49 protein-coding genes, 3 pseudogenes and 1 other annotated feature are annotated in these 49,306 nt (G+C 36.3%); of the genes and pseudogenes, 29 read left to right on the top strand and 23 right to left on the bottom strand.

Annotated features, from left to right (window positions below; translation table 11 throughout):
* The 12 genes from QFZ72_RS29355 to QFZ72_RS29745 all read left to right on the top strand — a co-directional run.
* Nucleotides 1-1,669: ATP-binding protein (locus QFZ72_RS29355; RefSeq protein WP_307440770.1), on the top strand; the 1,669-nt coding region annotated here is incomplete at its 5' end.
* Nucleotides 1,666-2,016, top strand: coding sequence for a cystatin-like fold lipoprotein (locus QFZ72_RS29350; RefSeq protein WP_307440768.1), 351 nt, complete (start codon nucleotides 1,666-1,668; stop codon nucleotides 2,014-2,016). The genes QFZ72_RS29355 and QFZ72_RS29350, both read left to right, overlap by 4 nt.
* Before the next feature lie 13 nt (nucleotides 2,017-2,029).
* Nucleotides 2,030-4,093: a CD3337/EF1877 family mobilome membrane protein gene (locus tag QFZ72_RS29345; protein WP_307440766.1), complete on the top strand. Its 2,064-nt coding sequence runs from the start codon at nucleotides 2,030-2,032 to the stop codon at nucleotides 4,091-4,093.
* Between the two features lie 14 nt (nucleotides 4,094-4,107).
* Entirely contained in the window at nucleotides 4,108-5,163 is a 1,056-nt protein-coding gene (locus tag QFZ72_RS29340; protein ID WP_307440764.1) for a lysozyme family protein, read from the top strand.
* Nucleotides 5,164-5,177: 14 nt separating this feature from the next.
* A complete protein-coding gene (locus QFZ72_RS29335; protein ID WP_307440762.1) occupies nucleotides 5,178-5,696 on the top strand; it encodes a hypothetical protein in 519 nt (172 codons plus the stop codon).
* Between the two features lie 107 nt (nucleotides 5,697-5,803).
* Nucleotides 5,804-6,154, top strand: a complete 351-nt coding sequence (locus QFZ72_RS29330; RefSeq protein WP_307440760.1) for a hypothetical protein — start codon at nucleotides 5,804-5,806, stop codon at nucleotides 6,152-6,154.
* A gap of 960 nt (nucleotides 6,155-7,114) precedes the next feature.
* Nucleotides 7,115-7,558 (top strand): hypothetical protein, encoded by a 444-nt coding sequence (locus QFZ72_RS29325; RefSeq protein ID WP_307440758.1) that lies wholly within the window; start codon nucleotides 7,115-7,117, stop codon nucleotides 7,556-7,558.
* Between the two features lie 294 nt (nucleotides 7,559-7,852).
* Entirely contained in the window at nucleotides 7,853-7,957 is a 105-nt protein-coding gene (locus QFZ72_RS29320; protein WP_307440756.1) for a YjcZ family sporulation protein, read from the top strand.
* Nucleotides 7,958-8,174: 217 nt separating this feature from the next.
* Nucleotides 8,175-8,501, top strand: a complete 327-nt coding sequence (locus QFZ72_RS29315; RefSeq protein WP_223440851.1) for a helix-turn-helix domain-containing protein — start codon at nucleotides 8,175-8,177, stop codon at nucleotides 8,499-8,501.
* Nucleotides 8,423-8,863 carry an IS3 family transposase gene (locus QFZ72_RS29755; protein WP_373464748.1) on the top strand — a complete coding sequence of 147 codons (441 nt, stop codon included), beginning with the start codon at nucleotides 8,423-8,425 and terminating at the stop codon, nucleotides 8,861-8,863. Before QFZ72_RS29315 ends, QFZ72_RS29755 begins: the two co-directional genes overlap by 79 nt.
* On the top strand, nucleotides 8,779-9,186 hold the full coding sequence (locus QFZ72_RS29750) for a DDE-type integrase/transposase/recombinase (protein ID WP_373464747.1): 408 nt from the start codon (nucleotides 8,779-8,781) through the stop codon (nucleotides 9,184-9,186). Before QFZ72_RS29755 ends, QFZ72_RS29750 begins: the two co-directional genes overlap by 85 nt.
* Nucleotides 9,187-9,353: 167 nt before the next feature.
* A complete protein-coding gene (locus tag QFZ72_RS29745; protein ID WP_373464746.1) occupies nucleotides 9,354-9,581 on the top strand; it encodes a YolD-like family protein in 228 nt (75 codons plus the stop codon).
* Between the two features lie 502 nt (nucleotides 9,582-10,083).
* Here the strand turns inward: QFZ72_RS29745 and QFZ72_RS29310 are convergent.
* Nucleotides 10,084-11,079 (bottom strand): aldo/keto reductase, encoded by a 996-nt coding sequence (locus QFZ72_RS29310; protein ID WP_307440753.1) that lies wholly within the window; start codon nucleotides 11,077-11,079, stop codon nucleotides 10,084-10,086.
* A gap of 199 nt (nucleotides 11,080-11,278) precedes the next feature.
* Here QFZ72_RS29310 and QFZ72_RS29305 point away from each other — a divergent pair, with 199 nt between their 5' ends.
* Nucleotides 11,279-11,953, top strand: a complete 675-nt coding sequence (locus QFZ72_RS29305; protein WP_307440751.1) for a TetR/AcrR family transcriptional regulator — start codon at nucleotides 11,279-11,281, stop codon at nucleotides 11,951-11,953.
* Nucleotides 11,954-12,933: 980 nt separating this feature from the next.
* On the opposite strand, the gene QFZ72_RS29300 is transcribed toward QFZ72_RS29305, so the two are convergent.
* The 3 genes and pseudogenes from QFZ72_RS29300 to QFZ72_RS29290 all read right to left on the bottom strand — a co-directional run.
* Entirely contained in the window at nucleotides 12,934-13,521 is a 588-nt protein-coding gene (locus tag QFZ72_RS29300; RefSeq protein ID WP_307440749.1) for a hypothetical protein, read from the bottom strand.
* A gap of 402 nt (nucleotides 13,522-13,923) precedes the next feature.
* The gene (locus QFZ72_RS29295; protein ID WP_307440747.1) at nucleotides 13,924-14,502 is read right to left on the bottom strand and encodes a hypothetical protein; all 579 of its coding nucleotides are present in this window, start codon (nucleotides 14,500-14,502) and stop codon (nucleotides 13,924-13,926) included.
* 67 nt (nucleotides 14,503-14,569) lie between these two features.
* Nucleotides 14,570-14,998 (bottom strand): annotated as a pseudogene (locus QFZ72_RS29290) (helix-turn-helix domain-containing protein); the annotation flags it as partial.
* Between the two features lie 160 nt (nucleotides 14,999-15,158).
* On the opposite strand from QFZ72_RS29290, the gene QFZ72_RS29285 reads away from it, so the two are divergent.
* Together QFZ72_RS29285 and QFZ72_RS29280 are read left to right on the top strand one after the other, a co-directional pair.
* Nucleotides 15,159-15,521 carry a hypothetical protein gene (locus tag QFZ72_RS29285; protein WP_307440745.1) on the top strand — a complete coding sequence of 121 codons (363 nt, stop codon included), beginning with the start codon at nucleotides 15,159-15,161 and terminating at the stop codon, nucleotides 15,519-15,521.
* Between the two features lie 443 nt (nucleotides 15,522-15,964).
* A complete protein-coding gene (locus tag QFZ72_RS29280) occupies nucleotides 15,965-16,585 on the top strand; it encodes a hypothetical protein (protein ID WP_307440743.1) in 621 nt (206 codons plus the stop codon).
* Between the two features lie 804 nt (nucleotides 16,586-17,389).
* Here the strand turns inward: QFZ72_RS29280 and QFZ72_RS29275 are convergent.
* Nucleotides 17,390-17,758 (bottom strand): annotated as a pseudogene (locus tag QFZ72_RS29275) (tyrosine-type recombinase/integrase); the annotation flags it as partial.
* Nucleotides 17,759-18,384: 626 nt separating this feature from the next.
* Here QFZ72_RS29275 and QFZ72_RS29270 point away from each other — a divergent pair.
* Nucleotides 18,385-19,029 carry a hypothetical protein gene (locus QFZ72_RS29270; protein ID WP_307440741.1) on the top strand — a complete coding sequence of 215 codons (645 nt, stop codon included), beginning with the start codon at nucleotides 18,385-18,387 and terminating at the stop codon, nucleotides 19,027-19,029.
* A gap of 517 nt (nucleotides 19,030-19,546) precedes the next feature.
* Here the strand turns inward: QFZ72_RS29270 and QFZ72_RS29265 are convergent.
* Complete coding sequence (locus QFZ72_RS29265; protein WP_307440739.1) at nucleotides 19,547-19,963, bottom strand: hypothetical protein; 417 nt, start codon at nucleotides 19,961-19,963, stop codon at nucleotides 19,547-19,549.
* A 388-nt stretch (nucleotides 19,964-20,351) separates the two neighbouring features.
* Nucleotides 20,352-20,657 carry a hypothetical protein gene (locus QFZ72_RS29260; RefSeq protein ID WP_307440737.1) on the bottom strand — a complete coding sequence of 102 codons (306 nt, stop codon included), beginning with the start codon at nucleotides 20,655-20,657 and terminating at the stop codon, nucleotides 20,352-20,354.
* A gap of 521 nt (nucleotides 20,658-21,178) precedes the next feature.
* Here QFZ72_RS29260 and QFZ72_RS29255 point away from each other — a divergent pair.
* The 5 genes from QFZ72_RS29255 (at nucleotide 21,179) to QFZ72_RS29235 (ending at nucleotide 25,704) form a co-directional block, all read left to right on the top strand.
* The gene (locus QFZ72_RS29255; RefSeq protein ID WP_307440736.1) at nucleotides 21,179-21,403 is read left to right on the top strand and encodes a helix-turn-helix domain-containing protein; all 225 of its coding nucleotides are present in this window, start codon (nucleotides 21,179-21,181) and stop codon (nucleotides 21,401-21,403) included.
* A gap of 1,177 nt (nucleotides 21,404-22,580) precedes the next feature.
* Nucleotides 22,581-23,447 carry an ATP-dependent DNA ligase gene (locus QFZ72_RS29250; protein WP_307440733.1) on the top strand — a complete coding sequence of 289 codons (867 nt, stop codon included), beginning with the start codon at nucleotides 22,581-22,583 and terminating at the stop codon, nucleotides 23,445-23,447.
* A gap of 268 nt (nucleotides 23,448-23,715) precedes the next feature.
* Nucleotides 23,716-24,336, top strand: coding sequence for an NAD(P)-dependent oxidoreductase (locus QFZ72_RS29245; RefSeq protein WP_307440731.1), 621 nt, complete (start codon nucleotides 23,716-23,718; stop codon nucleotides 24,334-24,336).
* A gap of 526 nt (nucleotides 24,337-24,862) precedes the next feature.
* On the top strand, nucleotides 24,863-24,988 hold the full coding sequence (locus tag QFZ72_RS29240; protein ID WP_307440729.1) for a hypothetical protein: 126 nt from the start codon (nucleotides 24,863-24,865) through the stop codon (nucleotides 24,986-24,988).
* A gap of 143 nt (nucleotides 24,989-25,131) precedes the next feature.
* Nucleotides 25,132-25,704, top strand: coding sequence for a MerR family transcriptional regulator (locus QFZ72_RS29235; protein WP_307440728.1), 573 nt, complete (start codon nucleotides 25,132-25,134; stop codon nucleotides 25,702-25,704).
* A 404-nt stretch (nucleotides 25,705-26,108) separates the two neighbouring features.
* Here QFZ72_RS29235 and QFZ72_RS29230 read toward each other — a convergent pair whose 3' ends face one another.
* From QFZ72_RS29230 to QFZ72_RS29195, 8 genes are all read right to left on the bottom strand, one after another.
* Nucleotides 26,109-26,774: a cyclase family protein gene (locus QFZ72_RS29230; RefSeq protein WP_307440726.1), complete on the bottom strand. Its 666-nt coding sequence runs from the start codon at nucleotides 26,772-26,774 to the stop codon at nucleotides 26,109-26,111.
* Nucleotides 26,775-27,141: 367 nt separating this feature from the next.
* Nucleotides 27,142-27,630 carry a GNAT family N-acetyltransferase gene (locus tag QFZ72_RS29225; RefSeq protein ID WP_307440724.1) on the bottom strand — a complete coding sequence of 163 codons (489 nt, stop codon included), beginning with the start codon at nucleotides 27,628-27,630 and terminating at the stop codon, nucleotides 27,142-27,144.
* A 170-nt stretch (nucleotides 27,631-27,800) separates the two neighbouring features.
* Nucleotides 27,801-28,166 carry a cupin domain-containing protein gene (locus QFZ72_RS29220; RefSeq protein WP_307440772.1) on the bottom strand — a complete coding sequence of 122 codons (366 nt, stop codon included), beginning with the start codon at nucleotides 28,164-28,166 and terminating at the stop codon, nucleotides 27,801-27,803.
* A gap of 560 nt (nucleotides 28,167-28,726) precedes the next feature.
* Nucleotides 28,727-29,638, bottom strand: coding sequence for a DMT family transporter (locus tag QFZ72_RS29215; RefSeq protein ID WP_307440722.1), 912 nt, complete (start codon nucleotides 29,636-29,638; stop codon nucleotides 28,727-28,729).
* A 190-nt stretch (nucleotides 29,639-29,828) separates the two neighbouring features.
* Nucleotides 29,829-30,791 (bottom strand): proline dehydrogenase family protein, encoded by a 963-nt coding sequence (locus tag QFZ72_RS29210; RefSeq protein ID WP_307440721.1) that lies wholly within the window; start codon nucleotides 30,789-30,791, stop codon nucleotides 29,829-29,831.
* Between the two features lie 192 nt (nucleotides 30,792-30,983).
* A complete protein-coding gene (locus QFZ72_RS29205) occupies nucleotides 30,984-31,406 on the bottom strand; it encodes a hypothetical protein (RefSeq protein ID WP_307440719.1) in 423 nt (140 codons plus the stop codon).
* Nucleotides 31,407-31,457: 51 nt separating this feature from the next.
* Nucleotides 31,458-31,895 (bottom strand): hypothetical protein, encoded by a 438-nt coding sequence (locus tag QFZ72_RS29200; RefSeq protein WP_307440717.1) that lies wholly within the window; start codon nucleotides 31,893-31,895, stop codon nucleotides 31,458-31,460.
* A gap of 239 nt (nucleotides 31,896-32,134) precedes the next feature.
* Nucleotides 32,135-32,962: a TrmB family transcriptional regulator gene (locus tag QFZ72_RS29195; protein ID WP_307440715.1), complete on the bottom strand. Its 828-nt coding sequence runs from the start codon at nucleotides 32,960-32,962 to the stop codon at nucleotides 32,135-32,137.
* A gap of 141 nt (nucleotides 32,963-33,103) precedes the next feature.
* Here QFZ72_RS29195 and QFZ72_RS29190 point away from each other — a divergent pair, with 141 nt between their 5' ends.
* On the top strand, nucleotides 33,104-33,733 hold the full coding sequence (locus QFZ72_RS29190; RefSeq protein WP_307434419.1) for a homoserine/threonine efflux transporter: 630 nt from the start codon (nucleotides 33,104-33,106) through the stop codon (nucleotides 33,731-33,733).
* A 294-nt stretch (nucleotides 33,734-34,027) separates the two neighbouring features.
* Here QFZ72_RS29190 and QFZ72_RS29185 read toward each other — a convergent pair whose 3' ends face one another.
* The 7 genes from QFZ72_RS29185 to QFZ72_RS29155 all read right to left on the bottom strand — a co-directional run bounded on the left by QFZ72_RS29185 (nucleotide 34,028) and on the right by QFZ72_RS29155 (nucleotide 41,033).
* Entirely contained in the window at nucleotides 34,028-34,906 is an 879-nt protein-coding gene (locus QFZ72_RS29185) for an aminoglycoside 6-adenylyltransferase (protein ID WP_307440713.1), read from the bottom strand.
* A 311-nt stretch (nucleotides 34,907-35,217) separates the two neighbouring features.
* Nucleotides 35,218-36,216, bottom strand: a complete 999-nt coding sequence (locus QFZ72_RS29180; protein WP_307440711.1) for a tryptophan--tRNA ligase — start codon at nucleotides 36,214-36,216, stop codon at nucleotides 35,218-35,220.
* 52 nt (nucleotides 36,217-36,268) lie between these two features.
* Nucleotides 36,269-36,517: a binding site (T-box leader), on the bottom strand.
* 242 nt (nucleotides 36,518-36,759) lie between these two features.
* Complete coding sequence (locus QFZ72_RS29175; protein WP_307440709.1) at nucleotides 36,760-37,251, bottom strand: DinB family protein; 492 nt, start codon at nucleotides 37,249-37,251, stop codon at nucleotides 36,760-36,762.
* A gap of 200 nt (nucleotides 37,252-37,451) precedes the next feature.
* The gene (locus QFZ72_RS29170) at nucleotides 37,452-38,219 is read right to left on the bottom strand and encodes a nucleotidyltransferase domain-containing protein (RefSeq protein ID WP_307440707.1); all 768 of its coding nucleotides are present in this window, start codon (nucleotides 38,217-38,219) and stop codon (nucleotides 37,452-37,454) included.
* Between the two features lie 121 nt (nucleotides 38,220-38,340).
* Entirely contained in the window at nucleotides 38,341-39,009 is a 669-nt protein-coding gene (locus tag QFZ72_RS29165) for a MerR family transcriptional regulator (RefSeq protein ID WP_307440704.1), read from the bottom strand.
* A gap of 444 nt (nucleotides 39,010-39,453) precedes the next feature.
* Entirely contained in the window at nucleotides 39,454-39,885 is a 432-nt protein-coding gene (locus QFZ72_RS29160; RefSeq protein WP_307440702.1) for a hypothetical protein, read from the bottom strand.
* Between the two features lie 5 nt (nucleotides 39,886-39,890).
* The gene (locus tag QFZ72_RS29155; protein ID WP_307440701.1) at nucleotides 39,891-41,033 is read right to left on the bottom strand and encodes a ParM/StbA family protein; all 1,143 of its coding nucleotides are present in this window, start codon (nucleotides 41,031-41,033) and stop codon (nucleotides 39,891-39,893) included.
* Nucleotides 41,034-41,602: 569 nt separating this feature from the next.
* On the opposite strand from QFZ72_RS29155, the gene QFZ72_RS29150 reads away from it, so the two are divergent.
* Nucleotides 41,603-42,991: a primase C-terminal domain-containing protein gene (locus tag QFZ72_RS29150; protein WP_307440699.1), complete on the top strand. Its 1,389-nt coding sequence runs from the start codon at nucleotides 41,603-41,605 to the stop codon at nucleotides 42,989-42,991.
* Nucleotides 42,992-43,189: 198 nt separating this feature from the next.
* On the opposite strand, the gene QFZ72_RS29145 is transcribed toward QFZ72_RS29150, so the two are convergent.
* Nucleotides 43,190-43,372 (bottom strand): hypothetical protein, encoded by a 183-nt coding sequence (locus QFZ72_RS29145; protein WP_307440697.1) that lies wholly within the window; start codon nucleotides 43,370-43,372, stop codon nucleotides 43,190-43,192.
* 371 nt (nucleotides 43,373-43,743) lie between these two features.
* On the opposite strand from QFZ72_RS29145, the gene QFZ72_RS29140 reads away from it, so the two are divergent.
* From QFZ72_RS29140 to QFZ72_RS29115, 6 genes and pseudogenes are all read left to right on the top strand, one after another.
* Nucleotides 43,744-44,427 carry a hypothetical protein gene (locus QFZ72_RS29140; protein WP_307440696.1) on the top strand — a complete coding sequence of 228 codons (684 nt, stop codon included), beginning with the start codon at nucleotides 43,744-43,746 and terminating at the stop codon, nucleotides 44,425-44,427.
* Between the two features lie 5 nt (nucleotides 44,428-44,432).
* Entirely contained in the window at nucleotides 44,433-46,562 is a 2,130-nt protein-coding gene (locus tag QFZ72_RS29135) for a type IV secretory system conjugative DNA transfer family protein (RefSeq protein WP_307440692.1), read from the top strand.
* Between the two features lie 13 nt (nucleotides 46,563-46,575).
* Nucleotides 46,576-47,649, top strand: a complete 1,074-nt coding sequence (locus tag QFZ72_RS29130) for a conjugal transfer protein (RefSeq protein ID WP_307440690.1) — start codon at nucleotides 46,576-46,578, stop codon at nucleotides 47,647-47,649.
* A 1-nt stretch (nucleotide 47,650) separates the two neighbouring features.
* Complete coding sequence (locus QFZ72_RS29125; RefSeq protein ID WP_307440688.1) at nucleotides 47,651-47,908, top strand: TcpD family membrane protein; 258 nt, start codon at nucleotides 47,651-47,653, stop codon at nucleotides 47,906-47,908.
* Between the two features lie 19 nt (nucleotides 47,909-47,927).
* A complete protein-coding gene (locus tag QFZ72_RS29120) occupies nucleotides 47,928-48,416 on the top strand; it encodes a conjugal transfer protein (protein WP_307440686.1) in 489 nt (162 codons plus the stop codon).
* 51 nt (nucleotides 48,417-48,467) lie between these two features.
* Nucleotides 48,468-49,306 (top strand): annotated as a pseudogene (locus QFZ72_RS29115) (ATP-binding protein); the annotation flags it as partial.

Here is a 49,306-nt window from a genome sequence, read left to right as displayed (position 1 = left end):
TAAGGACGCTATTTTGCGTAAAGTCTCATTTACAAAAAAACGACTACAAGAAACTGATCGTGATATGGCAGAAGCGGGAGAAGATGAAGACGATAAGATTTCCAAAGGTCGTCATATGCTTAGTCGCTTACAAAATGAGCTTCGAAATGAAGATGTAGCGTTTCTACATTGGGTCGCAACGATTGTTGTTTCTGGAAAGTCCAAAGAGGAATGTAAAGCACGAGCTACAGCCGTTCGGCGGTATATGAAGTTTTCGGAGATTGGGTGTGTGCAGCCAGTTGCAGATCAACTGCAACTATTTTATAAGTTTCTTCATGGGGAGCCGTTAAGTTTTGAGAGGAACTGGCTTCAACGTACCACTCATACTGCCTTTGTAGAAAATTTATTTGCGGTATCTAAAACATTGGGGTCAAAAATTGGCTTTTACTTTGGCCGAGTCGATAATACGTCGGGAAGAAAAGAACTATCGTCATCGATTGCCAACAGCCGAGACATTGTTCTTTTCCACCCATTCATTGCAAATGAGGGGATTCTAGGCGCCGTAACCGATAGTCCCCATATCAGTATAACGGGTCAAACAGGAAAGGGTAAATCCTTCCTTGTGAAATTAATCCTTATGTACCTCTCTTTCTTGGATGTAAAAGTCTTAATGACGGATCCAAAATCAGAAATTGAAAGTTGGTTCCGAAAAGCCATTGAGGGCTCTGAAATGAAAGAGCAATACCCTTTGTTTAGTGAACTTGTAGAGTCATTCCATTACGTCACCTTAGACCCACATGACCCAAAGAATTGGGGAGTGCTTGACCCTATCTGCTTTTTAGAGGGTTATGAAGCTCGAGATACAGCACAGGCGGTCATTGAGCAAATTTATGACATGTCGTCTAAAGACGACGTCAAAACAGCGGTCTTGAAGACGCTGTCTGAGGTCATAGAGGAACGGAAAGTGGGGAAAAAAGTAGGTTTAATGACCGTTGTCGATCGTCTCATGAAATCAGAAGAGATTACCGTAAGTCGTGCAGGTCAATTATTATGGCAAATGACCCAAAACAGTGTCCTCCAACTGATTTTTTCCACTGGAGAGACGAAAAGCATCAACTTAGATGGAAAGGTGAACATTCTGCAAATTGAGGGACTTGATCTTCCAAAAGAGGATGAAAACCCCAAGGATTACAGCGATAGTGAGCGTAAATCCGTTTGTATGATGGTTCCTTTATCGAAGTTCTGTGAAAAGTTTGGACGTCGTGATAAAGAAGAAAAAACCGCCATTATCTTTGATGAGGCGTGGATGTTGACAGGGGCAAAAGGCGGGAAGAAGTTGATTAATGATCTTAAGCGGATTGGCCGTTCTTATAATAATCAACTGTATTTAGTTACACAGTCCGTGCACGACGTGAACGAGGGGAACGAGTCAAAAGGAAATATTGGTGCTAAGTTTGCGTTTGATGAAAAGGAAGAGCGTGCAGATATCTTAAAGTATGTAGGGCTTGCACCTACAGAAAACAATGAAAAGATGTTAGGGAATATGCAGAAAGGGCAATGTCTGTTTTCCGATTTCTACGGTCGTACCGGCAAGCTGTCCATTGATTGTTTGTTTTATGAGTGGAAAGAAGCCTTTAAGACAGTCGAAAAGTCCAATTCAGCCAAAGCAGAGGAGGAATTTGAAATATGATGAAGCGATTAGGGATAGTTGTAACGGCTGCCGTTTTCTTGGCAGCCTGTGGCAACGGCAACTCCTATGACAAAGCGATTGACGAGGTCATTGAGATTGAAAATGAAGCTCTTAAAAAGCCAGGCGTAAAAAAAGATATTGACTCTCTTAAACGAGAAAAAGCTTGTATTCGTGTTTTTGAGGAAGGTAAATACATTGTTATAGACTATGAAATTAGGACTAATGATATAAGCTCTTGGGTTTATAAGAAAGATGAAAACTCCTATAATCGTGACGCTGGAGCAGATGATGAGGTTGAAGAGCTAGAATCGGTATATGTGGAGAATGAAGATTTGTGCCAAGACTAGAGGGGGTGGAACGATGTTTGTCAAAAAGGTCTTTGCTATCTTACTAGCGTGTTTGTTTTCTTTTTCAGGCTTAGCAATGGCAGCAGAGGAATCAACTACAGTAAAGCCTAAAGAGGAGACATCTGGCGGGGTCGTGTTGGATAGCAAACAATATGACTACAACCATTATGAAGTCGTGACTAATGTCGAAGGCGATTGGAATCCCTTTACTGTCGAAGAAATCGACAAAGCTATGAATAGTTTTGCTAATATGATTTTTTCTATGACTAAGATCGTTGCACAACTAATCGATACAGGTCTTGAATTATTGTATGGATTAGATTTTTTAGATAGTTGGGCTGATAAGATTTCAAATGTGGCTAAAGCCATTTATGACAATTTGTATCAATCCTTCGCTATTTTGTTTTTTGTCCTCGCTGTGCTCCAGATTTTCTTTTACTACATGATGGAGCGAAACGGAATGAAGGCTTTAAAAGCAACCGGAAGTTTGGCTGCTGTGATTATTTTGGCTGTGGTTTGGTTCTCTAACAGCGATTACTTCTTGAAAACCTTAAATAGCATTACGAATGAAGCCCAAGGGGAAGTAATGAAAGCGGGAATTGCCTTGACTGATGAGAGTGTGGAGGAAGGTGAGGAGCTTGCAGGAAGTATCGCTATTGTGCGTAATCAATATCATGATTTAATTGTGAGAAAGCCTTATCTCATCATGAATTACGGTACTACTGTAGAAGAAAACATTTTAAAAGATAACCCCAATCGAATTGACCAACTCCTATCTACAAAAACAACAAAAGAGGGATATGCCAAACGAGAGCAGATTGTAAAAGAAGAAGTTAGGGATTTACAAAATAGTTATATGACTCAATCGTACATTCCAATGAAAATTGGCATTGCATTTGTGTCACTGATCTTTTCCTTATTGCTTGGTGTTCCTATGCTACTCATTACTTTTCTCAATGCAGGGATTCAAGTGTTAATCATGATAATCGCCATTGTTTTGCCGATTTCTTTAATGGTATCCATGTTACCAAGGTTCGCCAATAGTGGATGGTATACCTTTGGAAGGATGGCGGGTCTCTTCTTCATGAAAGTATTTGTTGGAGTGTTTATCCTACTCATGTTTGCCATCACTACAATCATGTATGAAACGATTCCAATGACTAGCCCAGCCCATTACATGTTAAACGTGGTAGCTGTATCAATGTCCATTATTCTTATGATTAAATACCGAGACAAGATCGTTGAATTTATTACAGCTGGTCAGGTTACAACAGTAGATGGAAATACGATAAACAATGCTTATCAAAAGGTACGAGAAGGAGCAACAGAAGCAAAGGAACGAGCAACTGAATGGGCGCTAAACTCTGCAACAGGTGGAGGTACAGCAGCTTATTTTGAGAGCAAAAGAAAACTAGATGAAATGTACGGTGAAGAACCTGAACGTGCCAAAGATCGTGCGCCATTGTCTCAGAACCGAGTATCCGATGAACAACGCAATACACTACGGACGGCACAAATTTCAAAAGCATCAACTCCTTCCGAAACAAATTCAGAAGAAGTTGAAAATACAAATCGTACATCACAAAAAGCAATACCAGAAACAGGAACGGCTGATGGTACACAAGACAAAGATAATCGATTAGCTAATGTCGTAGACATTGGAAACTATCGTGAAACGCGCTTTAACCGTACCCCTCAAGTAATATCATCATCTACAGAACGGGATACCGAGAAAAAGGAAACGACAGAATCAAGCTCTCCAGAACAACATCCTCGGGTTCGGGTATGGAATGAAGAACCATCGACCAGTCAAGATTCTACCTTAGATCGAAGCAATCGGACTTCACAGATTGTTGAGAAGTCATCATCCGACCGAGGTAAGAGATTACCTAGACAATCTGAAGATAAGCCGATTACACAATGGGAAGCTCAACAACAGATCAATGAAAGAAATCATCGTAATGAGTCGAATCAAAATGAACAGCAGCAACAAAGAGATCGAGCAAGAACCCCTCAACGAAAATCAGAACGACAAGAATCTGAAATGACATCATCTAACGTAAGCAGGAAACCGTAAGGGGGCGAAAGGGCATGAATAAGGTCATTTATATTGTTCTCGCTCTCTTTATTGGTTTAATCGCTGTCTTTGCTGGGTTGATCTTTCTTGTTGTGGGTGACGATGAGGAAAAACCGGACGCTGGTTTTATTTCAGAAAGTGGAACGGCTATTGTCAGTGAACAAGTGAAACGATATGAATCCATCATTCGGAAATATGCGAAGAAAGAAGACATTGAGCAATATACGGAACTCATTATGGCGCTCATGCAACAGGAAAGTGGCGGTAGAGGGCTTGACCCTATGCAGGCAAGTGAGAGCCTTTGTGGGCGGATTGGGTGTATCGTTAGTCCTGAAAAATCCATTGAGCAGGGCGTAAAGGTCTTTAAAAAGACTATGGAAGCAGCGGGGGGAGACATCAATTTAGGACTTCAAAGTTATAATTTTGGCTCAGGATTTATCGGTTGGGTTAAAGAGCGAGGAGGAAAATATACGAAGGAGCTTGCTATTGAATTTTCCCAATACATGATGACTAAAGTCTCTAATCCATCAAACTATACTTGTATTCGTGCGGAAGCAAAGCCTTTAGGGGCTTGCTATGGGGATATTCTGTATGTAGATGCGGTAATGAAATATTACAATGGCGGTGCAGGAGAAGTCGTACAAGCAGGAAAAAAAGGTGAATGGGCGTTTCCTCTTAAGGTCATTGATATTACCAGTCCTTTTGGGATGCGTATACATCCGATTTCAGGTAAACAGAAAATGCATACAGGAATAGACTTTGGTTGTTCAACTGGTGACCCGATTTACTCCGTGAAAGATGGCGAAGTCCTTATTTCAGCTTTTAACAATGGAGGTTATGGAAATTTAGTCATCATCAAACATAGCGACGAACAGTACAGTGTTTATGCTCACATGAATTCATTAGACACAAGGGCAGGAAATGATGTCAAACGTGGTCAACAAGTGGGAACTTGCGGAAGTACAGGAGCTTCTACTGGGCCACATTTACATTTTGAATACCGTGTCAAATATGAACCTGCTAAAAGGGTTGAAAATTTCAGAGACCCTAAATTAATTCTTGGACTATAAGAAAGGAGAGAGAGATGAAACGATCTATCATCATTGGCTATGCGGTTTGTATTCTTCTAATCGGGTATCTTTTTTTCCATATAGGTCAATTAAAAGAGGAGTTATCCGTTGCCCGATCGGATGTGAAGCAATTACAAGAAAAAAGTAAAACGAGCAGTCGATCACCAGAAGCTCAACAAGAAGAAAAAGCCCTTACAGTAGCTGGGAATTTTATTAACAACTACTACGTTTTTAAAAATGAACCCGATAAAAAAAAGGTCGAAGCACTATTAACCGACAAAGCCAAAGAATTGATCTTGTTTGAAGGTGAATCTGAGGTGGATTTTGAAGGGAGTAATGTTACCTCTAATATCGAGAACTTGAAGCTTTATAGGGGTGATTCTACGGATAACCGAATACAGATTCTTGCTGCCTTTAATAATATAATTACGGTTAATGAAATTTCTAGTAAATCGATCTCCTATGCAACACTGGATTTAATCAAAGACGGCGATACATGGAAAATTGATGATTTAAATATTGCTCAATACTAATAAAGAGTATATGGTTAATTATGGATGTCAGAGAAACGCTCTGTGGCGTAATTAGAAAAGCTTTTTATGATAATGGGTACTTAAATTAGATAAACGGAGGAGAAAAAATGAAAATAACAAATAAATTTATTGTTGCTGATATTATAGAAACAGGGTATGTAGGAAAATCAAACTTTCAATTAGCATATGACACTGAAAACAGGATTTTACACATATTTGATGATAGTGAACATAGAAGTACATCTTTAATCAATACTATTACAGATATTTATAAGCAAGATGTATTAAGATGTTTGGGAATTAAAGATAAAAATGTACGGTGTTTTATTTATCAAGATGAAATTTTATCTGAATACTACGAAGAAAACGGTCAACACCCTTTTTATGACATAGAGGAAAAAGAAAAAAACCTGTTATATCCACCATTTCAGAAAGCAAATAAAAGAACGCTTTATTAAATATGAAATCGGAATTACCTTAAAGGCGAACAATCGAAAAACATGGACTCTGTCCAAAGCTGCTGGGGAACTCTTCCCCAGCCCCCTTTAATCCAACTCCCCAACCCCTCAATCCTTGAGGGGCTCCCTCGCCGGTAGGCAGGAACAAACGGTTGTTTGTTCAGCCCACTAAGAGAATTCCATGTATCCCGTGTCAGCCCACCTATATAAATCAGGTGTCCCACGTCAGCCCACCTGAAAGAAATTAATGATATCATATAAACACTAGGCTTTGCCTAGTATATCACCCTTGGTGATATCAGTTTTTCCTTATGCTCTTTCTCACTCTATGAGGGGTAGCGTCAGGAAAATGCGGATTTGCAGCGTTAAGGAAATTTCAATATTAAAAGCCTAATATCTCAACCTTTTAGTTTTCAACAATAATCAACATTTTTTGTTATATCATCTCCCAACAAAACGATCGAAATAGATAAAAGCGTATGTATCAAACATACGCTTTACCTTTGAAGGTGACAATATGGGCTGGAGGCACCAGAGATACTTGCGTTCTCTTACTATAAATTATGACTTAAAACTAAAAAGGTTTGGACAACTATTGAGAAATAAGCGGATATTAGAAAAGATAGGCTCATCAGAATAATTTATTCCATCTATCTACAATTCCTAAATTCAAATCCAAAATTCTTTATATGGGGTACAGTCAGGAAAATGCGGATTTACAACGTTAAGATTTTTGATACAAGTCTTGTGAGACGCTGTGAAAGTTATTTTTATTGGAATGAATCTTTGTATCAATAGCCTTTACTCTATTGAGATTGTGAAGTGATACACTTAAACTAACGGGGCAGGTTAGTTTTAGTTTCGTAATGAAAGATATCATGAATGGGCATCCTACCTATTACAATTTTCCAAAAAACACATACACTGAAGCGAAACAGTAAAAGCATATAGGAGGTCACCATGTATTACAATCACTCGAAAACAAACGTTTCGGTTCATAACAGACCCATTGAAACAGATGAAAACGTTCCTTCTAACGTAAGACAATTTGGATATATTCCAATTCAAGCACACGTCGGATATTTAGGAGGGCTATTTGAAGGGGGATATTCATCCTATGCACCGCAACTTCCCTCCGCTGGAATCCATTATCCATTAACGCCTACCCATACAGTGACGCCTACCCATACAGTGACGCCAACTAGTGCAATACCATTATATCAAGCACCAGGATACCAAATTTCACCTCAGCAACTTCAACAGATTCAACAAATGCTGCAACAACAGCTGCAACAACAGCAACAACCGCATAATCCCGGACATTATAAAGGACATTACGGTCATTCTGGAAACTACGGTTGTTATCCAACTCATTGTGGATGTCCGTGGCATGGGTGGATTTAATTGTAATAATCAAGCTGCGATGTAATTTGCTGAAGTAGCTTGAGAACTTACATAAGTACTTCTTCAACAAACGGGTGCTTTAGTTCAACAGTCGATTCCTTGAAATCGGCTTTTTTTATGGGTAAAAATTTCCTTAGCGTTGTAAATCCGCATTTTCCTGACGCTACCCCTATATATCTGGACATATGCTGTTACTTTTTTGTGAAAATCATTGAATACCCATGTGTCTGTCCAATCACTCTCAACCTTTCCGCATAATTTGGTAGTAGGTTATATGGGGGGGAGGAATCTTAAATGAGTGATTATGGTTGCAGAAAAGACAACAATTTCGCGTTAATTGTCGTCCTATTTGTATTGTTAATTATTGTAGGTGTTTCTTTCAAGAAGGACCACTACTAAAACCGTTTAGATTTACAAAAAACACCTAGCTTTCAGTTAAGCAAGGTGTTTTTTGATTTAATGTATAAAGCCTAAAAAAGCCGTCTTGATGGATCGCAATGTAGTTTACGTAATGAGTATTATCGGTACTAAAAAAGGATCTTCCAGTGATATTATCCCCTTATAGTAGACAGTAAAAAGAAAGGTTTGTACTGTTTATTTTGGAGGGGATTTTTTCATGGGGAAAATTAGAAAGACTTATACAAAAGAGATTAAATTAAAAGCAATTAATTTGTACATAAATGATATGGGGATTAGATCAATTTCTAAAGAGTTGGGTATAGGATATACAACTATCCAAAGATGGATATCTCATTATAAAAGTGAAGGAGTTCAAGGCTTAGAGGAAAAAAGAGGAACATCACGTAGCCAGTTTAAAGGTAGACCTAACAAAGATTATGAAAGTGAGGCAGAAAAAATAAATCGATTAGAAGCAGAAAATGCCTTTCTAAAAAAGCTCTTAGCTGCGAAAAGGGGGATGTTAAAAGAAAAGAAAAATCGTTAGTATATAGAATAATCCATGAACTTAAAAAACAATTTAGTATCATCACCTTATGTAAAATAGCAGGTGTTTCAAAGAGTGGTTATTATAAATGGTTTAAACGCCAAAATAACCCTTCAAAAAAAGAGCTGGAAGATCAATCAATTGTAACAAAAATTATTAAATGCCAACAAGATCCTGATATTAATTGGAGTTATGGTTATCCAAGAATCAAAACTTGGTTAAAAAAGACCTACGGTCTAAGAGTTAATCATAAAAGAATTTATCGTTTAATGAAGAGATATGGAATTCAAGCAAAAATACGAAAAAAGAGTGGAGGCACTTTGGACGTAAAGAAAAATGTGTCGTCTCAGATAACTATTTAAACAGAGAATTTTCAGCTACACGCCCAAATGAAAAATGGGTGACAGATATAACCTGTCTCAAATTTAATGGAAAGAAAATCTATTTATCTACAATATTGGACCTTTACAATAATGAGGTTGTTTCGTATAAGATAAGTGAAAGAAATGATCTTAAACTAGTAGCTGACACTTTAAAATCAGCCATAAAAAAAAGAGATGTCAAAGGACTCCTATTGCATAGCGATCAAGGATTCCAGTACACCTCAATAAGATATAACCAACTATTAAAAGGGGTCCAGCCAGCAAAACGCGTATTTCGTACGCTAAGGTTGAATGACCCTTAAAATAAAGGTTCTTTGTACGTTAATCTCATATCGTCAATACAGCATAAATTAAATTGTGTTGTATTAAACAGCTTTTTTTGCTGCTGATAACACCCTTATGCAACATAATTTAATCTTTAAGGTACAAATCTAACGCAACATAACTCTTAGCGTACGTTTACCGCGTTTTGCTGGCGGTACCCCAAATAGAAGAAATGGAACAACTGATTATAAGTAGCTTAGAAAATAACTATTTGCTGGAGATCATAACATGGAAAGGTGGTTTTTTTACCTCAAGAGTTGGTATTGTAACGAAAGTTGATCCCATCCTTAAAACAATCCAAATTCAAGATGAATTAGATATAACAATAAACCTCGATTTTTTTCAAATTGTCGAAGTAAAATCCAAGGAATGAGATTAAAATCACGAACGAAATTTTTTGGCCATGATTCCTGAATTGCCGAAAAGACGAACGATTTTTAACCTGGTAGGGGTACCGCTAGCGAAACGCGGATTTACAACGTTAAGGGGATTTGGATACAAAAATAGCCGATTTCCACCACGCTAAGGGTATAACAGATATTATGATTTGCCGAGACAACGTCTACCAGAATGCTATACAACAGATATTGCAAAAGCAGGAGCATTTACATAATTGTTACCAATAATCCATGCAGTAGCATTTTCACCTGTATCTAAATACACCCATTCCTTTGAACTCTTCGTAAAATATAGATAATTATTCACTTTGAAATTGTAAAATATCTTAAGGCAATTAGAATCAACTTAAAGTTGATTAATAGTGCTTCTAGCTAATAGTAGAATAGGTCACCTCATAACCTACAGGTTATAAGGTGACCTATTCGTGTTTTACATCATATATGCAAATTGATATTACGGCTGGCTATTCAGATGTATCAATCACTTGTGTAATTGTTAATTATTTCGGCCGGATATCTGCCCCCTGCTGCTCCGTGCGGAATAATCTCATTAATACGATTAAGGTCAGCCTGCGCGAGTTTGACATTTGCGGCACCAATGTTCTGCTTCACACGTGTCATACTACGTGAACCTGGGATTGGGACAATATCTTCTCCCTGGGTAAGAAGCCAAGCAAGAGCCAACTGGGCGACGGTGATATCCTTATCTGCTGCCATTTCCTTCAGTTGCTCTGTTGCACGCAGGTTGTAAATGAAGTTCTCTCCCTTCCAACGTTCGTCAATACGACGGAAGTCGTCCTCAGCATATTCCTCAGCAGGCTTTACAGCGTCCGTCAGGAACCCACGGCCAAGAGGAGCGTATGGGACTAGACCAATACCAAGTTCTCTCAACAATGGTAATGTTTTCTCCTCAACCTCACGTTCGAATATTGAGTACTCACTCTGGAGTACAGAGACTGGAGTCACAGCGTGAGCGCGTCGAATCGTTTCAGGACCTACATTACTCAATCCAAAGTACTTTACCTTACCCTCCTTGATGAGTTCTCCAACGGTCCCGGCGACTTCCTCTATTGGAATGTTAGGATCAAGGATATGTTGGTAGAAAACGTCGATGTAGTCGGTCTGTAGATAACGCAGACTATTTTCTGCTACCTTACGAATGTTATCCGGATGACTGTTGAAACGTGAGCCGAGTGGCTCAACAGTCATATCAAACCCAAATTTAGTAGCCAGCACTACGTTTTCGCGGAAACCCTTAACCGCGCTTCCAACTAATTTCTCATTGTGCCCGTGACCGTACCCGTACAGCTCAGCCGTATCAAAAAAGTTCACCCCTAGCTCATAGGCATGCTGAATGGTCTTAATTCCCTCTTCCTCATCTGATGGGGGGCCGTACGCCATAGACATCCCCATAGTTCCTAAACCTATCGTTGATACGTTCAGACCTTGCTTTCCTAAATCACGATGTTTCATGAAAATTCCTCCTTGTATAATCTAATTTTAACTTGTATCTTGTTATCTCTGCTTCAACTAGTAATTTCGTGATAAGCATAGCATATAAAAATATACAAAGTAAACAAAAAAGGTAAAAATAGTCCATTTAGTATTTTTTGTATATTTTTATTTTGTTTTTATGTATAATAATAAAAGTTAAAGTTAAGGGGGCAAAGCTATGAATACTAACCAAGACAACGCTAAAAGTCCTCAAGATGAGATGAGGAGTAAATTACTTATTAAACTAATTCCTACTATACGAAAAAAAGGATTTCAAACATTGCGAATGGATGAAATTGCAAAATATATGGATGTAAGCAAAGCTACAATGTACAAATACTTCGCTTCGAAAGAAGAAATTATTGAAGGTGTCGTAAATAGTTTTGTCCAATACATCAATGAATTAACTGTACAATCTCTTGATACCGTACAATCTTTTGATACTAAGTTTCGAGAACTATTTGAACAAGCTATTTTACTTGCGGCGTACATTTCTGATACTTTCTTAGATGAACTGAAAGTCATGTACCCAGATCTATACAACTCTTTAAAAGAAGCAATGAAAAGACGTGAAGATCAAATTTCAGCATTTTATCAAGAAGGAAAAGAGAAAGGTATATTTAATGATGTCAATGAACGACTTATTTTTTTACAAGAAGATGTATTAGTTCGAGCAATGCTAGATATGAAATTTTTAATGCTGCATCATATGACACTTAACCAAGTGCTCTTAGATTTCTATAAGTTGATTAAGCTCCAACTATTTAAAGCTGAAAAACTGGAAGTCACAAACGATTCAGATGTAATACAGAAAATTGATTATATGGCTCAAAAAATTACCCGTGATCTGTAATAAGACAATCTATTCTAAGATAAAAAGGCCATTACTCCAAGGAATAATGCCCTTTTTTTACCATTATCTCTTAACATAATCACAATTGGACTAAACCGCTAACTTATCGGCAAAAGAACAAGGGGTAATCTGAATGAACGATAGCAAGTCCAAACTAATTAAATAAAAAAGGGCACTTTCTCTGCAAAGGAAGCACCCCCATGTCGAATATAATGCTAGTTAGATCTTTATTATAAGATGGTTGCCGTCAAAAAATAGAAAGATCTTATCTTGGATTAAAGCGAAAATCTATTAATTGTTATTGAAAATATCTTAAGTGTAGCGTCTGATTTAATTGATGAAGTTGCTCGACTGAAGAATGTAAAAGAGGAATACAAAGTCCTTTAGGAGAAAGAATAAAGCACGATTTAGAATCAAAGAAGGAGATTTTCAAAATTCATCCAAACTAAATTATTGTTGTACGATTTTCAATTAAAGGGCGCTTTTCTGAAGTAACTAAAGCCTAATTTCTCACTTATAACACCCGAGAAATTAGGCTTTTTATATTTGTATTTCCTTAACGTTGTAAATCCGCGTTTTGCTGGTGGTACCCCTGGTACAGCTGCCAATCGATGTTGTACCCGAACAATCCCCCTAAACCTTGGGCTTTGCCCAAACCCACTGGGAAACTTTTCCCCAGACTCCCTTTATCGAACTCCCCAACCCCTCAATCCTTGAGGGGCTCCCTCGCCGGGAGGCAGGAACAAACGTGGTTTGTTCAATGCCAAGAGGGTTTGGGTGTAGTAAACCTGTCAACTCCTTAAATTCCTTCCACTCCGTTTCAGTCAGACATTTACCGTTGACAGGGGCGTTTATTTGGCTCTCTAATGTATTTTAAGTGGTCCATGAATACTATATACAAATCTAGTTAACATAATTCTAATTATCGGCAACAAAAAGGATTGGGTATCTAAGAGGTACCCAATCCTTTTTTTCTTTGGTCACTTTTCATACTTTTCTAGAAAGTCGGCTAATGCTAAATGCAACACATCAGACTTATTGATCCTCTCAGCTTCACAAAACTCATCTAAACGTTTACCAATGACACGATCAATAACAATAGTCTTTCTTGTTTTATCGCTTTGTGGCAACTGTTTGACGCGGTCATAAAGACTTGGATCATCGGTTTGTGTAGTTGAGGTAACCTCTTGCCACGATTTAATCATTTCCTTAATCATATGGATTTCATCTTGGGTGAACTGCTCATGAACAATAGATGAATGATTTGTGAATTCCTTATTACTCTCTGTGAACTTCTTCTTACTTTGTGTGAAAGGTGTATGAACTTTAGGTGAATTATTTTTCACATAATCAAAAATACTTTTATCAAGGGGTTCTTCACCTTCTCCAATAAAAAACCAACCTTTTTGACCAGAGTTTCTAAATTCATATCCAGCCTCTTTTAATGCGTTTCTAAATGGTTTTTCACTTATGCCAGGTATTTGTTTAGCTACATCTCCTGTCTTTACTCCTTCTTGTGTCAATACTTCTAAAATGCTTCGTATGGATGCTTTTTGATCTACACTCATAGATTGTTCACCCTCATTTCACTCAAACTCATATATGTATTATTCAATGTGAAATGCGTATGACCTTCAAGTAAGTTTACATAAGCGATGTTATCGGTAGTTATTTAGTTAACATGATCTTATTAGCTATGTTTAATTTATGTAAAGCAAGGCGGTGCAGCTTATAAAAACGTCCTTCAGAACAGGATCTGAAGGACATTAGCAAAAAGAGATCATAACAATTCTAACGAGATAGCCCCCAAGCAGGGCCTAGATGTTTACTGCCAAATTACTTGTAACAGTTTCGATTTCCATTTTGATTCTGCGTAGGTCAGATTCATATGAAAATTAAGAACATAAAAAAATCCATTCTTAGGAGGGTTCAGTCTCTAAAGAATGGATTAGCCTCTAAAGAATGGATAGCTAAATATTCAGAAGGTTCATAATTTTCTGAAGTCTTTTCGCAACTTCGACAGCGCGACGTTTTAGCTTGTCAGCGTCAGGTTTGGGAATCTCTTCCTCAAATAATTTGGTAATTACTTGAGCTGATCTCAGCCTATAAACCATTGGGTTTAAGAATTGTTCCCGAATTGTGGTAACACTTTGCTGGCAGAAGTTAAAATTTTGCTGACATTGCAAGAACTTTTGTTCACAGGATCCTATAAACGGACCTCCAAAGTGCTGGATGTGCATTGCCTGAAACGGTTTACTTAACAAGGCATCGATGGCATGAATATCACCTTGTACATCTTCGGCAGCCTCCGGACGTCTTTCTTTTATAATTACTAACGCAGCTCGATATGCCTGAAGCAGCTCAAAACCTTCTCGCAAAAATCCCGCCAATTGATCCAACGCTCTGTTACATCTTTCTAATTCCGCTCTGCATCTGGCGAGGCGTTCTCTACAGTTTCTGGCCCATATCTCAGACTGTGGGTATTGCGGAAACTGGCTGACATGTTGCGGTTGATAATAAGACATGTGGTAAGGATATAAATGATTCATTTCCCCCCGCCCCCTTTCTTGTTAGTAATTACATTCATTCAGTCTTATACTATGTTCCACGAATGTCCTAGGGACTAGACATTTGCCTACATTTAAATAAGGTTTCTACGTTATCACGTTCACCACTATAAATAATATTAGGATTAATAAATAAAGCGTATGTACGAGCGTTATTTCCTTCTATTTTTTGACCTTGTGCTTTAACAATAACACCTTTTTCAACAAGATCATTTACAATTCTACTAATCTTTGGAGAGCTAGTTCTTAGCCTTTCAGCTATTGCTTTTTGTGTCATAGGAACGGCACTTCGCGAATGTATATCATCAACAATGCAATTACTTTTAAACTGCAAAAAGCGTTGAATACGTAATAAAAATAACATTTCTTCATCAGTGAAAAAACCAGTTTCCAAAGCATAATTCCAATTATCTTGAATCAATTGAACAAACCTCACTTTTGATTGTGGAGAACGTTTAGTAGCTATAAAAGGCTCTTGTTCAACTATGGTGGCATTAGTACAGCAAGAGACGAAAGCAACATAATGAGTATTATCGGTAGTACACCTACACCTTTATGGATAATAACTACTTAACATTTAACAATTAGAAGAATTAATGGCCTACCTTAGTATTAAATATCCTTGAGGGTACTCGGCATTGGAGGATCAAACGAACAAATTATTCCATATATTACACGTGTGGTTGTTTATTCAGCAGACGTTTTCTTTTGTCAGACTCCAGTTGTTAAGGGAGTTTGCCAAGCTCAACCTCAGCCCTCTGCCAAATGTTGCCGGAGAATATGATACAACTTTCGGAAGAGTGACATTAAAACAGACTGGAACTGTTATTACTGGGACATTCCCACAACCAGGAGGTACAATTGAAGGCACCCTTACATCTAGAGAGGGACGATGGATTTTGGAAGGTAGATGGTTTACAACTGGTCACGCGGGAGGAAGGGTCGAATTTAAGTTTAACCCTGATTTGACTGGCTGGAATGGCGCTTTAGGTTATGGGTAAGCTACACCGAGCATAACATGGGATGGTAAACGGGTCGGATAGGTTGAAATTTATATTTACCAGCACAAGAGGTTGTCCCATAAGTCTCGAAATAGATCGTAAAAATGATGTTTAATGAAAGGCCCCGTTACGAAATCCTTTGATTTTACTGGATTTTCATAACGGGGCCTTTCATAAGGATAACTCAAAAAGGATGCTTTTTTACCCTTTTGAGTCATCCTCTTGTTTTCTTAAATAAGCGTCAAAAGTCTTGGTGACAACGTAAAAGTTAAACAACTTTGTGATGAGAAGAGAGACCGTTACTCACATAAGACTTGAATAACAAATTTTCTAATGACTTTATTGTTATTACACATGATGGTCCTCCGAGCGAATAGTGATAGCGTAGCCTAATGCTGAATAGAATTTTATTATTAATTATTTTTTAAAAAAGGAGAAAAAGTATGATATATGGCATTCGACGTAACTGTATGAACCAATGGAAAAAATTTTTCGCTGGAGCTGATCTAAATACGAATTTTTGGTTTCATATAACTAGCTATGATCAGTTCAGGAATCGCTTGTTAGCAGGTACTATTTTTACTGATGATTATAAACCTTCTGAATGTATAACACAGCAGCAACAATTTCTATCAGGATGTTTGAATAAATGGGTTCAAATGTTTCCAAAAGGAGGAGGCGATTTTTGGTTTTGGCCCACTGAGATTGGTCGTGATAATCCCAAATTGATAACAGGTTGGGTCTTTGCCTCAGCTAATGTTAATATGGCAGGTGTTGAGTGTACTGTAAATTTACCGAAATTAGGTTTTGAACCTGGTTGGACTACTACATTATCTACCGGTGACAGAGTAACATTGACTCAAAATGGTTTAAATATAACTGGTACCATCACTGGGGGGGGACGGTTTGAAGGACCAGTTGTGTTCGAGTCTGGGTTTTGGAGTTCTGGATCTTGGAATTTAGACACTACTTGGTATAGAGGTACCGCGAGTGGGAGAGCATACGTAGAATGGAGGGAAAATGGCGGTTTGGGGAAGATACAATTTTTTGGCATAAATGTATAGAATGGTACATATGAGGGGACACCGTCTGTTAGAAAAAGTGGTGTTTTTCGTGTGTGTCTACTTTGTTAAGGAACTCATGGACCAGAGAGAAGACATACTGTTTCATATGTGGAACGATCCACAACACTCGTTCCAGTCTGTTCTACATCTATATTGCTCCAAACAATGAAACGAGATAAGTAAATAGCCTTCATAGCTTTTTGTATATATATTTATGTCGCTCGGCATTATTGTTAGGAGTTTTGTGTCAAAAGAGTCAGTAACTTTGGTACATGGTTCATCTTATATGTCACGGAATTATTCAGCTCTGTTGTCACAATCTATAGGAATTTCGTTCAGGACGTTCGTAAAAGTCTATGGAAGTTCGAGGGCGTTCGCAAAGTGTTTTCACGCTTTAACGAACGCTAATAACGGCTGTTTTGAGAAGAAACTCCACCGTTCGAGAAAGTCTACTTTTACGAACGGTAGCAACAATGCTATTGTTTTTTAGTGCTCCTTCTTCAACAAACTGGGCAGTTTAGTTGAAGAAGGGTATTTTTTCTCTAATTTGAATGTATGATAATTGAAATTATCTTACATTCAAATCCTTGATTTCATTGACTTTTCACGTTTTTTCTCTTTATACTGACAAAAGAGGAAAAATCGTACATTCAAATCGTTGGTACATAAGGGTTTGAAGAAAGAAAGGTCGATGAAAATGACGCAACCAAAAGATGTGCAGCCGATCCGTGATTAGCAGTAGTTAGAAGATATGAAATGGGCGCTGAAACGCCAAAATTACTTGAAGAAAATAAAGACGTTGAATTAGTGAAAAACGCTAAAATGTTTCAATACGTTGTTCGTTTCTTCTTCCGTAATGCCGATATAACGCAGGGTAACGGATGGATGAGAATGATGCAGAATCCGTTGCAGCATCGCAATATCCTTGGTCGCTTTGTAAAACCAGTAGCCAAACGTTTTTCTTAAAGTATGGTTGCCGACATGTTCCACGCCAGCGAAGTCTGCAGCCTTATTTAATTGCCGGTAGGCCTGGGTAGGGGTTATGGGGTGTTCTCCCTTCCTGGACGAGAATAAATAGGGACTCTGGACGTTTTTGGCGTACTCATAGACCTCCTGAAAGCAATTCGCGATATACATGTCGCGGATTTTTTGCGTTTTGCCTTCCTTGACCTTGATTAATGTGATTAACGCTTATCTGAAAAGTCTGTTCTTTCCTTTTCAACTACTGAACATTTAACAATTAGACTCATAACCTATAAAGAAACGAATGTAAAGGAGTTAGAGAACTGAATAACCTGGAAACTGAATATGGTTATAGTCAGGAAGAATGGGTTGAGCAAACCTCACAACGACCGGGAAGACTTTGGAAGCATACCCCCACTGGTTATTGGTACTTTGATAAAAGTGATCTAATGGCTATGGACACCGGATTATACCCTTATGAACCTATTACCTGTTAGGGACCAGTACCAAATGTAGCTGGAAATTGGGATACTACACGTGGAAAAATCAAATTCAGACGATTTGGTTATTTTGTAGATGGAGGATCCCCAGATGGAAATATAAATTTAGACGGGTATCTTTATTTCGACTTCAACAGATCTCTGTGGTTTTTAGATGGTACATGGTGTAATCCCGGGAAATGTGGAGAATATAGGGTTTTATTTTGCTTCACCTAACAAATTCTCTGGGAATTATGGTACTGGTGAAGAATCTGTATACACTAATTTCTGGAGTGGTACTCGTATTAGTTAAGGGGAATGAATGTGAAAAAGTAAAAGAAAGGAGTATGAACAGATATGATATATAACATTCCACAAAACTGTATGAATAAGTGGACAACAATCAGGTTGGATCTTGCAAATCAACCGCCTTCAACTTTTTCGTTTCTTCCCGTCAATGCTGGATATTTAAAGGATAGATTTTTATATGGATATATTTACACCGCTGAATATAAACCTACTGAATGTATAACACAGCAGCAACAACTTATAATAGGATGTCAGAATAAATGGGTTTATATGTTTCCAGTTGGTGGAGGAGATTTTTTGTTTTGGCCGACGAAGGTTGAAGCTCATAATCCTAAATTGATATTAGGTTGGCTCAACATCACAAATAATATGAATCTTCAGTGTGAGGCAGCACCTCAACCATCTGTACCGAATGTTACTGGGGAATATGAAACAACTTTCGGAAGAGTGACATTAAGACAGACTGGAAATGATATTACTGGGACATTCCCACAACCAGGAGGTACAATTAAAGGTACCCTTACATCTAGTGCGGGACGATTGATTTTGGAAGGCAGATGGTTTACATCTGGCCACGCGGGAGGAAAGATCCAATTTAAATTTAACCCTGATTATACGACTGGTTGGACTGGGGTTTTAGGTTATGCGGAAGATACACCGAGTATAACATGGGATGGTAAACGAGTCGGATAAGTTGAAGTTCGGACCTATGAAAACAAGAGAGCACACCAATTGATGTGCTCTCTTGTTTTCATAGGTCTAAACCATTTGTTGCCTGTATGAAGGATAGCATCCCCTTGAAGTAATCAAGCAGCAAAAAGCCAAACTTTATATAACAATTCCTGGGAGGGTACTCGTATAAGTTAAGGGCAATGAATGTGAAAAAGTAAAAGAAAGGGATATGAACAGATATGATATATGACATTCCACAAAACTGTATGTATAAGTGGACAACGTACATTTTTTCCGATTTTTTGTCTGTACCCTTATAGATTCATATCTTAGTGACCTCTGACTCAAAAGACCCTGAATCCGCATCAGTGTCTTTTTTGTATATCCTATACAAATCTAGTTTACATAATCGCAATTATCGGCAACAAAAAGGGTTGGGTATCCAAAAGGGTCCCAACCCTTTTTGTTGTTACTATAACAACCGTTCTAGGAAGCATTCTAATGGCCAATTATCCTAATCCTCTTTGACTAGTATAAATCAATCCCAGGCTGTTACAAATGAATTTCCACCTGAGTATTTTTCTAAATAAAATTCGGCTTGATCACCATCGACATATCCACTGATATTTTTAAAGACATAACAACCATTTTTATCAAAATCATGATCACCTGGTATTGTATAGTTAAAGGTGAGACCTAAAGTACCATCATTAGAATATACTTCATCATCTGGATTATACGGATCTTCTTCAAATAACTGATAATGACCTGATTGACTATCAGAACTGAGACAAATTTTAAAATCGCCTCCACCTGATAGAAAGATTTCACTTGAGTTGGTAAATTCATCGCTCCCTTGATGATCCCAGCCTCCAGCTAAGGTAGTTGGTGTAATTGCAAAAAACAGACCAACGACAAGAGTAACTATCATCCCAATATTCAATAATTTTTTCATTATAACAACTCTCCTTTTTCTAAACTTTACCATGTGGAAATTTGTATTACGATGAACTAAGGAACTATTTACATTTATATAAAATGACCATTTTTTAGACAGCAACTAAGCAAAAAAGCTACTAAAGTATTAATTTTCTGAAAATAAATTAAAAAAGAAATCAAATGAATACTCTATACAAATCTAGTTAACATAAAGCAACCTATAGGAAGTTAATAAAAAGAAAACCCCTTGATACATAAGGGGTTTTTCGCTGTCTGGATTTATGGTTTATACACGTTTTTATACAAGGTTGATAGATCAACGTTTTCAGCTCCGAAAGAAGCCGGTTGGCTGCATAAAAAAGAGGGTGTTTATGCAAGGGGTACTTCATAGTTGAAAGAGTATATCAAAGTATTATAGCCAAAACTCCTAAAATACCAAATACGATAAGCGCATCGATCTCTCCATCAGTAAACCATTGATCTTTAATTAAATAAGAATTATAACTACCCTGAATTTTTATAACTTTTCTTGGCCTATCCAATCTTGATGGTAATTCCTCCTTTATTTCTGATGATTCGTTCGGAAGAAACCTGCCTTTCTCGTCGCGTAATCTGTGGCTCACATCTATTTCCTTGCTCTTGGCATTCGGATGGTCCTGTAACTGATTTAGCAGTTCTTTCAATTTCATTTGTTGTTCGAATGTTAACATTGACGTCCTTACCTCCCTTTTGTTTCGGTGGGTTCCTATCCAACCAGAATCCATGTTGGTCAGCATTCCATTTAGGAGGAGGAAGAGAGACGTCTGCCTTTTTATATTGTTTCAGTAGTAATTCAAAGTTTGGAGAAAAGGCAGCTGAAAATAATGCTGCCCTCATGATTTGATTACGATCTAATGTAGTTGCATGGAATAGATCATCCACGTATTCCTTAAAATCATCTGCATAACGAACTGTCGGACGATACACCATTATTTAGATGTTTCCTTTATCATCTCTTCTAGAAGCTTTTTCCCTTCCTCTGTGAGATAGACGTCCTTACCTTCAAGCAGTGAAATAGCCAATTCTTTTGACATGTAAATTCCTCCTTATGTAACGCCATTTCCTGACGTCCTTGATACATGCTATTAGGTACTGGTTGTCCACTATGTGTAATTTTTTTTAGTTCGTGTGTATATTTTTTTCGCTTCTGGAAATTACTGATAAAAAATCAAAGGGAAGAGAGTGAATTTAAGTGTGGGGTATTGGAAAAACTCGAAGTAAATTGGGTAAATGGCTTGATAAACGTGGGCTAGAACAAAAGGATTTAGAAAAGGCCTCAAAAGTAAGTCACAAGACTATATCCAAGGCTTGTAATGAAAAGGATTATATACCAAGCCAAAGTGTTATGAAGAAAATCTTGTCAGCTGTAAGGAAAATAGATTCTAACGCTAAAATGAATGATTTTTGGGATATGTAGTTAGGAGGTTTTGTTTTCCCCCTTCTTTTTGGGGTGTGAGGCTGTCGCTCTTTGCGTATCTAAATAACGAAAAAAAACTTATTGTGAACGGTAAGCAGGCGGTTTCTCGCTTTATACTTTTCAGAACAAGCCGAGTATCAACACCTCCTTTTTGGGTTTGCTCGGCTTGTCAGTGAAGTCAAAAAGCGAGAAATTTGAAAAATCAATGGTAAAGGTGGAGATTTTTTTTGCCCTTTAAAAAAATACTACCTGTCATTGAATTTTCAAAAGCCTACCGCACTAAAGGATGATTTAGCAGCACGATTGCTACCCTACTTATTCCAGGGCAAGTTTTTTACAGCCTTCAATACTGTTGGGTAGCACTTCGGGCAAAACCTTTCTCTGTCATCACCCTTGAGTTCTAGTGGTAATGACTTCAAATCATCTGATTTCTGCCAACAATAAGTGCATTTGTTCTCCATTACATCACCTTCCAAGAAAGCCAGATTGAATGTTGGTATTTAGACTAACACCCCTTAGCACCACATCGAATACATTAGAACAAGCCATGTAACTGAACTGATGTATAGAAGGCTACCTACCTCTATGCATATAAGGTTACCTCCAATCTTCATTTCTTCAATAAACAAGCAACCTTGAGGACGAGAATGTTGGTTGCTTGTTTGTTAACTCGTCTATCTTTTTTTGCTTTACTTTCGATCGGTGCGCAAACAGCAGCGGTTTTTTTTTATTTGTACCGAACATACATTCGATTATAATAATCATACGGAGGTGATCACGCATGAGCTATGCAATTATGTTAACACAGGGGTCCTGCCGTCAAAACGCGGATAATATACGCTAAGACATTTTTTGGATGTAAAAAAGCAATTTTCCCTATGCTAGGGGTGAAATCGCTTCTTCAGTTTTTCTTGTTCAACTATCCTGGCCCTTTAGTTCAAGTAAAAGCAAACGTCACTCACTGTACATCTTTAACGCACAGTGAATGACGTTTGCTTTCACAATATGACTGTATGAATATGTGTAGTACAGTCTCACGGTTTATACGTACTGCGTAACATCCCTTTAAGATTTATTAACTATACATAATTAACTTCCACATCTATCCTCTTTTTCTAATAAACCTCCATAAAAAGTTGTAATTTAGGATGCTATTGTTGTATGAGGAGGTTTAAATATGTTAAATACACCTATTAAGCCGATGCTTTTACAACCAGCTACAGAAATCCCCAAAGGCAATAAGTATATCCACCAATTAAAATTAGATGGTCACAGGGCTTTATTTCACTACGATAGAGGAAATATAAAAATTTTCACCAGACACCTAAATGAAGTCACCTATAAATACATTGAGCTACAAGGTATCAAATTGCCTGTAACGACTTGTATTTTAGATGGAGAAATGATTTGCTTTGACGGAAAAGAAAACCCTCCAAAACCTTGTTTCGACAGTTTAATGGTACGTTTTCAAATGTCTAATCAGGAAAAAATCAAAGAAATAAAGGACCTGTTACCTGTTCATTTTTCTTCATTTGATATTTTGTATTTGAATGGTGAATCTCTTATAAACAAACCTTTATCTGAACGCTTAGATACCTTAAACACCATTGTAGAAAACACTCCGTATATATCTACTTGTCCTACTTATTCAGACGGTGATGAACTTTATAACAGAGTAGAGGATTTAGGACTGGAAGGTGTGGTGTCTAAGAATTTAAATAGACCTTATACATTGGATTCAAGACCACAAGATGTATTTCTCAAAATAAAGAACTATCAATATGATTCGGTAAAAATAGGAGCAATTCGCAAGAAAAAATTTGGTTGGTTAATGTTAGATCAGGATAATCAATACAGAGGTATATTGGAATTTGTTCCTCCAAAAGAAAGAAAAGCCTTTTACGAAATATCTAAGCAGCTAATCACTAACGAGGATGAAAACTATTTTTATCTTGATCCATTAATAAAGTGTGAAGTGAAATTCCAATGCTTGTCTAAAAAGGGACTTATGAGAAGCGCAAGTTTTCAAAAATTTATCATTTAAAAATGCTGTCCATATTTTTTGTACAGCATTTCATTTTTTTGTCCAAGAGTACAACCTCTTTTATGCACAATTTACATTCACCGTTTGTGTCCGATATAAAAACCCGCCAAATTGGGAGCCATTTTAATCAACTAACGCACCCATTAGTTTAAGTACAATTATTCACAATCTTTTTTGTAATACCTATTGGTTTATACGTTCGTTGAACAAGACAATAAAATAACTTTTATAGTAAAATATTAGTATTTGCAAAAGGAGCCTCATTCTTATGAATATTTTAATTTTAGGTGCAACTGGACGAGTTGGAAGTCAAATAGTTACTTATGCCCTTCATGAAAGTCATCATGTTACTGTATTAGTTCGCACTCCAGAGAAGATTCAAATAAATAATGAAAATTTAACCATTATTGAAGGGAATGTTTTAAATAAAGATGATATAGTACGTGCAATGCATGGGATTGATGTAGTTATTAGTGCACTAAATACTGATGGCACAACCACTCTATCAGAAAGTATGCCACTTATTATCGAAGCAATGGAAAACGAAGGTATAAAACGAATAATAACTATAGGAACTGCGGGTATTCTGCAAAGTAGAACCACGCCAAATTCTCTGCGTTATCAATCAAGTGAATCAAAGCAGAAGTCAACCCGTGCAGCGAAAGAACATCATAAAGTTTACGATATGCTTAAACAATCAACCCTCGAATGGACGATTGTCTGTCCTACGTACTTGCCGGATGGAGAAAGGGTAGGCAAATATCGAATAGACCGAAATTTTTTGCCGGAGGGTGGAGCTGAAATATCCGTACCGGATACAGCAGAATTTTCATTTAAACAGATAAAAGCAAGCGATTATATAAAATCACGTGTAGGTATCGCCTACTAATAATATTCTTATACTACTTTCATATTGGATTAACCCGTTTGTTGAAAAAGAAAATGTGATTCGGCAACAATGCCCAACTAAAGCGCCCTTTCTGGAATATCTAAAATATGAATTAGAGTCTAAAAATCACAAGGAATTAAAAGTAAAGGAGATGTTGTAAAATTAACATCTCTTTTTTTACTAAACTGCTTCGTTAGTTTAAGTACATCATTTCACAATTTCTTCTCTTCCTTAACATAAATATCCATTTATCTTTTCATAAAAATCCCCATAAACGACCGTTTTCGGTTACTTTTAAAAGCAATAACACGGCCAGTAATTCGGGTTAATAACCCCTATCTAAAAGCTATACCAAAATCAAATTACTAAAATGAAGAGTTTAGACCGTTTTTGGTGAATCATTTTACAATATCTGTCTTAGCGTATAATAAGTGCGTTTTGACGGCTGGACCCCACACAGAAGAAATCGGACATTCACGGCAATTTAGATATCGTTGTCCAAGCGATGGACTTTGGCCGCGGAGGCATGTGGCAGGTTCCGTTAAAGCGATTAGACGATGAAACGTTTCCGGAAGAACTGCGCCAGCTGATAACAGATAATCTCGATAAGATTAAGTCGGGTAAGTGGGATTACACCGGCAAGTATAAATAACCGTTGCAGAGAAACGCTCTACAGTGCAATTATCTTTTCTTTTGTGAGGAATTGTCCGATTAACTGCGCTCAGACGCGCGTATTCGTGATATGATTAAGCTAAACGGGACAAGTGTAGTCCCTTAATCGGAGGCTGATCGGTCATGAGCGAGGACATCGGATATTTTTCGAAGTATGTGTGCGAGCAATTAGGAGTCACCGCACCAACTTTAAGACGATGGTCGCAGACGATGGAGAGCTGCGGGCATGTATTCGAAAAGAACGGACAGAATCAACGAATTTACTACGAGAAAGAAATGAAGCTTCTGCGCGACCTAAAGAAGCTCGTCGATAGAGGGCAACCGGTAGAGGCTGCAGCAAAGTATCTGATTGAAGGCGGAGAGAACAAGCGCGAGCAAGCGGCAAGCGATCAAGCGGACAATGAGCGCACAAAGGACGATCAAGTGCAGTCGAGTGATATTGAAAAGAAGCTAGATACCGTACTCGAACGTCTGGAGCAACAAGAGCGATTCAATCGCGAATTAGTATTGAAATTAGATGCACAGCAGAAGTACATAGATGATTCATTAAAGAAACGGGATCAGCAGTTAGTAACAGCGTTGAGGGAATTGCAAGAGGCTAAAAAGTTAGCTGCGCCGACAAAAGAGGAAGAAGAGCCTTCAAAAGAAAATAAAGACGAGAAGCCAAAAGGATGGTTTTCCCGATTGTTTGGCTGATGATTGTTTCTTACTAACAGAGTGGCTTAAGCCACTAATTCCGCCTTAAAGGCGGGTTTATGTAGGGGTACCGCCAGCAAAACGCGGTAAACGTACGCTAAGAGTTATGTTGCGTTAGATTTGTACCTTAAAGATTAAATTATGTTGCATAAGGGTGTTATCAGCAGCAAAAAAAGCTGTTTAATACAACACAATTTAATTTATGCTGTATTGACGATATGAGATTAACGTACAAAGAACCTTTATTTTAAGGGTCATTCAACCTTAGCGTACGAAATACGCGTTTTGCTGGCTGGACCCCAAATTCGTAGAATCTGAGGTTTTTTGATGTGATAATTTACATAGTTGAATGGAGCTGTAGAAAATAAAATTAAACGTAATATATTTGTACAACCTAACTTTATTTAGTTTAATACTTCCGCAAAAGCCCGAACAGGAAAAGTCCCAAATCCTTTAATTTTTGGAGAAACAGCATAAAACAAGAAGTTTTTATTTAAGAGTTCCTTTAAGTTGCACAAGTGTTCAACAATTAGTATTTCTTGTCCCAGTAAAATGGTATGTACGGGGCGAGCATTTCCTGATGTGTCATCTATATTTACAGAATCAATCCCAACTAATGCAGCTTTTCTATTTGCTAAATATTTTGCTGCTTTTTCGGTTAAATAGGGATGGTTTTCAAAATACTGATCTGTATTCCAATGTTTATCCCAACCTGTATGAATTAAAACAGCTTTTCCTTCAATATCAAGGTCATAAAATAATTCTTTATCAATTTCTTTGTTGTTTTCATCAACATGAACAATAATTCCTTCCAAGCCAGCCATTTTATCAATTGTCGTTTCCGACAGGTCTTTCCCATCAGGGTATCTATGGAATGGAACATCAACATAAGTTCCCGTATTAGAGACCATTTCTATTTTTCCAATTTGGAATTGTGTTCCTTTTTCATAATGTTTTCGAGATTCTTCTCGACTTAGATAATCACAGATTATTGGAGCAGGAAGTCCTTTGTAAGTTATAAGACCATCTTCAATAGTATGACTTAAATCAATATAAGCTTTATTCTTCATACTAGATTTTCACTCTCCCTTTACAGTACTATAAATAATTCACACAAGAAAATTTTAACATATTTCTATATTCTCCTTTGTATTAACTAAATTTGTATACAAATTTAGTTGTAGCCTTATAAATAAAGTTTGATTAAATTAACTCTATAAACCTTGATAAAAGAGCAAATAGAAAAAGCGTGTTTTGAAAAAAGATTGATCAAAACACGCTTTTAATATATTCAATTGAATCATTCTTTTATAAAAAAGTTTGATCATTTCTGTGATCCTTATTCCATTAAAGCGCCCGATTGTTGAAGATCCTTCTGGAGCATCCACGCTGCATGGATATTCCAGAAAAGCCCCCGATTGTTGAAGATCATTGCAGTTAATTAGGTAGAAAATTCCCAACTAACTTTTTATAAAAAATAAGAGTTGCATTTTCATTTAATTTCTTTTTAATACCTGTTTTTTTGTATCCTATTTTTTCGTATAAATAGCAATTACGTTCTTCCTCTAAAATTGTAGCTAATTCCCAACTTATTGCTTTTGGAAACATTTCTTCAACTAAAGTTATTGCCTTCTGAGCAATACCTTTCCCTTGATATTCAGAAAGAATAAACATTGGACTTATCCAAAATTGCACTTCTTCTTTCCAAAATATACAGATCGCACCTACTATACTGTTATCGACAATAATTTTATAAAACCCACCGTAAGGGTTATTTATTCTCTTTATTACTCCTTCTATAGTTTCATTGGCTGGATTTGTTTTGTAATCTTTATATTTGTCCAACAGCGGCAAAAATGCATTTACCTGAATATCAAAAATAATTTGAGCATCAGCATTTGTTGCTTTTTCTAATCTAATGTCCATTAAAATCAACCACCAATCTTCTACAAATTCACGAAATAATCTTCTTCCATTAAAGCCCCCGATTGTTGAAGATCATTTATGTTGTCTTATCGAAGAATAGCGCCTGATTGCGGAACAATATGTAACTTCCTTTTATATGTTGATCCAAAGAAAGTAACTGAATTATTGGTTTAAATACATATATTGTTTTCAGCAGTTAGTTTGGAATTAGTTTCACCAGTGTTGACTACACCTTTAGGCTCTACCAGCATTATATGGCATTCCTTATCAGCATAAGGCTTATGCTCCACACCTTTTGGTATCACATACATTTCTCCTTTGGAAAGTTTAACCTCTCCATCGCGGAATGCGATGGACATCTCGCCGTCTATCACAATGAATACCTCATCGGTGTCTTTATGATCGTGCCATACAAAATCTCCCAAAATCTTAACTAACTTAAACTGATAGTCATTCATTTCACCAATGACTTTAGGCGACCAGTGTTCACTGAATTTGGACAGTTTCTCGCTTAGATTAATAGCATTATAATTGATATAAATCCCCCCACAACTATTCTTACTCTTATTTTACAACTTCGATAGATTAATTACTATTTTGATTAAGATCTCAAAAGTTTCTGCTGATCTTCCACAAAATGGCCCGATTGTTGCAAAGAAACAAATACTCACTCTTCCACAATCCTGCCCTTTACTTCAATAAGAAGAGGCGACACTTTGTTAAGCATTCGCCCCCGATTGTTGAATATCATTTATGTTGTCTTATCGAAGAAAAGCGTCCTATAATTGAATAAATAAAATCTGACTTCACTCATAAAGTCACTTAATTCTTAATGAACTAACGCTCCCGATTGTTGAATAAAGGACACGATCCACTATTTGTGTATTGCGCCCTATAATGGAATAACGAAAATAGAAACACGTATGCAAATTAGCTTATTTTTCTTCAACTAACGCACCCGTTAGTTCATTAAGAAAAGCGATTCTTATTGATGAATCCTCCCGATTACGGAACAATTAGTATTAATAGAGTCTTACTTTTAAAATCGCTCATTACACGGAATAATTCGGTTTTAAAAGAATCTATAATTGTTAACTTATTTTTTCTCTCCATAAATACTAAAAAGACCTAATACAAATAATAAAATAACGCCGATTAAAGTCGTTGTTGACCAAGATAATCTTGGGTCGAATAGTTGAAAGAAAAATGTAAACACAGGTACGAAGCAGAGCGACATCATCACTAAGAACGTCTCACAATATTGAATACCTTTCTGCAATAAATACATTGGAATTAAGACACCGGCAATTGTTACAAGGAAAATCCACAATACATTATCAAAAAAATAGTCAAATAAAATATCATAAGTAAAAATAAATGATAAAAGTACGATACCATAAAAACGGTGTGTTAAAATCATCGAACTTGTCCACCCAACCGAACTTAATTGCTTTGAATAGTTCGTACAAAGTACAGCTCCTAAACCACAAAAAACACTCGCTATTACACCTAAAATAGTATTTGTATTTTGATTCATTTGAACACCTGAATTACCATTAAAGATAGAAACGATTAATAAAAAGCAAGCTAACAAAGTACCCAGTGCAATTCCCCACTGTGATTTACTGACAAACTGTCGCTGTGTTAATGTAAGGAAAATCACAAATAATGGTCCTAACCCCATCTCAAGTGAACTAACGATTGCTGGTTCAATGAATTTCAATGCGAAGTAAAACCCCATAAATGCTAGTACAGAGGCTAAATTTAACTTTAGTAGCGATTGCCATGTTGATTTCCATTTATATTCTACCTTTTGATTTCTCGCAAAAAAGGAAAAATAACAAGCAGTTAAAAAGAAACTGATACCCGTAAATATAAATGGATTCAAATTTTGTACACGACTTGCGTAAAATACTTGGCTTATTGCAGTTAATAAAGCTGATAATAATAACGCAATTACACCTTTCGTATAAGTTCGATTTTCAGAAATATTCGCTTTAAGCCCCATTTTTATTCCTCTATTTCCTATGTTTATATTAAATATATTATTCTAAATTTAACATAGATATCCAATTTTCCTCAAAGGTATTGTTTAACTAACCTGCCCCGTTAGTCAAATAAGAAAAAGGCTGCATTTTTTGCAGCCAAATTCTTTAAGGAAGCACCCTATAGTTGAATTAGATTTTTTTACATTCTAATTAGTAAAATTGAGAAGAATTTCCTCCACCCCGAATCATATCCGTTATTGCAACATAAATGTTTGGTGGGTACTCTGCTATTCTATGAGTAAGGTATAGATACCACTCCACACCATAAGTTAAATAAACCCGAACAGGTAACCCCTTGTCTTTAAGTTGTTTACAAAGTTCCGGACGAATTCCGTATAACATTTCTGCTTCCACATATGGATTTTGTAAATAACCACGCTCTACAATCTGTTTATAGATAGCTTCATCGTGAGAAGCTATTGAAACCTGGTGACCGGCTTTAACACATAAATCCACTAGTTCTAAATAACGTTGGTCCAAGTCATCTGAACGAGGGATACAAATATCTGATTGTTCTTGATATGCTCCTTTAACAATACGTATTGCCCCAGAATAATTAAGTAATTCATTAAGGTCATCAAATGTTCGATGCAGTTGAGCTTGAAGTGTAACCCCAACGTTAGGATATTCGACAACTACTCTTTTGTATAAAGAAAGTATCTGATCCGTTTTAGCCGATTCCTCCATACTTATCATAAGAGAAAGATTATAAGATTGTCCTTCTTTTGCCAACTCTAGTAAGTTTTGATAAGCAAGTTCAGGATCAACAGATAAACCTATATGAGATAAATCAAAAGAAATACGAGAACTTATTCCACGATTTCCACATTCCCTCATCAACGCTATAAACTCATCTTTAGCTCGAACGCATTCCTCTTTGTTTGTAGTATTCTCTCCGATATATTCCAGCGAAATGCGGTAACCCTTATTGATAAGTAAATCACCACTAGATAATCCATCTTCTCTTGATTCACCTGTCACAAATCTTTTAGCAGCACTTTGAAATAACGGATAAAGTTCAGAAGATTGCTGAATATACTCCTTTATTTCTAAATTTCGAGCAACAGATTTTAAAGCATCTGCAAATTGTTTTTCAATTGATAGAAGTTCCAATCATATCCCTCGTTTCATTTGAATTTCCATAGTAATTATAATCCAAATAATGGTCGCTGAGGGGGGTTTTGTACTATGAATTTCAATTCAATTAAACTGACCCGTTAGTCGAATAAGAAAAAGGCTGCCTTTTTGCAGCCAGATTTTTAAGATAAGCACCCGTTAGTTCAACAAAATCAAGCTTAATATATCTCATTTATTCATTGTTAAATATAATACTTCATATGCATCTGGTGACTTTAATATCAAATGGGAATATGTAATTAAACTCAATCCAATAAACTCTTCTTCATCCTTTTGAGCAATTTGTTTTACATCAAATTGTACTGGTAAAAATAAAAGATAATTGCCCGCAATCCTTGCCCACAAATTTTGCAAGAACTCAAAGTCTTCTACACTTATCATTTTTGTGGACGGATTGGTTTGACCATCCCACCAGAGAATAGTACACTTTTCCGTTCCATATACTTTTTTTATAAAATCAAATATATTAAACAAAATTTCTTTGTTAGGTTCTCCTGAAGGATTTTCAATTAATACCTTTAATTTAGCTTTTTCTCTTGTATTTTGTTCTAAACCGATAATATCCAAAAAGCCTTCACTCGAATTTGTCACTTCTATACCCTCGCTTCAATGAATAATGCCCCCGATAGTTGAAGAAGAAACTTATTTTGAACTTAATAATTCTCCACCCTTTGTTTCATAAAGTTTCAATGACTTACCCGTTTCGGTTCGCGGATAATATTCCACTTCACAATAGTAGCTGCCTTCCTCTGCCCCTTGATAATTTTCAGGAAACATAATGTTATGGTTTTCAAATTCCACAGAAGTATGTCCTCCCCTTGCACTTTCAAATACCCAAACTTCACAGTTCCCTTTATATTGTTCCGTTTTATTAGCCAACACGTTTGGCAAATCCAACAAAGAGTGAACGAATAGAGCCCCAGATAGAAGAATAAAAAAGACTAAGGCAAGAATATTCTTGATTTCTATCTTATATGAATCTCCACTTTTCTTTTTCAGTTTGTATAAATGCCAAAGATAAGCTGACATCCCCACAAGCATTACGAATGACAAGATCAATAAAAAGAAATACTCCGTCAATGTTCCTCAATTCCTTTTTTAGAGTTTCTTTTTATACGTTTCCCGAACCAATGATGTTTCAATCGACGCAAATGGATTCTTCTCTAGAGGATTAAGTTTCGGTTTATAAAAAAGTTTGATCATTTTCTACCTTTGATCTTCAACAATCGCGCCCGTTTGTTGAATAAGAAAAGCATTATTTGCTATGAAGTAATGCTTTTCTTATTACGTTGTATAAAACAGACAAGAATAGTACAAATCTATTTTACATAATGTTTTTTAAAATCTGGGTGGATAGAAAATTTGCGACGTAAATTGATGAGGTTTTCCCCAAAACTTTCCTCTAAAAGTTCTCTATGTTTCTCCATAATTTCCATGAGATACAAATCATGAATCATGACTTCTGTAATTGGCATTACTAAACCTACATGCATTGTCCATGCTGCACGGCTATCTTTACCCAGCGAGACAATACCTGCTACTACTTCTGAATCATCTCCACTAATAACAAGCCATCGTCCACCATACTCTTCTGTAATTTCATGACCCATATAATGGAGGTAAACATTAGCAAAATCAGAGACGATTTCCCCATAAGCAATAATCGTTACATTGACCCCTCTATTTGCTGCCTGTCTTAGTTCAGACTCCAATTCTTCGAATTCCTCTTTCCAAATCTCTAAGAGAATTCTTTTTTTAGAAGACAATATACAAGCTTTTACCTTATCGAGTATTTCATTGCGTCCCGTGATATTCCAGATATTTTCACGGTCATTTGCAGAACGTTCAAACTCCGCTAATGATTTTTCTGCCAGTTCAAAATTCTCTTCTGCTTTCATTCGACGGTTTTTAATTAGCTCCTTTGCAGGAACAGGAGTATACTGTGGTGTGTTTCCAGGACTAACCAGAATATCTCCGCGCATGACGAGACTGTCCAGAACTTCATATATTCTTGAACGTGGTACACCGGAATTTTTTGCTACTGCATAACCGGTTAATGGCGATTCTTCCAACAGGGTAAGATATGCTTTCGCCTCATATTCGGTAAAATTTAGATTTTTTAATGTTTCTAAAATGTTTTCTTTCATAAATCCTCCAATACAACCTTAGTCGCTACCTTTGTAACTAATATTTTAGCAAAATCTGTTGATTTTTTCCAAGGACATCTGATATACTTACATGAGTAGTTACTTAGGTAGTCACTATAAAGAGAGGAAGGGAGAAATAGTATGGATAACTTACTAACATACATCTCAATAGCTGCAATGATGGTTATCATACCTGGAGCAGATACTATGCTACTTATAAAAAACACACTTAGCTATGGTTCAAAAGCCGGACGTTATACGGTTTTTGGAATGGCAATGGGACTTTCGTTTTGGACACTGATTGCGATCCTTGGCTTATCTGTTGTCATTGCAAAGTCCGTCATTCTTTTCAGCACCATCAAATATTTGGGAGCCGCCTACTTAATTTATTTAGGGATAAAAAGTTTTTTTGCTAAAAGCGTGTTTTCTTTAAAAGAAATTCAAGCTCAAGCAAATACACCTACGAAGTATTCAAATCGGCATAATAAAGATTCCTTTATGCAAGCGTTACTTAATAATATTCTTAATCCAAAGACTGTTTTAGTTTATATAACAATCATGCCACAATTTATCAATTTAAACGGAAATGTAAACCAGCAATTGATTGTATTAGCCTTCATCCTAACCTTACTCGCTGTATTGTGGTTTCTATTTCTTGTTTATCTAATTGATTACGCAAAAAAATGGTTGAACAACTCAAAATTCCAGAAGGCATTCCAAAAATCAACTGGCTTAATTTTAATAGGTTTTGGCATAAAAACAGGAATTTAAATTCATTTACTAACACACCTAATTTGATTCTCTCCGTTCAAAAAATTGAACGGTTTTTTCTGTTTATCATCGTTTGTTTTTAACGTGCAACTAACATCCTTGTTCAATTAACTGGCCCGGTTGTTGATCAAACTCTTGAAACCACTCTTCAACAATCCTGCCCTTTACTTTAATAAGAAGAGGCGACACTTTGTTAAGCAATCGCCTCCGATTGTGGAATATCGATTATGTTGTCTTATTGAAGAAAAGCGCCCGATTGTTGAACAAGGAAGTTAATTGTATTATCATAATTTATTATTCAAAAGTATTAGCGTTTTTGTCTAAGTTTTTTACCTTTAATAAATATTCTCTTATCTTTTTTTCATATTCCAAAGGATATGTATATAAATTCTCTCCGATATCTTTACTTAATCTACTAAATAGGTCAGCAGTCTTAAAAAGAGCATTCCAATTATCCTCTATATTTGCACCGACAAATGTCTTCTCTAGATCTTCCCAAGTTGGTTTATCCAAATATCTTTTAAACCATCGCCCATATTTATTGGGGTTTATCTTCCAATCGTATTTTACTCCTAAATACCATTCAATTACTTTTTGTAAATAGTTAAAGCGAATTATATTATCAAGCATAAACTTAACATAATACAATTCATCACGCCAAAGACTATTTGCAACGTAGGCTGTATCTCCCCAAAAGCTATTCATAATTTCAAAATACTCTTCTTCAGTTGGTTTTTTAGTAATAAACGCTGTATATGAAGGAGATTTTATACCTTGGGTAAGGTTATCTTTATCCAGTAACACTTTATAACCATTGTCATACTCAGGTGGTATTTTAGTTTCATTAGCAAGTTTTTTTACAGACTCATTAGTAGATATTTGAAAGTCAATCTTTGTCCCATCTTCATATAGAACAAGACGAGTAATCCAGTTTTCACTTTCGATTGCTTTCAAGGGAACACGTTTTATAATTGTTCCGAAATTTTCTAACCATTTGTCGCTTTTTAAAAAAGGACCTAAATCTTTTACGAAAAGTTCAAAGTCATAATCAGTAAACATATCTATAAAGGCATTAGGGTTTGCACGTGAACTTGTTAGAATGATTGTACGAATTTCTTCATTGTTTTTAGCCCAGTCAAATAACTGTCTAAACATTTCTTTTTCTTTTTTCATTTTTATCATCTCCTATCATTTTTACATTTCTATATAAAAACTACTTATTCCTTCATATTCTTATTTAGCTAAACTGCACACGTACTCCATACTTTAACAATTAAATCTAATTTCCTTTTAAAATTTTATTCCACAAAATGGCCCGATTGTTGCAAAGAAACAAATACTCACTCTTCCATAATCCTGCCCTTTACTTCAATAAGAAGAGGCGACACTTTGTTAAGCAATCGCCCCCGATTGTGGAAGATAAATAATACTATTTAATGCTTTTGAAACCAGTGCTATATTAATCACGTTATTTTGCAAAATACCTATGCATAAAACCCAATTTTACGTTTAATTTCTTTTAAGAATGGAGCACTGATTGATCTTGCTTTCTCTGCTCCATTTTTCAAAATTTCATCTAATGTTTCAGGGGAGTCCATAAGCTCATTATATTTCTCCCGTGGTTGTTTTAAAAATCTATCCATAACATTGAACAACTCTTTTTTTGCTTCACCCCAGCCAATACCATTTAAATATTGTTCTTTCATTTTTTCTACTTCAGTTGGAGAAGCAAATTCTTTATATAACGTAAATAGAACTGACGTATCAGGGTCTTTCGGTGCCTCTGGTGGCAATGAATCGGTTTTTATCTTATTTATGAGCTTTTGTAATTTGTTTGGTTCTTCAAAAAGTGGAATTGTATTATTATAACTTTTACTCATTTTCCGACCATCTAATCCAGGCAATACAGCGGTGTCTTCTTGTATTTTGTACTCAGGTAACAAGAATGTCTCCCCGTAATTATTATTAAAACTTTCAGCAATATCCCTAGCTATTTCTACATGTTGTACTTGGTCTTTTCCAACAGGTACAACTTCCGTTTTAAACATCAAAATATCTGCTGCCATTAGAATCGGGTAGTTGAATAATCCCATATTGACACCATAATCTAAATCCTTTTGCGAGTTTTTATTGTTATCAACAATAGCTTTATAAGCATGAGCCCTATTCAATAATCCCTTTGATGCAAAACAGCTAAATATCCAGTTTAATTCAAATATCTCAGGAACATCAGATTGTCTATAAAAGATTACCTTATCAGGATCAAGCCCCAATGCTAACCATGTTGCTGCTATTCCATATGACAAATGTCGAAATTCTTCAGCATTATAGATTTTTGTTAGACCATGATAATCGGCAACAAAGTATGCTGGTTTATAATCTTGAATCTTAGCTAATTCCAAGGCTGGCTTTATCGCTCCAATATAATTCCCCAAATGAATTTGTCCCGTAGGTTTAATTCCAGTTAAAATCGTTTTTTTCATTATAAACCTCCAAATATAAAATTAATTAAATACAAAAAGGGTTACCCATCCCAAAAAGGACGAGTAACCCGTGGTGCCACCTTCATTCGTTTACAAATGTAAACGCACTTATCCGTACTGAAACAGTAAATTCGTTTCGATACTTAGTCTCTTTTAACGGTAAGACAATCCGCTAAACCTACTACTTATTTCAGTCTAGTAGCTCAGAAGCCCATTCAACAATAATACCGCACTGATTTTCACCAACCATCAGCTCTCTGAAGCGTTCTTAAAGCTTACTCTTCTTCTTCATCGCTCTCTTAGTATATTAGGTTTAATTCTAAAATATGGATAATAAAAGGTCAAGGTAGTAGTTAAGTATTATTAAATTAACTTCTTGAACAAAGAAGTTCCATAAGTTAAAAAGTGCATCTGCTTCTTGTACTAATCTGCCTCATTTTTTTGAGAACAATCCTCCACAATCCTGCCCGATTGTTGAAGATCGCCCTGGAACATAAACGCTGCATGGGTACTCCAAGAAAGCCCCCATTTGCTTAATATGAATCATTTATTGTTGAACAGATTTAGACCAATTAAATTCGCAGAGACAGGTTCTTTTCCTATTTCTCTTGCCCAAACAGAAAGTTGACCCATATGATGAACTTCGTGAACTGAAAGATGCAGAATAACTTCTATATAAAGATGGGACACATTCTCTCCCTTTTTATTTACCGCACTTAAAACATCGGTGTTTTCTACAATATAATTATCCAAGAAGTGAATGGTTCTTTCTTTTAAAATATTGGAAAATGCTATTATTTCCTCCAGTGTACTGTAATCAGAAAATATATATGTATTAGGCTCAACTTTTGCTAACCCTGTAATCCACCTTTGCTCTACATCTACAATATGAAATAGTGTATTTAAAATCCCCTTATGCCCGCCATTTCTATCTTTCATCAGTTCTTGTAAAGGTATTTCTTTGCACCATTCAAACCATCGCTGTCGAAGATTCCAATTATATTCAAACAATGCCCTTATAGTTTTAGACTCCATTCGAACCTCCTTTTATAATTGACAATTAATACTTTCAACTTTTAAATATCATATACCTTTTTTAGACTTTGGTTATTAAACAAAACTTCCCCTTAGCAATATTTAAAAAGCGCTTCCTCTTATTGAAGAAACGCGCCCGATTGTGGTTGTATGTTAATCCTTATAATGGATGTTAGTAATTAAAAATAGCATAAAAGGAGTTATTCCTCTACACGACTTTTGATTTTCCAACCATCTATATTGAAACCACCCATTTTGTTTAAAACGTATTGGCTTAACTGCTCATAGCTTTTCATCATTTCTACATCTATGTTCTCTTGTAACGCTTCAATAAACAAACTACTGAAAACAGGGTCTGGAAAAGCTTCTTTTAAATACTTTTTCTGATATAAAGGATCTGTTAAATATGAATTGATTTGATAGTAGGGAACAATATCTAGTCCGAGATAAGTACAATATTGTTGGAATAGATTTGTAAGTGAGTTGTAGTATACGAGGTAAAAGTCCGGTCTTTGTTGTTCATAACAATCTTGTAAATTGTCTCCAGTATCCCAAATTCCATATTTATTAACCTCTAAAGATACTCTATTAATGCTATTATATTTCTTTTGTATCCATTCTGCAGCTTCTATTTTTAATGATTGAATAACATTGGTTTTATCGAATACTACTTTACCTGTAATAAACTGAACCATAGACATTGTTCGACGAGTTTGGAAATCTTCTTGAAAATATTTACGAATTTGCTTCGGTGGATTAACAAAGTATTCAATAAGAAGACCATTAAAAATCTTATTTCCTCTTTCTCTCCATTCAACTTCGTTAGATAAAATTATATGCACGTCTAAGTCAGAGCGTTTAGATGGATTACCTGTTATGTAACTTCCACATACTAGTGCAGCACTTACATCGTCCCTGGTTTCCCAATCTTTAATAAACTTGTTAAGAACCATTTCCCATTTCTCCATTAGTACCCTCCTTAAAACTAGCTCACACGTACTTGTATAAGACTGCTCGGTCATTGAGGTTGCACTTCCAGCAACCAATATATCTGCACTAACTAGAGCATTATTTTTCTTGTTTGAGTATTTAAAACAGCTCCTCTTTGAGTTTTATTTCAAAGTTATTGTTTACATAATCTTTAATAAAACGGTATTTTTTATCATAATCCACTTCTGTTCTAAAAAATCCTACTCTTTTTGTCCGCTCAGATTCGGGTTTTGTAGACCACAATTTAAGTGCTTCATCCTCTAGCTTATTTTCAATCCTCTTTCGTAAAACCATATCTTGAAACCTTTGGTCTTTTTGCTCTTCCACTGATATTGGCTGAGGTAGCTGTTTTATTATTGATTCATACTGATTTTTCAACTCTTCAATCTTCGTGGCAGCTAATTCTTCAAATGAAGCACGCATTTCAATAGATAAATGCTGTTTTATAGACTCTATGTCGTCTACATAAGATGATGGAAAGTTTGAATCGTTTTTTGGGAAAGGTCTTAGATCAAAATGATTTTGAAGATCTCTTGAGATTGCAGCGAGTGACCATTTGTCTTCTCGGCGACTTTTAATAAATATCGCTATTTTTAAATCAAGGTCATCATATATTTTTTCATTGGTGTCTTCAGATCGATTGATGTAATGGATACGATCAGTCTCCAATCTTTTAAACCAACCATCAACTGTATTCATATGAAGAGATGTAATATCAAGGTTGCGTTTAATTACTTCGACAAAATCACTAATTTTCCAAAAATTCATTAGTATAAACCCCCTCTTTGTATTCTTTTGAGTAGATTAATCAGATTAACTATCTATATATGGAGTACGTATTACAAGTGGTTTATAATTTATGGAGCACTTGTAGAATAAAAGATACATGTAGATTACAAATCTTGATTTAAAAGAGTTTGAAATGAATATCGAAATATACCACATGTGATAGTTTTTGAATGTGTGCTTATTTGATATTCGGAGAACATTGTCCACTTGTAAACTCTATACCATATGTAGAATATATTAGTTGTTGATTATGATTATATATGAACTACAACTAAACCATAATAGCATATATTTTAGTGTGTTTTGAGTATAGTTTTCATTTTTACTAACTATTTAAGTAGTAAATTATCATTTATTATGTAAAATCCTTTATCTAGTTTTGTCTTATTTTGCGTAAAAAGAAAAAACCCACAAAAAGTGGGTTCAATCGTCATCGTCATCATCTTCAAAATTAAGAAACGTTTTTTGTGCAAAGTTCTTAACAGTATTGTTTACTTTAAAGGATTGAGAGTCAATATCTTCATTTTTAACTACGTTTGTATCGAAATCAAAACCTGAAGCAGGTTTGTTAATAACCTGGTAGAGAAGTTGACTAATTAAAGCTTTTGTATGTGGGTGATTTAGCCATTCTTTTTGTTCATTAGTAATTCCTTTAGGGAGAGGAACAGAAATAGTATCTTCCTCTGATGTTTTGGAAATCTTTTGAGAAATTGCTGATACAAAAAGAGGGGCGATTTCACTGCTGAATTTCCTGCCTAATCTATTTTTTCTTCTTGTTAAATATTTACTTACCGATACAGGAGTATCTTGTGGCAGACGAAACGAGATCGTTTTGCCAGGTTCAAATTGTTCCATAAAAATCACTCTTTATTTGCGGCTACTTCTTGTGTAGACAATCCTTTGCTTTGAAGATACATCAGAAGAATCTTAAAGTATGCTCGGGCAATTATCCATACGCTATCTTCTTTTGATAAGAATCGCAGGGGATAGTTTTTATCAGATGAATTAAGCTCAGTTAAATAAGGTTTTAAAACTAAAGAGCCTCCACCGATTTGATATGCGAGTCTAATATTAGGTTCGTTTCGCCACATATCTTTAATAAGTTTATACTCTTCTTTGGCCAAAATAGAAAGTTCTTGATCTACAATATCCTTGATTGAAACGCGATTGCCATTTACCCAAATGTGATTTTGTTCTTCGGGGTCTTCATTTGAGATAATCTCAACTAAGGTACGGCGACTCTTTATTGAGTATTTATGTTTAGAGTAAACTTGTTTAATAATGTTATCTAGGTACGTAGAGACACCTTTCTTGATTCCAATGCTATACTCATTATCAACTTCTGCTTCACTTGTAATTATGGCTGAATCCGTGGATAGCCCACCAATATCATTAATCAAAATTGTCTTTCCTAAAAGATCTTCATTTTTCGTTGATCCGTCATTATTGGTAGTTAAGTCTACAAATGCAGCAAAGCCTTCGGTGTTTACCAAAACTTGTTCGAATTTAATTCGAACTATTTTACCTTCAAGTTCAGGGGTTTTCAAGAATTTAACTTCATGTTGTGAATTCTTTAATTTCTTACGAAAGTCTTTTGCTTTCGCTTTTTTAGTTTCATCTAAAGGTAATCCAGTAGATAAAAAGTAAGTGGCTTCAATAATCCCATCGTCTTCTTTAAAATGATTAACTGCGTCAAATGCTAGTGAAGCTAAAAGCATAATTACAGGCTGATCGTTATCTGATTTGTCTTGATCTGGTGATAGTTCATCGTTGTTAGGATATTTTGCTGCTAAGTTACCAACTGCGTAATTTCCGTTTTTTTTCTTCAAAGCTGATGAAGTTATTTCTACATGAAGTGCATTTAAAGGATTCTTTTCCATTTCGACAATTTCTCGGTCTTTCACTTCTGCAATAACATTCGGTATGTAAATCTGGTTGTTGAGGTCTCCTAAGTAGCCCTTTACAGCATCGTTTCCAATATCAATTGAAACAAATCTTCCCATTTTTACTGTTTCCTCCTTAATAAATATGTGGTAATTAATGAATATTTATCCTTATTGTATGCTTTTTGCATGCGTTAGTCAATAGTTGCATGCCTTTTGTATGCAGTTATTTTTAGAATAAACCCTTATAAGAATAAGGGTAGACGAATGTCAAAAATGGGTGTATAGTGTTTAGTAACTTGATATATTTTGATGAATTATGCTAACTAAATTAATAGATTACGACATACATAGATCATTATTAAAACATTACAATTTTAGTGAAAATAAAAAAGACAAAAATAAAAGAGCGTGTTGGTAGCACGCTCTGAAATATGATTTCAAGCTAGCTTCACCCTAGCTCGAAACGCCTTTGTCCAGATTGTTGGTAGCAATATGGACCGTTATTAAAATTTCGTATGGGATTATAATAACAGTTTTCTAGGCTTTTTGCAATTACTTTCTCTTGTTTTTAGAGTGGTATATTTTGCAAAGAATCTAGGGATGTCAGGCGTTTTTAAGATTTTAGACTGGGGCAGCTTAGCTTGCTCCAGTCTTTTTTGTTTTCCCAAATAGGGGAGGACAAGCATATGAATGCTTATAGAGAGATTTTTGGTGATCAACTTACTGAAGCACCTAAGCGACAATCAGAAAGGCAGCAAACAGGCTATAACAGTCATTTAGGATGGGTTTTTGTTTGTAATAAATTTAATGAAAAACCTAAAGCAATACGCACTTTTCATTCTTTATATGGAGCTGCTGAAGCGTATACCTATTTCACACCAAATACTTTTTTTCGCAATGATCAGCGACATGCAGGGGCTTTACGCTGGTTAAATGCAATGGTTATTGATATTGATGTGAAAAACGATCAAAACGAATCTATGATTCTTCCTGATGTGCTGAATCTTGTATCAGAAGCTGGTCTTCCGGTGCCTTCTATGGTGGTTTCTACACCTTCAGGGGGGTTTCATGTTTATTGGTATTACAATTGTCCAAAACGTGCTTTTCCGAAGGTGACAGAGCTATACAAACACGTACAAGCTGCAATTGCAGAGGTTATGGGGGGGGACATTCAAGCCATTGGAGCTGAACGGTGGTTTCGTATGCCAACGGCAGCCAACACGTTATATCAAAGTGATAACAGGGTATCATTTGATGATTTATGCGATTGGCTATCAATCTACCATGAAGAATGCAGGGAAGAGCTATTAAAAGACCGTAAGTCCGTTTGTATTGGTTCAGGCGGTCTTTTAGGTCATGCAGCTATTAAAAAACTGTTAGAAGGTGTATCTAGGGGGCAGAGAGACAATACTTGCTATACGCTTGCTTTGGCTTTTAAAGCTTCAGGCTACAGTGAATCAGAAACAGAAGCACGCTTGCAAGAATGGAATGGACTAAACGAGCCGGCAATGAATCAGATTGATGTAAAACGAAAAGTGAAAAGCGCCTTCAAGAAAGGATCGCCAGGAGGACCGTCTTCATTTTGGATCCGTGAACTTTCCGGAATGGCATTTACTTATCAAACATGGGAGGAAGCAAAACCAAGAGAAGAACGTACATATAGCCACTTTAATGAGTGGGAAAACGATGTTATTAACTATTTGATCTCTGCAGGTGGCGAAGTTTGTGGTGGACAAAGAACGATTGCTCAAGCAATCAAATCGTCTTCAGACAGAAATAAAAACATACCATATTCAACCTTTAAAAAGGTCATAGATTACCTTATTCAACGTGGGATTGTTACCAAAAATGTTGAAGGGAAAGGACGGTCTGCTGTAACCACTCTACAGCTCGTTAAACAGTCCAAAGTGGTTCCGTTCCGGCCTAAAAATCCATCAAAAAAAAATGGGTTCAATTCAATTACATTTATAGATCAGGTGGTGGGTGGGGTTTCTTTATCTATCTCTGCGGATGTTCCTATTAGTCAAGGTTCTTCTGGTCATAGTTTATCTCTTTCTAGGGGTGCGCTACCTTGAAGCTATTTCTATGTGTTTAGTCATTGACTACCGAGAAGAACCTTATTACCATCTTATCTAATTATTCTTGATTAAGATTACTATCGCTATTTTACTGATCAAATTGATCAGTAATAAATTAAAAACGAAGTTAGGGACTTATTCAGGTGGAATTTTTAGAAAAGGCATATGGAATTTAGTCAATCCAGTATGGTTTTTTTATTTAATAAAATGGAAATTATAAGGAGAAAGGGCTAAGTACACCAAGGGGATTTTAAGGAAAAAGTTGGATACTTTTTTATACTTGTTAATGGTATTATTTTGGTTAATAAGTGATATGTAAATGTTTTCAAACCCACCATTTCTTTTGTGTAAAAGGCGTTCCAAATCAATATTTATCATAAAAACCCCCTCCTGACCATTCGCTCACTACGTAAACGAGCAAATGGTCAGGAGGAAAATGATAAATATTGATTTGGGGATAGAGGATATAAGGTGGTGTGGTGGGTTAAGTAAGAGGTGTGAGGAGAGAGTGATTAAGAGATAAAAAGATAAAAGATTAAAAGATAAGAGAGTAAGTTCAAGAGATAAGTTCAAGTAATAAGTTCAAGTGATAAAAAAAGTTCAAGGTCAAAAGAAAAACGATGGAAATAGAGGAGTAGCTGAGAGGTGGTGAAAAATGATGTTTGGGGTTTGTAGGTTGTTTGATGAGTTAGAGGTTATTACCTAAAATGAGGGGTGATCTAAATTGTTGTGGTGATGGAGGATTGTTTATGAAATTTAATGTGGTTAGTGAAAAGAGGATGAAGGTTTTACGGTTGATCGATCGTTTTGGAGTGATAGGTGTTACGCAGTTAGAAAGGTATTCAGGAATGGCAACAATGACGATCTACAGAGCAAGACAGCAGCTGGAAGAATTAAATTTTATTGAGAATAAGAGTTTTGGCCGTCAGAAGATTTGTGTGATTACGAAAGATGGCAGTGATTACGTTGGAAGTTTGAAGTTTAGTGGACCAAGTGGATATTCTTCGCTTCAACATGATTTGACGGCTGCAGAGGTTCTTTTCATTATGAAAAATCGTTATTTGCAGCAAGGTAGAAACTTAGATTTTAAAACCGAACGAGAATTAACAAGAGAATATGCGCTTACTTTAGCTAATCAAAATCAGCCAATGCGTTGGGATTACATGGCAAAGAATGTTCCTGATTTTTCTTTGTTTAATGAGGAGCGCCGAGTAGCCTATGAGGTGGAATTATCATCAAAGACTAATGCCAGGATTATTAGGAAGATGGAACAATATCGAGATTTAATAAACAGCGGTCACTATACAGATGCGATCTATCTTTGTAGGGATGAAACAATTATGAAATCCATTCAGCAATCGGCAGATGGTGTAGGGGTGAAAAATCTTCGGGTTTCTTTGCTTGATCAGGTTTTACCATCTAGTGAGGAGTGATATGAATGGGATGGTTTGATGAACAACCGAAAAAGAATGAACAGACAAACGGAGAACAACAAACAGAAGAGATGATAGGATTCTTTTCTATTTTCCTCTTATGCGTTGTGATTGTACTTCTTACAGCTGGTTCCTTTGTGATTGGTCTTTTATGTCTCGGAGTGTTTCAGCTTCTTAAGGACAAAAAGATGGTTAATCTTTTTTCGATTATAGCGGGATTACTTTTAGCAGCCGTTTTGTATTTTGAGGGATGGCGTGTATTGTTTCAACTGACAGAAGCGACTTTTACCCTTGTAGGAATGGAACGCTTTGTGAATCCAGTTGAAAATCTTATTAATAATGGCTCACCATTTCAAATGACATGGAAAGCTTGGTTAGCTTCATTGTCACTTGGTGTATTGTTTGCTCGGGCAGGAGTTGCAGTCATTGATTTTTACAGAGGAAAAGTAGTTACTTCAAAGGATGATAAAAGGTATAAATATCGCCAATCCAAGCAATTTAAGGCGATTAAAAAACACAGTCTCTCTATTACGAATCAAGTACAGGCAAATTGGCGAAAGCGTAAAGCTAAGCAATTAGAGAAGAATCAACCGATTGAAGACATCTTGCTTGGTATCGATGAGAATCGAAATGAAATTACGATGAAATCAGCGGAAACAAAACAGCATGTACTTGTTGCAGGAACTACTGGAAGTGGGAAAACCGTTGCCATTATGACATTGATTGAGACAGCTCTTATGAATCATGAAAGTGTGGTATTTGTAGATGGTAAAGGAGATTCAGAAACAATAGAAGATTTACAGTCTATGTTTGATCGGTACGGTCGCACATTGCATGTATTTAGTGAAAATACGGACCTCACCTATAATCCCTTGAAAAATGGGAATCGTTCTGAAATTACTGATCGTTTAATGGCACTCTTTGACTGGTCAAATGAGTTTTATGAAAATGAAGCGCAGGACAATCTTCAAAAAGTCGTTTATTTTCTTGATCTTTATGAAATTGATCGAGATTTAAAGAACCTATTACATTTTCTATCCGTAAAGAACTTGTACAGTGTGTTGAAAAACGACATTGTGCAGGAAAAAAGAATTGTTGAAGAGCAAGAAAAGGTGGAAAAAAGTCCTTCAACTGTTGAAAATCAGCAGTTCAAATTAAAGGTTACCGTACCTACTGATTCACTGGATGTTTTTGGTGATGCACCTTCATCCAAGAAATCCGAAGAGGTTGAATATCGAACGGTTCAAAAAGAGATCATTGTCCGTCATCAGTCCGAACGATCTAAAAAAATGATGGTATTGTTTTTTGATAAAGAAACCTTGTCTGATGAAGAAGATAAGGACATTGAAAAGGCGTTTCCACATATGCGTCAAAATCTTCAAGGCTTGCGAAGCCAGCTCTCTCAATTGGTTAATAGTGAGTTAGGAAGATTGTTGGAGGAGAAAGAAAGCGGTCTTGATCTAGTTGAGGTTATGAAACGTGGGGAAGGTGTTATCTTTTCGTTCAACTCTTTATCATATGAAAAATTCATAAAACGAATGGGTCGATTTGTCATTGCAGATACAGCTAATGCTGTAAAGGAACAATTCAAGACCAATAAAAGCGATAGGAAGGGCGTTACAGCAGTTTTTGATGAATTTAGCGCTTATGGGTCTGAAAAGGTTGCAGACATCACGGCGAGGGCTCGTAGCGCAAATATGAGGGCGGTCATTGGTATCCAGTCATTTGCTGATCTTGCCGATGTCAGTGGGGTTAATATCAAAGAAAAAGTGATAGATACCTGTAATACCATTTGGATTGGTAAACAAAATTCCTCCACAACAGCCGATGAAGCAGCGAGCATAGGGGGAACATTTTCCGACCAAGAAGTCACGTATCAGCTTGAAGATAAAGGTGGATTATTTAAGCGGATCGATCTAAAAACAGAAAAAGGAACGGTTCGGAATGTGCAAGCCTTTTATTTTCATCCTAATGAGATTAAAAGTTTTGATACTGGACAATTTGCAGTCATTCGAAAGGCGGCCAGAGGGTTATCAGAGGAAGAAAGAAGACGAGTCATTTTCTTTCGAAACCCTTTGATAGACGAAGCTCCACCATTGTGGAAAAGGCTATTCATCAAATTCCGTACAGGATGAGGGGAGATGTGAGATGAAGTTTGCGGAAAAATATCGGAATATTCGGGAAAATTCGACAGGGTTTTTGAAAGGGAATATGCCTAAGAAACAAAAAAAGGAAAGCAGAACCCTTCCCAAGCAGCGAAATATGAAAGGTATTCGCTTTATGATTTGGTTTGTCATCGGGATTATTTGTGTCAGTGCCGTTTTAGGTTTCTTGCGTGCTAACAATGCCTTAAATAAAGTGGCTGCCACTCAATCTACTATTGAGGATGTCAAAAAAAGTTTTTCCATTCAGGATTATGACGCTTATAAAAGTCCCAAAATGACACTGTTTGGTGAACAAGTCGTGGACAGCTTTATCACTATTCCAAATGACGAAGCCGAACGAAAACAAAGGATGGAAACCTTGAATACGTATCTGGCCAGTGGATTAGAAGCGGAAAGTTTTGAGGGTGTGAAGGGCTATCGAAAGCTTGAAAATAAGCATTTGTTTGACATTCAATATGGCAAAGATTCAGCAACCCTTCAATACAAAGTGACCTATACCAATATCTCTATCACAGAAAAAGAGGTAGAAAAAGAAGTCAAAGAAGGTGATAAGAAAAAGAAGGTCAAACAAAAAGTTCAGGAGGAAACGGAGCAAGTGAAAACGGCACTCTTGAATATACCGGTGCAAGCGAAGAATGGTCAATATGCTGTGATTGAAAACCTTTATTTTACGGCTGTTCCAAACGTTGAAGGCGAAGGGTTTACCGCCATTTCGAATAAGCTTCCGAATGAAAATAAGGTCACGGATAAGCAAAAACAAGAAGTAGAATCTTGGTTAAATGAGTTTTTTACCAAGTATGCTGCTGCTCCTAAAGAGGAGATGGAATACATCATGAACAATCCGCAATCCCTCGATGGATTGAAAGAATTTGTCAAAATCTCAGAACTAGGTGTCTATCAAACGAAAAATGAAGACTCCTTTACTGTAAAAGCGATCGTGACCTTTAAGGAAAAGGAAATTGACATCACGAATGAAGAGCATTTCACGATCACAGTCAAGAAAGACAGCGGTAAGTATTACGTACAAGAAATGAAAAACACATTAGGAGGAAATTGATATGTTAAACATGCTAAATAACTTGGTTCTTGGTTCATTGCCTACTCTTGGAGGAGTACGTGATTGGGTTGTTACGGAAGGCGGAAACGCTGTTGCAATTGGTTTAGTTGTATTCTCCATCTTCTTTTTATTTAAACAGCAAATTGGTCAATTTATAGGCTTTCTAGTTGTCGCAGGAGTTGTGTTCTTTGGTGTTGGAAATCCAGAAAATATGCTCAATGCTTTAAAAGAATTAGGAGACATCTTAATCGGTAATTAACAACGAAGGGGGAGAAGGGATGAAAACTTATAACTACAAAGGCATTTTTGAAGAACCTGTTACTTTATATCGACTTGGAAAATTCAGCTTGCCGTTTGGTGTTCCCCTTGCAAGAGTAGTCATTGCGCTTCTCATCTTAGCGATCATGTTCAGATACCGAACCTTTTTCAATGGGATAGGTTCCCTGATACCTGGCTTAACAGTTTTCCTGTACATCGGCATTCCGTTTGTGGTCTCTGGTCTTCTGTATAAGTTAAGGAAGGATGGAAAGAAGATTCATAACTATTTGTGGGATTTAGGAGTTTACTTGATTACTATAAAATTCCCTAAAAAGCGGTATTGCAATGACGAAGTCGTCCTTTACTCAAACGAAATCGTTCAATTAGAGCCCGTGTATTACGAGAAGAGCGTAGAAGAAGAGTACGCTGTTAAACATCCTTTAGATTTTGATGAATTGCCGATTGAACATGAGGTTGAAGAAGAACGAAAACAAGCGAATGTCTTATAAGGGCTTCTAGGGTCTCGTAGAGAGCTTTCGCAAGAGGGAGGAGTAAAACCATTGTCAATGAATTTAAAAGCGCCTATGAAGCAATTCTATAAGAATATGATGCTAACAAGAGGCGGAGATGTGTATACCTATTATTCTGTCTCTCCAGAAATGATTCCCACTAACAATGCTCAGTCTTTGCGTGAAGTGAAAGAACGATTCACTTTGTTTTTCAAGGAATTGGAGCGTTATGGAGATTTTCATCTTGAAATGTACCCTCACCAAATGAATCTAAGGGAACGCTTTGACGAAATCGAAAAGGATTTTCATGAGACTACAAGAGAAGTAGGAAAGTATTACAACAGGGAAACGATTAAGCTGCTAGAGCAAGAGCTTGGAGCCATTACTCAATATCAATTTATTTTGGGGGTTCGACTAAAAAGCATTGAAGCCATTCAGGCTGATTACTTTGCAGGAGCTTTAAAAAGTGCTTTTACAAGTGTGACCGATCAACTCATTAATATGTTTGGGATGGAACGAGAAGCTGACCATTCATTCTTTGATCGCTTCTCCCCTTTGGAAGAAGATCTCTTTCAATTAGTTCAAACGGTCGGGGGAAAGCGTTTGTCAGAAGATTCCCTCGTCTATGTTAACCGTTATACCTTCTTACGAGACATCAACCATTCTGTAGAAGAGCAAAAGAAAATTCGAGGGATAACAAACATTACCAATTGTATTATTGACCCTACGGAAATGGGCTATTTAAAGCTTTCTACACCCGAAGGGGAAACGTATATCTCGCATTTAGTCATCGACGATTTTTCATTGGATATGGAATACAGCCATTTGTTTCAGCGTGCTCAGTCACTTCCATTTCCAGTAGAAGTCCATATTAAGGCTCAATTTCAGAA

Origin of the sequence: Bacillus sp. V2I10 (genome assembly GCF_030817055.1) — a bacterium.
Taxonomy (GTDB): Bacteria; Bacillota; Bacilli; order Bacillales; family Bacillaceae; genus Bacillus_P.
This window is presented reverse-complemented; position numbering and strand designations above follow the sequence as displayed.

What these genes read in the sequence shown, in the direction of transcription:
- QFZ72_RS29350 (WP_307440768.1), top strand. Translation starts at nt 1,666, where the DNA reads ATGATGAAGCGATTAGGGATAGTTGTAACGGCTGCCGTTTTCTTGGCA.
- QFZ72_RS29345 (WP_307440766.1), top strand. Translation starts at nt 2,030, where the DNA reads ATGTTTGTCAAAAAGGTCTTTGCTATCTTACTAGCGTGTTTGTTTTCT.
- QFZ72_RS29340 (WP_307440764.1), top strand. Translation starts at nt 4,108, where the DNA reads ATGAATAAGGTCATTTATATTGTTCTCGCTCTCTTTATTGGTTTAATC.
- QFZ72_RS29335 (WP_307440762.1), top strand. Translation starts at nt 5,178, where the DNA reads ATGAAACGATCTATCATCATTGGCTATGCGGTTTGTATTCTTCTAATC.
- QFZ72_RS29330 (WP_307440760.1), top strand. Translation starts at nt 5,804, where the DNA reads ATGAAAATAACAAATAAATTTATTGTTGCTGATATTATAGAAACAGGG.
- QFZ72_RS29325 (WP_307440758.1), top strand. Translation starts at nt 7,115, where the DNA reads ATGTATTACAATCACTCGAAAACAAACGTTTCGGTTCATAACAGACCC.
- QFZ72_RS29320 (WP_307440756.1), top strand. Translation starts at nt 7,853, where the DNA reads ATGAGTGATTATGGTTGCAGAAAAGACAACAATTTCGCGTTAATTGTC.
- QFZ72_RS29315 (WP_223440851.1), top strand. Translation starts at nt 8,175, where the DNA reads ATGGGGAAAATTAGAAAGACTTATACAAAAGAGATTAAATTAAAAGCA.
- QFZ72_RS29310 (WP_307440753.1), bottom strand. Translation starts at nt 11,079, where the DNA reads ATGAAACATCGTGATTTAGGAAAGCAAGGTCTGAACGTATCAACGATA.
- QFZ72_RS29305 (WP_307440751.1), top strand. Translation starts at nt 11,279, where the DNA reads ATGAATACTAACCAAGACAACGCTAAAAGTCCTCAAGATGAGATGAGG.
- QFZ72_RS29300 (WP_307440749.1), bottom strand. Translation starts at nt 13,521, where the DNA reads ATGAGTGTAGATCAAAAAGCATCCATACGAAGCATTTTAGAAGTATTG.
- QFZ72_RS29295 (WP_307440747.1), bottom strand. Translation starts at nt 14,502, where the DNA reads ATGAATCATTTATATCCTTACCACATGTCTTATTATCAACCGCAACAT.
- QFZ72_RS29280 (WP_307440743.1), top strand. Translation starts at nt 15,965, where the DNA reads ATGATATATGGCATTCGACGTAACTGTATGAACCAATGGAAAAAATTT.
- QFZ72_RS29270 (WP_307440741.1), top strand. Translation starts at nt 18,385, where the DNA reads ATGATATATAACATTCCACAAAACTGTATGAATAAGTGGACAACAATC.
- QFZ72_RS29265 (WP_307440739.1), bottom strand. Translation starts at nt 19,963, where the DNA reads ATGAAAAAATTATTGAATATTGGGATGATAGTTACTCTTGTCGTTGGT.
- QFZ72_RS29260 (WP_307440737.1), bottom strand. Translation starts at nt 20,657, where the DNA reads ATGTTAACATTCGAACAACAAATGAAATTGAAAGAACTGCTAAATCAG.
- QFZ72_RS29250 (WP_307440733.1), top strand. Translation starts at nt 22,581, where the DNA reads ATGTTAAATACACCTATTAAGCCGATGCTTTTACAACCAGCTACAGAA.
- QFZ72_RS29245 (WP_307440731.1), top strand. Translation starts at nt 23,716, where the DNA reads ATGAATATTTTAATTTTAGGTGCAACTGGACGAGTTGGAAGTCAAATA.
- QFZ72_RS29240 (WP_307440729.1), top strand. Translation starts at nt 24,863, where the DNA reads ATGTGGCAGGTTCCGTTAAAGCGATTAGACGATGAAACGTTTCCGGAA.
- QFZ72_RS29235 (WP_307440728.1), top strand. Translation starts at nt 25,132, where the DNA reads ATGAGCGAGGACATCGGATATTTTTCGAAGTATGTGTGCGAGCAATTA.
- QFZ72_RS29230 (WP_307440726.1), bottom strand. Translation starts at nt 26,774, where the DNA reads ATGAAGAATAAAGCTTATATTGATTTAAGTCATACTATTGAAGATGGT.
- QFZ72_RS29225 (WP_307440724.1), bottom strand. Translation starts at nt 27,630, where the DNA reads ATGGACATTAGATTAGAAAAAGCAACAAATGCTGATGCTCAAATTATT.
- QFZ72_RS29215 (WP_307440722.1), bottom strand. Translation starts at nt 29,638, where the DNA reads ATGGGGCTTAAAGCGAATATTTCTGAAAATCGAACTTATACGAAAGGT.
- QFZ72_RS29195 (WP_307440715.1), bottom strand. Translation starts at nt 32,962, where the DNA reads ATGAAAGAAAACATTTTAGAAACATTAAAAAATCTAAATTTTACCGAA.
- QFZ72_RS29190 (WP_307434419.1), top strand. Translation starts at nt 33,104, where the DNA reads ATGGATAACTTACTAACATACATCTCAATAGCTGCAATGATGGTTATC.
- QFZ72_RS29185 (WP_307440713.1), bottom strand. Translation starts at nt 34,906, where the DNA reads ATGAAAAAAGAAAAAGAAATGTTTAGACAGTTATTTGACTGGGCTAAA.
- QFZ72_RS29180 (WP_307440711.1), bottom strand. Translation starts at nt 36,216, where the DNA reads ATGAAAAAAACGATTTTAACTGGAATTAAACCTACGGGACAAATTCAT.
- QFZ72_RS29175 (WP_307440709.1), bottom strand. Translation starts at nt 37,251, where the DNA reads ATGGAGTCTAAAACTATAAGGGCATTGTTTGAATATAATTGGAATCTT.
- QFZ72_RS29170 (WP_307440707.1), bottom strand. Translation starts at nt 38,219, where the DNA reads ATGGAGAAATGGGAAATGGTTCTTAACAAGTTTATTAAAGATTGGGAA.
- QFZ72_RS29165 (WP_307440704.1), bottom strand. Translation starts at nt 39,009, where the DNA reads ATGAATTTTTGGAAAATTAGTGATTTTGTCGAAGTAATTAAACGCAAC.
- QFZ72_RS29160 (WP_307440702.1), bottom strand. Translation starts at nt 39,885, where the DNA reads ATGGAACAATTTGAACCTGGCAAAACGATCTCGTTTCGTCTGCCACAA.
- QFZ72_RS29155 (WP_307440701.1), bottom strand. Translation starts at nt 41,033, where the DNA reads ATGGGAAGATTTGTTTCAATTGATATTGGAAACGATGCTGTAAAGGGC.
- QFZ72_RS29150 (WP_307440699.1), top strand. Translation starts at nt 41,603, where the DNA reads ATGAATGCTTATAGAGAGATTTTTGGTGATCAACTTACTGAAGCACCT.
- QFZ72_RS29145 (WP_307440697.1), bottom strand. Translation starts at nt 43,372, where the DNA reads ATGATAAATATTGATTTGGAACGCCTTTTACACAAAAGAAATGGTGGG.
- QFZ72_RS29140 (WP_307440696.1), top strand. Translation starts at nt 43,744, where the DNA reads ATGAAATTTAATGTGGTTAGTGAAAAGAGGATGAAGGTTTTACGGTTG.
- QFZ72_RS29135 (WP_307440692.1), top strand. Translation starts at nt 44,433, where the DNA reads ATGGGATGGTTTGATGAACAACCGAAAAAGAATGAACAGACAAACGGA.
- QFZ72_RS29130 (WP_307440690.1), top strand. Translation starts at nt 46,576, where the DNA reads ATGAAGTTTGCGGAAAAATATCGGAATATTCGGGAAAATTCGACAGGG.
- QFZ72_RS29125 (WP_307440688.1), top strand. Translation starts at nt 47,651, where the DNA reads ATGTTAAACATGCTAAATAACTTGGTTCTTGGTTCATTGCCTACTCTT.
- QFZ72_RS29120 (WP_307440686.1), top strand. Translation starts at nt 47,928, where the DNA reads ATGAAAACTTATAACTACAAAGGCATTTTTGAAGAACCTGTTACTTTA.